Raw genomic sequence first — 56,181 nt, forward strand, 5'->3', positions numbered from 1 at the left:
TGAAAAACATATGGTGCGGTCGGCGGGAATCAAACCCGCCCAAGTGCTAAAGAAGGTAGTACACCTAAATGCCAATTGACCGCATTGGTACCGGTTAGCGGAGTTGAACCGCTGTCATCCTGATTTCGCAATCAGGCATTCTGCCTGCTGAACTAAACCGGTAAAAAAGGCCCCGCAACGACGAGGCCTGAGCAAATCCGGGACTCAAATCAAACGGTTTCTCACCCTACATGTCACCTACAATGCGACAGAGCGAATCCTATATAGTTTATATGCGTTATTGTTAACATTTAATGCTGAATCGGTTCAGTTGAAACCTCTTTTCATAAAATTACAAATCATATTTCAGTGCGTTCCAAAAACGACAAAACCCGCCTTATGAGCGGGTCTTGCGTTATGTTTGTTCGCTTGTCGTCGCTGCCATCGTGGCGCAGCTTTGCTAAGCATGAGTGAATTATTGATTTTTATGACGAATTTTCAAGTTCTATGCACTTAATTAGCACAATTAAATAATTTAGGTCATTTTTCGAACCAGAAAAAAGACTTTCGCCTGGAATATATCAACGCACCAAAACACTCTCTCTCGCTTTTCGGGTGATGAGCCACGGCGCTACCTGTTGCAGTTCCCGTGCCAAATCAGAAATTTTCCTCCGCGTCGTGTAGTAGTTAAGCCCTATGCAGTACACCGGGTCATCTGGCTTAAAGGCATTCAATACAGCCTGCTCAATTAAATCTGCATCATCACGCCGACTGGCCTCATCAATCATCTCACTCAGCGTGACCGCCCATAAAACAGTATGCGCGCGCCGTACAACCTCGCGCCCCTTGTATCCTTCCAGCCGAGCCTGCTTTAGTGCTGCCGTGATGTGGGATAACTGACTATCAGACCACTCTTCTTCTTTTGCTTTTGATACGAAACGATTGCAGTTCTCAAGCCTGTATTGCGCATGGGTTTTACCTCCAACGCATTCACCCCAGACCGTCAGGAGGGATTGTATCCACGCCGACTGGATGCCAGTGAGTGGGGTAAATCGCCCTAACCAGCGTTTGTGTGGCGCAGCTGCTGCGCGCTCAATTGCTGCGTTATGTGCTCGGCGTTCCTTCGGTGTCATTTTGCAGCTCCTGCTTTTAATCGTTTGGCGTGGTTCTGGATTATTCGATAGTCCACCAGCAGTGTGCGGGCGGGTTGATACATTCGCAGGTATGACCATCTGCGCCTCAGCTCAAAGATGATGATTGGGTGTGTCATGAAATTGCCCTCGCGATGCGTTCACCTCCAGCGCATGACAGGTACTGCCATGCTGTTTCCAATGGCTCGATAACGTGGACCATCAGGACAATCGAAATCCTCTTTGTTACGCCACGGAATGAGAGTGTGATTATCTGGAAAGCCTTGCAGGCGTTCGCATTCTACTGGGGTGAGGTGACGAACCTGCATGCCCCAACCTATGGCACCCACACCAATTCCAGCGCGGCCGCCATTTGGGGCTAGCTGTGCCATCGCTGCGCACTTCGACTGTTGAACCATCAGCGCGCCCACGAATAGCCATTGTGTAAGGTTCGGTTGAGGTGGCCACAGCATGGCGACCGGCTTTTGTCAGTGTGTAGCCAACCTCGATAGAAAATCCCGTCTGGTTACCGCCATTTTCTGGCGCTCTCCCAATGATATTCCCAGCAATGGCAATGGCTGGAGGTTGCCCGCCGTTAGGATTGCTGTTATTTGAATTATCGGCACGTAATGTTGGTGAGAGATTTTCTGTAACATCGCCGCCGTAATCTTTACTGCTAAAGGCGATCGCTGTCGGATTGCGCAATATTAAAGCGGGAGCTAAATTTTCAGTGGATGCGGCCTGCGTACCGCTCATGCGCTCAGGAAATGCCAGGGTGACCGCTAAATCAGTGGCATCTTTATAATCACGAGCCTTACAGGTAGAAGCGGTTTCATCATCGGCATATTCGCCAAATGCCGCCATACGATAAGCACCAGCTATCAGATGGCCGGCTTGTGCTTGGTTATCGTCTGCGCCACACGTTCCAATGCCGTTTGCAGTAAGTGCGGCAACGTTCGCCCCCTCACCTCAGCGCGGCGGAGTATCCCGGCGCATGCTGTCGCACTCAAAAAGTATTTCTGCGGGGTCAAAGTCGTCTCGAGCACTTGCGATAACGAACACACGGCGGCGGCGTTGGGCCACTCTGCGCCGTCGTCCAATAACACAACCCGACTTTGATCACTTTGGAAAGTGCTTGCGGGTCTTTTCGCACCAGTTCCAGAATTTACTTCTTTTACCTGTTGCAGGTCGCTCACCTGGTTCGAAAGGCTCATATTCACCAGCCAATCCGGCAGGGAAGCATCCAAAGGCATTATCTTTGGTGCTGAGCACTCCTGGAACGTTTTCCCAGTCAAAAATTGCTGGCTTTTCTCCGCGTTGTTTTCGTTCGTCGTCGATTGCATTTGCCAATTCCACATAAGAGAGAGTTAATTGCCCACGAGCATCAGACAGGCCTGCACGCAAACCAGCCACGCTGAATGCCTGACATGGTGTGCCGCCCACTAAAATATCTGGGGGAATAATGCCGCGGCGAATACCAGCGGCGATTTTGGTCATGTCGCCAATGTTTGGCACCCATGGCCAGTGCTGTTCTAAAACAGCGCACGGAAATGGTCCTATTTCTGAAAACCATGCTGGCTGCCAGCTCAGAGAATCCCAGGCTATGCTCGCGGCCTCAATACCACTGCAAACGGATCCGTATGTAATTGTCATGCGTCCACCAGCTGCTTCAGTGCGCGCAGTTCAGCACGGGCCGTGGCGCGGATGGTTGATAGCTCTTCGCGGGAATAACGATGGGTGTCGTTGTTATTTTTCAGGCTTAATACGCGAGTCTCGCCAATTTTTTTGACGAGGTTAATGCGATAAAGCTCGATGTTTCCGGATTTGTGGACGTTGCAGGAATGGCATTGGAGATGAATATTGTCGTGATGGGAACGCAACTGGCTGGCGGCTGCCGTTGTGCGGTAATGGCCAGCGTGCCATGAGTCAGCATTATAGGTGCCGCAGGATAGCTGTTCTGGCCATCAGGTGTTCAGGCTGACTTGATGATTATATGTCAATTCTTCGTCACCGTGCAGCCCGCAGCTATCAACAATTCAATCATTGTTGGAAAATTCGCGACACGCTGCCCTGCCCTTCCCTAATTTTAATTGGAATGAGGGATTTACCATCCAGGAAATGAACTTCGTAACGACCCAAGCCATGCAACTCCATAAATCCTTTAAGCTCTTCAAATGTCATTAGTTTTAATCCAAAGGTCACATCCTCCCCTTTCGAGGTCCGCCATTTTTACTTCCATGCGCGCAGACAAACCCTAGTAGCACTTTATACTTAGCTCTAATAGGCAACACAGATCGAATGGTCATTATCGATCGGTTCTATCGATTAATTTATCTAATGGCGTGATTAGCCCTCACTGGTTGATGTGTTGATGCGATTCATGTCTGAATATTCTTAATGTCTGTGTGGGATATATTTCAAATCCGGAGTTGGGATTACAGATGTGGGAATTAAGCTATTAGTGCTACGTAAACAGATGGGGTTTTAAAGAATGGGGTGTCCCGCAGATTATAAAAAACCCGTCTGAGCGCTGAGGAATCCCCAGTAATGGGTGGGTAAAAAAGACAGGCATAGAGATTTATGATCTCCTAATTGTGCGACCGATCCAGCGAGACCAACTCTATGCCTGCCCGACAAGTATGCCAGAAATTTTTTCGTGACGCTTTAGCCCCGTTTCATCAGTACCGCCAAAATGCCCTTCTTGATGCCACCGTTGCCTTAGTCCGTGGCGCTTCTCTCACACTGACCAGCATCGGACGCCATCTCCCTGGCCACGCGCAGGTTAAACACAAAACCAAACGCGTTGACCGGTTACTCGGCAATACCGCACTGCACAATGACATCCCACTGATATTCAAGAATATTATTTTTCTTCTGACTCAGCGATTGTCATGGTGTGTGATTGCCGTTGACTGGAGTGGCTATCCGTCGCAGGAATATCATGTTCTGAGGGCCAGTCTGATTTGTGACGAGCGTGCCATTCCTCTCCTCAGTCAGGTCATCCCTTCTGCAAAACAACAAAATGCACAGGTACAAAAGGCGTTTCTCAACGCGCTCCGTCAGGCCATTTCACCCGATAAAAAAGTGATTATCGTCACCGATGCCGGCTTTCAGACTGCCTGGTTTCGGCACATCAGAAGCCTGAGCTGGGATTTTATGGGGCGGGTCCGAGGAAATATCCAGTTCAGACTAAATGAAAAAGGTGAGCAATGGTTGAGAAGACAGTCTCTTACGGCAAAGAGTAAACCTGAATATCTGGGGCCGGGTACGCAGGCACGCGCTCAATACGCTCAGTGTGACGGTCACTTTTATCTTCATAAAAAAGAGGCTAAAGAGCGAAAAAACAAGCGGGGCCGTTGCCGTATCTCCCGCTATTCACAGGAGCGTGACGGACGGTCAGCAGCAAAAGAGCCCTGGCTGATTTTTAGTAGCACAGATGAATTTAGTCCTGCAAAAGTCATGAAGCTGTACAGCCGGAGAATGCAGATTGAACAGAATTTCCGCGATGAGAAAAGTGAGAGGTTTGGTTTTGGTCTTCGGGCCAGTCACAGCGGTACTGAAGGGCAGATACAGGTGCTGAGTCTGCTTGCCACACTGGCGACAGTTGCGCTGTGGTTAATTGGCTATCATGCTGAAAACAAAGGATTACATCTGAGGTATCAGGCCAAAAGTATCAAATCAAAAAGGGTACTTTCATTTCTGACATTAGCGGAGAACATCTTGCGACATTCTCCGCTAATTTTAACAAGAACGGTACTGGGCTCCGTCCTTAACCACCTCGCCAGAGCCTACCGAAGTATGGTGCTGGTGTATTAGCGTTGAGTTTTGTGGGGATCTCTCAGCGCCGAAGCGAGGTTTCATGTGTGCATGGCGGTATTAACAACTTCCCACGCACTACACGACAACTTCGGATAAAATCAACTTTTTTAAGGTGAAAATGCAAAATATTGTGCACATCTCTCAATTTTTAATTATTGCCTCAAAGGCTTTTTCGGCCTGCCCTTCCGCAAGGTAGCACTCCTTCACCAGCAAATTATAAAAAGGCTTCCCACCTCCGAACGGCACTGACAGCGAATTTATGCCGAGCTGGGTATAAGCCATGTAATCGATCTCACCTTCACAAATCACAACGAACGGACTTTAGCGTCAAGTGCCTGCCAGCCGAAAAGGCATGGCTCGCAGTCAGCTTCTGCCATAATCAATTTTTTTCCGTTTGGCCGTGCAATGCCAATGCGCTTTACCTGGAGCAACTCACCGTTACGGATGTACGGCGGGTAACGTCTGCAATCAGCATGGCAAAAGAGCTACCGCTTAATTCAGGAATGAGCCGCCTCTAATCCACCAGCCTGCGGGCAATAAATACACCAGGGATGGATTTAATAGCCGGTGGCGGAAAGCGAAAGAAGATATTTCGGATCTGAAAGAGAATCTTTACGAGAAACAGGCAATCTCTGGTCATAAAAATGTGGAGCAGACAGCTCGCTATGACAAAAAATTGCGATCGTTCCGGTGGTGAGAGGACAATAGAATATTATGAAGTGATATTATGAAAAGTCGATTTTAGACAGTAAAAAACCACCCGAAGGTGGTTTCCACGACACTGCTTTATCATTGATTTTATAGCTTTTATTCCCATGGTGCCCGGGGCGGGACTTGAACCCGCACAGCGCGAACGCCGAGGGATTTTAAAAACTACCAATGAGTCTTATAAATCATAACGTTATGAATTATAAGGCTTTACCAGTTGCGTAATGCTGCGTATTTGAGCCTATGGCTTGATTTCATCGCCACCATTTAAAGGGTTAGTTGTAGCCGATCCTCTCCATAGTGGCTTCGGGGGAAATATCTTGCGGTACCAACATTGTGGGGGCGGACTAAGTCGGGGTAAGTAAGCCGCCTAATTCCATCATGCTGGCAATGCAATGGCAGATTCATCCGAACCTTCAGGCAAAAAAACCGACTGTTAAGGCGAGGAAGACGGCGATGTAGAGGAAATCCAGAAAATAACTAAATGGAATAAAACGACTTATTCTAATCTTCGTCTACATTTTGACTGCGCTTCAATAAAAAACCCCGAATATCTCGGGGCGACTACGTTAGTTAAATTTTCTGTTGAAATCATCATCCGACATACAAAGAAGCATAATGAATTCGATAAACGCAACTAATGATGGAATTAGTGTCCAGCAAAAAATAAGGTACAAAATCCCCATACCTACCTTGCCTAAGTAGAATTTATGGGCACCAAAAGCCCCTAAGAAAAATGCAAATAATGCGGCACTAATGCGGCTCCGACTTCCCTGGGAGGCTTGCTGCGCCCCACAATTGGGGCAAGCTTTTGCTGACTCATGCAATTCCTTGCCACAACCACTACAAAACATGGTGTTCCCCATACTTCCTTCACTCCCTTTTATAAAATCTTGCCGAAAAAGCAAACTACTTTAATCCGCAATGTCTGCAATTACCACTACTAACGCTATGGTTACATACACAATTAACCCGCCACATGGGCTAACACCGATCGGTTAAGCAAAATGATCGGTTGAACGATCCGGCAGGTATCGGGCTGTTCTCCGCACACAATGCAGGTATTAGAGACTTACCACCTAAAGAGTTTTTTTAGCCATGATTTTGCCGGTACTGAGACCTTCGATTTGGCATGATCGACATACTCCTGAATTTCATCAACCTGTAGGTCCTGGAAACGTGCGATCAAACTGCGATATTGCACCATCTCCAGTTCAGTTTGCCCCCGAGCGTCATAGGTGCATGCCAGACTGTACATGGCCTTTGCAACCCGAACCTGAACACCTTCAAACTCTGAATCCTGAAAACGAACTATCAGCGAGCGCAGTTGTTCTGTTTCCTGCTCCGTTAATCCCTGAGCGTCATAGGTGCATGCTAGGTTGTACATAGCAGCTACAACCTGAACCTGAACACCTTCGAACTCTGAATCCTGGAAGCGCTCAATCAGGGTGCGCAGTTGTTCCGTTTTCTGCTCCGGTAACTCCTGAGCGTCATAGTTGCATGCCAGGCTGTACATGGCCTTTGCAACTCTAATCTGAATGTCTCCGCTCTCTGAATCCTGAAAACGAACTATCAGCGAGCACAGTTGTTCTGTTTCCTGCTCCGTTAACCCCTGAGCGTCATAGGTGCATGCCAGACTGTACATGGCCTTTGCAACTCTAATCTGAATGTCTTCGCTCTCTGAATCCTGAAAACGAACTATCAGCGAGCGCAGTTGTTCTGTTTCCTGCTCCGTTAACCCCTGAGCGTCATAGGTGCATGCCAGACTGTACATGGCCTTTGCAACTCTAATCTGAATGTCTTCGCTCTCTGAATCCTGAAAACGAACTATCAGCGAGCGCAGTTGTTCTATTTCCTGCTCTGGCAGCTCCTGGGCATCATAGGTACATGCCAGGTTGTACATGGCCTTTGCAACTCTAATCTGAATGTCTTCACTCTCTGAATCCTGAAAACGAACTATCAGTGAGCGCAGTTGTTCTATTTCCTGCTCTGGCAGCTCCTGGGCATCATAGGTACATGCCAGGTTGTACATGGCCTTTGTAACTATAATCTGAATATCTTCGTTCGCTGAATCCTGAAAACGTTCAATCAATGTACGGAGTTGTTCTATTTTCTGCTCAGGTAACCCCTGAGCGTCATAGATGCCTGTCAGGTGGAGCATGGCCTGTGCAACATACACCTGAACGCCTCTGACCGCTGAATCCTGAAAATGCGCGATCAGTGTACGCAGTTGTTCTGTTTCCTGCTCAGTAAGCCCCAGAGAGCCATAGGCGAGTGCCCGCTGGTACATAGCTTGCGCTACATCATTCTGGACGTCCGCATCTGCTGAACCACTGAAACATTGAATCAATGTCTGGTACTGAGCTATTGCTGACTCATGCAACTTCTGAAAACGGTACCAAAAAGCTAAACCAAGCAGGGCAGAGGTCACACAACCCTGAATGATTGGGTCTGATGAATCCTGAAAGCGCTTGACAACAACCTGGTACTGAGCCATTTTTTTATCGGGGAATTGTTGAAATTCAATCCTCACGGCTGAATTGAATAGGGTCTTTGCAACCAGCCGCTGAAGGGTAACATCCGCCGAATCCAGGTGGTATTTGAGCAAAGACTGGTAATAAGCCATTTCCTGCTCTTCCTGACCCTGTATGTAGCTGCAAAAAGCCATGGTAAACATGGCGTGTGCAACCAGCGTCTGCTCCGCTTTATCTGTTGAGTGTTCGAAACGCCCAATAAAATCCCGAAGCTCGTTCAATTTTTGTTGGCCGTAACCACTTCCGACCATATTGCACAGGGCTTTAGTGACCATTGCCTGTGCATCAGGATCTGGTGACTTCTCAAAACGTTCAATCAATGTTTGATATTGAGCATACTCTTCCTTTCCTCGTCCCCGCTCAGAATATGCAATAGCCAGACGGAACATGGCCTGGGCAACAAAACCCTGCATAACATCATCCGGCGAGTGCTCAAAGCGCGCTATCAGTGCCAGATACTGAGCTATTTCCTGCTCAGGCTCACCTTTGCCATCGAACCATCTGGCAAGCTTGAGCAAGGCCTTCGCGACCAGTATCTGAACATCGGACTCTTCTTGCTGATCCAGGTCCGTAACCAGCTGGATATGTTGTGAGAGGGCTTCGTCATCCCGGATATTGATTTCAGACTCAATCAGTTCATGGGCTTGCTGTAATTCATTCGGGGTCATCTGGGGCGCCTGATAGTTAATTAAACGAAAAAGAAAAAACCATATCGACTGATCCTACAAAAGACATATAAAGAGCATGGTTTTATTTTGTCTTAAATTAAATATCACCTCCGGATGATGTAGATTTTTTGACCCGTTGTGATGGATAAAAAAATAAACCTTATCGGGTACCGCATCATAAATTTTCGCAACACATTGCAGTTCCATCCGGACCACACAACACCCCGCAAACCCGCGCCCGCCGTGGGTTTTCTCATTTTTGAGGCTGACATGCAATTTCGCCCTGCAACTCAAAAAATTCCACGGAAAGCAAACGATCCTTTTGTCAATCAATTGGTTAGCAAAACAGCGGAATCACCGCGTCGCCCCGCTTACTGTAATTCACTGAAATTCATTTCATTCTTTTCAGTGGGTGCCTGTCTCCCTATGGCCCAGTGGCGGCGCGGGCTGGCGTGATCCTTTGCGGGATCTTTTTACTGAAAAACTTTTTATACGCGAACCGGGCAGGCGGGTGCGGTGTAGCGCCGTTTCCGTGGCGTGGGTATTCCGTACCGTGGGGCGTGTGCAGCCTGTGCGGGTCGTGGTGAGGCGAGTGGGTTTTGCTGAGTGCGTGGCGGTGGCGGCGTGTCTTGCTGGCGCTATGGCGCGCCTGTGAGGTTAAACGAAAAGACTAGCAGCAGGCTGTATTGTGCCTGCTGTTTGATGGGTGACGTTTGGATTGTCAGCCGATGAGGTCGTCGTATTTGTCTTTGAGCGCCTGGGTCTGCTCACCCAGTGAGGTGAACGCGCCAGGGTCGGATGGCGCGCCGGTGTCGGGGTGTGTATGCGTGGCAGTGGCCTGCGTTAATGCGTTCATGACATCGAGCGTTTCAAGTAACAGGGTGAGAATGTTCAGCTCACCATTCCCAATTTTAAGTTTGGGCGCCTGTAAGTCGAGTTCTGCACAAATGCTTTTGCGGATGCCTGCAATCCGTTCTGTCAGCCCGGCACCGACCTCGACCGTCTTGTCTGCGGTAATCTTCTCGACTACTGTCTTTGCCGATATGTTGAGCTGCTTACCCGTGCCAATGGTGTAGTCACCCTGGGAGATGTGCTGCACTGCCCCCGCAGTTGTCTTTGTGGTACCGAGCACTGTCTTAGAATCGTCAGCACGTACCGTGATTTGTCTGTCAACGAGATCGCGGGTTTCCATGTCCGCTTGTACGTGTCGGGTCGCGGATACCTCAGCGATCGCCTGATCAGTTTCCCGCTGCCAGCTGCCATCCTGCCCCACGCGCTGGAATACCTCCGCACGTTGCTGCTGTAGCTGCTCGCCGGGTTTAATGGCGGGCAGGCTGTTGTGAGTGGGCAACACCTGGCGGATGAACGGGCGATCCTGCCTGCCGTCCTGGAACGCTATCTCAACCAGCGAGCCCGGTGGCGGATACTGCATAAAACCGGATTCGTCCCCGCCCATACCCACCGGCAATGGCACGGCGCAGTAAGCAGGCGTGCCGGGGCTGTCGGTAAGCTGAACGTCAACCGCATACTTTGGCCGGAAGGGATCGGCAATATCCCCCAGTGCCGTTGCCTCGGTGTAGTTTTCCACGCGGGCGAGCCTGGGCAGGTGCAGACCGGCGGCGATTTCCGGATTGAGCTGTTCGATTTGCCGCTGTAGCGGTGACTTTGGCGTCCGTCCGCCTGGCTCCCATGTGACCGTCATGTCGCCGTCTTTGACAGCAACACGGGTCAGGCGATGACCATTCATCACCACACCGGGCCGCACCGTAGGCACGAGCGGCACGGTCATGGAGTTGCCGCCACCGATTGAGCTGGCGTGTTCTGTCGGGAGGTCAACGGGAAGCCCCGCAAAGCGGGAGGCATCCCAGCTCCCCAGCCAGACAGAACCGTCGGGTAATTGCTGCCAGATATAATCCGGGATGGAGAACAGCGAGCCCAGCGAGCCGAGAAGTTGCCAGCCGGTACCACTGTGAGCGAGGTGCGGGACAGGTTTATCTGTATAAGGTGCGTTGTCGGGAATGACGATAGTTAAACCACTGTTGGCCGCAAGTTTTTCCGCAACCTGCCGCAATGTGGGGTGCTGCATCGACATCGGCCAGCGTGACTCAAAGACACCGGACATTTCCCTGATCATCATCCGACGGAATCCGTTAGCCGCAGGCTGGTCGCTCACCACAAAACCGGTAAACCAGCGCCATAGCGCGTCATTGTAGCCAACATCAATGCGAACAATGGCACCTTGCCGGGTGGCGCTGGCTTTTGCGGTAATGAATCCACGGCCCGTGGCGCACAAATCCAGGACTAACTCATAGCCACCGGTTTGCACCACCTCAGCACCCACGGTCACGGTTAACAGAGGCTTCATGGCTTAGGCTCCTCGCTACCACTGATGCCCGCCGCACCCAGTTTGTCGTCAATTCCTTTGAGGATTTTTTCAAAACTGGTGAGCTCTTGTGTCTCGTCTTCTTTCGGTTTGGTACCGTCTGGTGTTTGTGTATTGGTTGTGGTGGGTGGCTTCCCGGCTGGCGCGCGTCCCTGCGCTTTTTCTGCGGTGCTCACTTGCTCGGTCAGCGTGAACGAAACCGCCCAGGCGAGCTGCTGGTCTTGTTCTGCGGCGGTAATGCTGTCAGTGAAAACCCCTTCACGCATGTTGATGGCCTGCGCGACAGGGCTGGCAATGCGGTAACGTTTTGCCGCACCGTTACTCCCTTTTGCCTCAGCGAGCGCAAAAAGCCGGGAAAGGTCTTTCTTGTCACGAAAGCGGATTAAGCCTGTGACCTGCAACTTTTTGGCTTTCGTCCCCTCTTCCGACTGCGTGGTACTGGATGCCTGCCCCGATTTGTCAGCAGTTTTGATTTCCATGCTCGGGGACACCTTGATCCCGCTCAGGTTGATGGCTTCCCCATCCAGTGCCAGCATAATAATCATCGCTTTATCATCCTGAGAAGGTGCTCCAGATCGCCCATAAACACCAGGCCAAACGTCAACACGGCGGCGGGATCGGGCGGTTGCTTACTCATGTTCCCGGCGATGGTTGCCGGGTCGCCGGTTTCGTCGTAAATCCACGCGACGGCGCTCTGGCTTGCCAGATCATCGAGAGCGGCACTGGCCTGATTTTTTGCACTTTCCGACAACGCGGCAAACTCTGCCAGCTGCGCGTCGATATCATCAAGTGACGTATCACCGGCGGCGGATTCTCCGGCACTGATCACGCGCTGAGCGGCAGTGGACGTGCGCGTCGTTGCCGATGAAAGCACCGCTACCGGCGGCAGGTTCATTGCAGCACCGGGGATCTGCATGCGTGATAATGCCAGTGTTTGCGCGCTATCCGACCGGCGAATAGTTTTGTTAACGTCTGGTAGCGGCAAAACACCCGCCAGCGCCTTAAGTGATGCGCTAAATTGTTCGATATCACTGGCCGTGACAAGTATCGAAAAAACCTGTGACGGGCCAGGATATTTGTCCATTTGACCGGCCAGCCAGTTAAGGGCGTTCTCAGGGCTCAGGTAGTTACCAGACTCTTGTACTTGTGCGGCGCCATACGTCCAAGGCGACACGGCCAGCATCACGCAATTAACAGCGGGTAGATCTGGCGGAATGGTCAGTGTTTCGCGGCGCCACATGTCGGCACCTCCATCCATGACGTATCACTGGATGTCAGATCGACTTTACGGAGCTGTATGATGTCATCACGGATTGCTGCACAGGCTTCTTTATCGTCTTTACTGGCTTTGCCGGTGTCAATCACGAGTTGCAAAGACTGAAACTCCGCCACGGCATCGCGCAGCCTGGATTTATACGCCGCGGTGTTCGCCTCCAGCATTCTTGCCTGAATAATCTCAGCCGATTGCGTAATGGTGGCTCCGTCAAAAATCCATGAACCATCAAGGGTGAAATTTTCTGGATAATCAGCCACCGAAATTTCGGCAACGCTCCTGTTGGCAGGGTTAAACATCGATACCGCAAGGGTGTTACCGCGCGACGGTACGGGCTTATCGACTACGGAGACAATCACGCCGTTCTGGTCATACATAATCTTGACGGTATCGTCCGCAAAAAGTGCCTGGCATTCATGCCAGTCAAGACCGTCCTCAGACAGAAAAAACTGAATTGAATTAACACGCTCACCGAATTTTTTTGCATCGGCCACAGAGGGCAGTACTGCCTTGAAATTTTTAATATTTTGCATCATTCACCCAATCACATTGACCCAAATACCATTAATAAATTTTTGCTGCGGCTTGAACCAGTAACCATGTATTTCGTTATCGTCCTGCTGCTCTTGCAAACCACATAACACTTCACCACTACCCGCGATAACCTGACCGCCGCCCGCATAATCCTGCCAGCGCATGGCGCCGTATTGCACATCATTAACAAGGCTGTCCAGGTGAATAACTAAATTACTCCCCCTGAATACCGCGCCAAGTATGTTGCCGTTGGATGTGAATCTGGTTGAGTTGCTTCCTGCTGCAAGGTTGGGGTCAAATATCCATTGATGGACTTCACCCCTGTCATTAACTGAAGTGATGCATGGCGAAGGCCATGCCGGACCACCATGAACCAATACACCGAAATCACTGGATGACTGATAACCCTCTCCGGCTGTCTGCACTACCGCTTTTGTTAGCGGTAAATACATATTTCCAGCTGCTACATAGGTATGACTGGCGAGCGGTGCCACTCCATTAGCTAGCTGGTCTGACGTCATTCCACCACCAGGCCAGCCCGTGGTGTTAAATTCCATCCTCAGCGCACCTGTCATGGTGTCGCCAGTTTTGGCTACTGCGTTTACATCACCCGCCGTTGGCTTGTTTAACGGGCCGTACAGGTTTTGTGCATTTCGCAATACTATTGCACCCGTCGCCTTGTCGATTACCAGCCATTCAGCTGTTAAATGACCTGCACTAGAAACAAACATGTTCGCCGTATGCACAACGGTAGCGTCACTACCGTATAAAATGTGAGTTCCCGCACCAAACGCGCCAAAATGAGAATCGGAAGCGCCACCACCCTGTTTAAATAGCGCGGTTTGCATTCCGAATGGACTAAGAATTTCACCATCAGTCATATCAATAGCAACACTACCCAACCCCCAGCCGCCATTTATCAGCAATCTGCCAGGCGTGGCGTCAGTGGGTGTTTCTTGAGCATCCTTCGTTGCAGATGTTCCCAACTCAAGGTTGCTGCGTGACTCGGCTTTATCAGGGAGGTCACTCAAATTTTCGCTTTTGAGCACGTACTTGTTAGCCTGCTGACCGCCGTCGAGAGTCCCTTTCGGTCGCAAGTCGGTGACTTCTCCGGTTTCGCTGATTTCCGCAATGGCAAAGACATAATGCGGGTAGCCGTTGAGGGTGTGATCCTGTAAATCGGGTGAGGCGATTAGCTCAAACTGTGTATTCCAGATGCTGGCGACTGTTCCTGTCCAGTGAGCATCCACCCAGATTTTCACCGGTGTTGCCGCGACTGCGACCGGTGTTTCACTGGATAGCTCAACACGCAACCCGCCAACATAACCTGCACCAGGAGCAACGGTGTAAACACCGTCAGCACCCGAAGTCACCAGAAAACCCGTATCAAAAAATGCGCCCACGCCATACAGATCAATGTTTTCCATTCGCTGGCGCTCATCCATCCCGCTCAGTCGCGCAGAGAAATCAATCTGCCATGTTTCAGCGGGTGTTGAGATTTGCGTTGCCAGTTTCGCGCCCGCATACCCCATCAAAAAACTGCGCGTTAATATGTTGCCCTGGGTGCTCTCTGTTGTGGCGTACTTATCCTGCGTCGGGATGTGGGTCACGGCACCCAACATCCCCGAATCATGGTTAATCAACCCCACCCAGTTAAAGGCAAAATCGCCGACATTCGTCCCCAGCGTCACGGAATAAACAACGGCATCCTCATTCACCACCCCTGTTTTATCGACAGCCTGGCGCCAGACGATATCCTCTTCTGCGGGGACCACTTCATCCGGACTAATGGGGGGCGCAGGATCTAAACCGTCAATCCAGGCAAAGATAAATTCATCAAGCGTGACAACTTCTCCCGCGGCGATCTGCCCGGCAAGATAGGACTCGAAAGCTGCGGTGATAATGGTGTGTGACATTACTGGTTTACTCCGTTCATGGTTGCCACGTGAGTGACGTAGTCGCCCCCATAAGCGCCTGTGGACACCGACACCCTGATGGGGGACACGACTTCAAACTGGTACCGGCGGCATGTGCGCCCGTATTTGCTGATAATTTCGTTGAGCAAGTCGCGTCTGCCCGAAATCTGCCCATCCTGTAACCGGATAATGATGATGTCCCAGTCAAGCCCTTGTACGCGCTCATGTTGCTCGATATGCCCTACGCCCAGGCGCCTGAATATGCGTTCGAATCCAGCGATTGAGGCGGCATCCTTCGCGTTCTGAAAGGCGTATTTAACGCGCAGCCGGAAGAGATCGAGGGGTTCACCCGGAAAGCGGGTGATATCTCGCTGGTAACCCAGCAGAGTGAGCAGGCTTTCGTCACACGTGTCAGCGTTGATTTGTGCGAGCGGGAACCGCAGCCACTTCCAGACCTGATCCCACCAGATTTGTGAGGCATGGGCGAGCGTGAGCGGTTCGCCTTTGTTCATCCATACCGGGAGCTTGATGTCAGGGACGTTATCCACCGGTCACCACCTGCAATGTGCCAAGGCGGGCGATCTCAAGCTCGCTTAAAATATCCCCGCGAGAAAACTCGACAGATTCAATCTCGGGGAAGGTGTCGTGCAGCTCCTCGCCGAGCCGCGACAGAGAAAAGCGACTCCACGGCCATGTCTGTGCAACGTCATACAGGCTGTTCTCCCGAAACGCACAACGCACAAGATGGGTTGCGCCCTGCAATAAGGTATTGAGCTGTTCTTCGGTCAGGTTGCCTGCATCCCAGGGGTAAATTGTGACGGTCAGATCAACCGGGGTTTCGGGTAGCGCTAAGCACAACACATCATCACCGTGACCGTGGTTGCCCTGATCCATAACGTAATCATTGACGGCGTCGATATAGGGCTGGCTGGCGACACCCGCATCCAGCAATAAATACACATTAGCGGTACCCGGCCCGCGCGGGGCGCCGTGCTCGAAATAAATGCGATCGGTTGTCATGCCTGCCAGTGAGGCGATCATGCCGCGGTAAACGGCATCAATGTGATAATTCCCCACCAGATTAAACTGGTTTTTGGTGCGATCGCGCAGCTCGTCGTCGGTTTCCTGCTCAGTGCCTGGCGTGGTGAGCCAGTCCTCTGCGTTTTCAGCGCTGGCAATACCTGCAATGGCGACAGGCAGTATTTTGTAATAACCGGGGGCAAGGTTGTAAGCACTGCCCGCCGCCTCGGCCACAACGGGCACCTGAGCATTCAGAACGCCAGCGGCAATCACAAAATTCTCTGCTGTGATAAGGCTGTACACCACGTCGTTAATGCGTTCTGTCTGGACGACCGTTCCCACCGGTACGGTGACCGTGGTGCCGATGTCGCTTTTAGCGAACAGAAGGGTACCGGCGGCAGTGCCTGCGGGTTTACGCGCAAGATTGACCGCCCAGGCGAACATGTCCACAAAAACGCCGCTCGCGGTCGCCAGAAACAGGTTGGGCATCACGATGTAAGACAGTGCGTCAATCAGCCACATGACCGGCGCGGATACGATGGACGTGACCAGGCGCCAGAACGGTGACATTTTAGAGGTGTTGGTAATCAACCCCTCTTCTTTGGCAATCCCGGTAAACTGCGCGGCAACCTCTTCCTCAGTTGTCGGCATCCCCTGATCTGCCAGGATCTGCTTATAGTCCGGATCAGGCTTGTTCAAGGGTGACTCCTGTTTGAATAACGCCAAAATCGTAGGTTTCAGCGGTCAGCACGTAATGCCCGGAGCGTTCTTCGTTGATAAATACCGTACCGGGAATGAGTCGCACGTCACTTTCCGCAAGCGTAACCATTTGCATGGTGATGTCGGCGCGCAATGTTGGGCTGCGTTCGCCGATTAACTCGCTTGCCAGCCCGGACTCAATAATCGAGTGAGTCACGTCCTGGCTGATGCTCGCGCGGTTGTCACACAACAGCGGTTCGTTGCCCGAGTTGAGTGTGAAGCTTTTGCCCGTGATCAGCAGGTCGATATACAGCGATTTATCTGAGTTAACCCCCATAGCCGTATAGCTCCATATTTTCCGCAAGACTCTGCGGGCTCATTGGGTTGGCAACGTTGTACTGCACCGTGCCGATGGTCATTGAGCGTGAGCTGGTTGCCGTGCTGTTTTTCTGCGACATCTGCCCGCTAATACCACCGCGCCCGGTCGAAACGGGTGCCAGTGGGGCTAATGCGCCGCCGCTGGCTGAAGCAATCTGCGGCGTGGTGGTAACAGGGATCTCAATGCCTGGCAGATTGTTGAGTTTTTCCACAATCCAGTCCCATGCCGCCGAAAACGAGCTTTTTACCGTTTCCCATAGCCCGGTGAATAAATTCCCGATAGCGGCAATGGCGAGGCTAAAAATCTCAAGGGGTGAGTGAGTGGTGAAAAATGTCAGAACGGCTTGCCAACCGGCGGCAATGGATCCCCATGCGCTGGCAAAAAATGCGGTGACCTGGCTGACTACGCTCATCAGCCAGATAAATGCGTCGGTATTTGCGAGCCAGGCCAGCACCTCCCTCCAGTTCACGCAGAGCCAGATCACCGCAGCGATTAACACGCCAATGGCAAGGGCGATGAGGATGAGTGGAGAGGTGGCAATGTAGACCGCCGCGGCGACAAGAAAAAGCGCCAGGCGTAGTGCTAAAAGGACGACACGTAAGGCTTTAAGTACAATCATAAAGCCGGTGTAGATAACGTTTGCCACCCCCACAACCAGCGTTGCCAGTGCGGTCACGGCGGCGAAACTCAGCATAGCCAGAATGACCACCCCGATAACTTTGGCAATACGCGAAAACATCGTCAGCCATTTCCCCGCCTGCGCGGTGATGTCTGCCATTTTTTTAAATAGCGGGTTGAGCAGCGGGAGCAATGCCGCACCCAGCACAATTTTGAGGTTGTTGAACGTGGCAGACAGGCGCTCCCACAGGTCTATCTGGTCGCGGGCCATCTTTTCCGCGTTATCCATCCCCGTGATGTTGCTCAGAGATTCAATATTCCCCTCCAGCCCCTCCACGTTGGTCGCCAGCAGTTTCACCATGGCAACCGCTTCATCGCTGCCAAAGGCTTTTTTAATCAGGTCACTGTCTGCGACTTTGGATAAATCCCCGTATTTGTCACGAATAAGCCGCATGATTTCGGTGACGGATTTCATCGTGCCGTCTTTATGGGTAAACGACAGGCCGAGCTCTTTTTGAGCACTGCCCACGCCCGCCAGAAACGCCTTGTATTTTGTGCCCGCTTCGCTGCCACTCATGGTGGACTGGAGCTGACCCAGTACCGCCATTTGCTCCGCGGCATCGATCCCCGCAGACGTGGCCGCCGCACCCAGTGCGGTGAAGGCGCCGGACATTTCCGGGCCGGAGGTTTTAAAGATACGCACAGCCTCAGCGGTCTGACCGGCGATTTTTTCCACCCAGTTCGAGCGCCCCATGGCGTCCGCTTCTTTCTGGAAAACGCCGTACATGGTGCCCATATAGGCGGTGATGGTCGCCGTATCGGCTTTGGTGGCTTTGGCAAGGATCCCGGAAGCAACGGTAAAATCACTTAACTCGGTTCCCTGCAAACCGGCGATCGCAGACTGGATGTCATAAGCCGAGCGCACCACCTGGGCGGAATCACCGCCAAATTCGCTGGTAAATTCCATCGCGGCTTTAGACAGCCCTTGCAGTGCGGCTTCACCCGTTCCCAGTGAGCGCACCTCGCCCAGGGCTTTATTCATTTCATTAGCCGGACCCAGCAAAGCCTTAACGGACTCCGTCACCGCCCAAATCCCCGCGGCCCCCGCGCCAACCTGCTGGGCATTACCTGCGACGTCTTTTGTCATCCCTTTAAGCCCGCCAGTCGCTTGCCTGAGGGGTTGGGTAAACTTGTCAATCAGGGACAATGTGACTTCTAACTGCTTCATGCCTTGCCCCCGTTATAGGCTTTTGCGATGCCGTTATTGACGGCGATGGCGACGTTATTCCAGTACGTTTTATCGAGCCACAGCGCGCGGGCAAGTGACTCAGGTGTGTCTTCTTCGCCGGGCAAATAGTGCTGCCGCAGGACGGCAGCGCGCTCCAGCGGGTTGCCGTCAATGGCTGCGACCCGGCGTTCTAGTTTTTTACTTCGATTTCCAGATCAGGGGCGTAAATCTCGTTCACTTTCCCCATGAGTTTGATACCCGCACCCGGTGTTTTGAGGACGGTTTCGAGCGCGTCTTTGCAGTCCTGGTGAATGATACGGCGCAGATACTGCGCTGAAGGGGCGACTTTGCTGTCCAGTGCCAGCTCGTTGATAAGCTTGTTGTAGGCGGTGATATTCGGCTCAAACACCAGTGCCAGGCCGTTGACCTTCATCTCGATTTTGACTTTGTCGCTCATGGTTTTTCCTCTGATTTTAGTGATGGTACGTGAGTGTTACTTGTGGCTGGCTTCGCGCTCGCGGACTCGCCAGCGCAACCACTTTTCAATACATTGCGGGCCCGCGACGGCCAGCGCCGAGGCAATGCCCAGCATGGCCATTGGGTGAATATCCGGGATGCGGATCAGCACGATGCCCGCCACCAGGGCCATTGCCGATCCCAGTATGGTGCGGGCGAAAATCAGGCGCCCGCTCAGCGGGTCGCCCGACTCCATCAACCTTGCCAGCCCGATGATCCCGCCCACAAATGCCAGCGTCAGCAGGTTGCGAAAATGGTTTTGCGGCATAAGTCACCCAATCAGATCGCGCGTGTCTTCTTCCGACAGATACGGAATACCGTTAATGTGAACAAAGTCCGGAGACGTCACGATGTACTTGATTTTGTACTTCGTTTTGTCCGCACTGGTCGTGTCGATGTTGAGAATGTCAGCCAGTGACAACTTGCACCCAAACGCCTCGACCTTCATTTCTGAGTCGCCGGTGTTGGCATAGAACAAGAAGTCTTGCGGCTCGATACCGCGCCAGCTGCCCGCACTGCGCGCCTTGTCCTGGATTTTCAGGATGTTGACGGAATCAAGCTCTAATTCGCCCTCTCCCTCGACGTCCCCGTCGGTGTAGCCGTCAGGGATACCGCGCGTTTTTGAGACCTGCGTGTTGTCGGTGATGGACAGCGAGATGGTTTCGACATGAATGGTGGTGCCCTGCATGTCGACATCAAAACTCATGCCGGAAATATGTCTGGTCATTGCGTTGGCTCCAGCTGGGTATCAAGCAAAATCCCGACCGTGATTTCTTTCGGGCATTCATACGGACGCACGGTGAGATAGACCGATACGCTTTTGCTGTTTTTCCATTGAATGACGACATCCCCCTCGCGCGGCGGCTTCACTTCGCCGGGGAAGGTGACGTTATTGATTTGCGCGCTTTTTGACATGTCACGCAACGGGCGCCCGAAATAAGTCTGCGCGGCGGCAATGCTGCCAGGTGTTGAATTGAGTGAGCGATCGGCAATTTTTGGAATAGCCAGCAGGCGCGTTTTGCGGGCCGCTTTATCGACCGTACGCAGGTACTCAATCACGGAATAATCACCGCCCTCGACTTCCAGCGTTAAACCGTCTGACCAGTACATACCGTCGTAATCCTCGTACCACATCGGCACGGAATAGCGCGCGCCGTTCATGGCTTTCAGGTCAGCCAGCTGGACGGGTACACTGGCGCCGTCAACCGGCAGGGTGTCACGCCCCAAATCAATCAGCGCGCCCGTTTTGACACGCGCCGGGCTGTCCGCAATCGTCACCGCGCGGTTACACAGTCGCCCCGCCAGTACGCCCGGCTCATTGCCCCACAGACGGGGAACCAGTTGCACCGAGGGTCCGGCGATACCACCCTGTAGCGCCGTTAGCTCGAGGCAATAATCCGCCCAGGTCACCAAATCAAGCGGTGCCGCGACAGATAAAATTGACCATAACCAGCGGCCATGCTTTGCAATCAGGTCAGCGCGCAGCGTGATGGCGGCGTGAATACTCGCCACGTCGCTCACGTCTTCACACAACACAAAGCCCTCGACGGCAACCACTTTCTGAGCACTTTTAACCGCGGCGACCCAGTCGTCAGTGGTCCATAGCGCGGGCAGGACATGCACCCACGCATAAAAATTAGCACCCGCGTTACGACGAGCGGCGGCAACGTTGCTTTTCAGTACGCTGTCGTCGGCACCCAGCAGGGCGTCTAAATCCGTACTGTCGTTGACCGGGCTGAGCGCTCCGGCTCCCTGTGCTGCGGTACCTACGAACAACACCACGCGCTCGGTTTCCGTCGTGGTGCCCTGATACTGGTTAAGCTGATCAATACTTACGGACGGCCAGGTCATGAGTTTCTCCCCTTAATATCTTGCGCATTGACGTCCCAGCCAAAGCCAATGCCTTGCAGCTGACGCGCCATGATTTTGTTAAATTCGTCGTCACTGACACCCAGAAAAACACGCGATGGCAAGGTGATGGTCCATGCGTTTTTCTTCTCTGCTTTCGATAACTTTTTAATTAAGTAACCAGCCTGTGCACGGGACATTTCCGCCGTAATGTAGCTAACAGCGGGCTTGACCCTGCGCTCACCCCATTTCACCTTAAAGCCCAGCTCACGCAGCTTTTTGGCCTGGCGTTTGGTTGCCTTTTGCCCGACCTGTGACGGCTGATTTTTATAATTTGCCGCACTGGCTTTGATTGTCGCGCCCGCATCGTGAACAGCGCCGATATAACCGGCGGGCATTCTTTTGCCACCGCTTTGATGCTTGCCACCCTGCAAATAAATGCGCACGGCTTCCTGCTCGGGTAATTCTTTGACTTTCAGTAATTTTGGTAACCCCAGCAGCATTTTTTTCTTGCCGCGTTTGCGGGGCTCCCATGGCTGGCCGTCCGGTGATGTCTGATTCCTGGCGTGACGCTTTGACGCTGGAATAATCCCCAGTTTAGCGATGCGCCACAGCAGCCTCTGGCGTTTCGCCTTTGGCATATCCAGCCCTGCCAGCGTCTTGCGCAGCGCTTGCGCCTGGCTGGAATTAAGACTGAGCCTTCCCCTGATCATTTCGGTTGCCCACCTACTGCGGCACCGGTTGAGTCTGCGCCGTAAATCTCGGCACTTTCCGCAACGTCATAAAGCGGAGTGACAACGGACCACTTTTTCCCCATAAACGGGATCATGCCGTTTTCATCGGGGGCAATGACCAGCTCATCAACCAATGGCACGGTGATGGTGACCAGCGCACTTTCTTCGTCGTAAAGTTCGGCGTCAATATCGGCGCCGCTTATCCCCATATCACTACGTAACTCACTGGCGTGTTCAATAATCCAGACTTCGACCATGGCGTAAACAACACCGGGATCAATCTGCCGGTACGGGAATTTGTCGAGCTCAATCACACCGTCATAGGTCGTGATGGTCAGCCGGTACTGGTCGTTACCCAGCGCCTTGTATGAAGGTGTTAATTTCTGGTTATCAATCCAGCTATCGAACCCGCGCAAGCGCTCAGGCAGGGCTTCATTTAAAAAACTCACAAGCTGTGATAACTGACTCATACCACCTCCACCGTTGCGCGCCCCATACCGAGGATCCCGCGCACGGCCTGTGCTGACTCGACAAGCAATGCCCGACGAGTGGCACTTTCGTATTCGTCGCCCGTCGTGCCTTTGGGTGATGCCGAGGAGTCAACGCGCGCAATACTGACGATTTCGCCCAGCAGGTCGCCTTTTGCCAGTGCATATACCGCATTTTTGTACTGCGCCATGTGCTGGTTAACCTCACCGCAGCGCGCCCCCAGCAACTCGCTGGCATGGGCAAAACCCTGTGCTTTTTTATCGCTGACAAAATCCGCCAGGCGTTCGTTAATGTTCGACATGGCCGCGAGTACCGCCTGCACCACCGTGTCGCCCTCCAGCTGTGTGGGGAGTTTGCGTTGTTTCTGGAACTCGGCCAGATCGAGATCCGGCCAGAAAGGCTCGCCGGTGTTCTCAATTTTCGCGCCCTGATATTCCAGGTCTTTGCCCGAAAATCCGAGGCTCATGGCGCGGCGTCCTGAGCAGATTGTTGGAACGCGGACTGACCGGGATCCGTGGCATGTTGCGCCAGTAATCTGGCGGCATCCTCCCCCGCGTCCGCGCCGCCGTGCGGCAGTGGGTTTAATTTACGCAGGCGCATCGCGATTTTTTCGCGCAACGATTTCACCCCGACCAGCGGGTGGAATGCATGGGCCTGCGCAAGTAATTCATCAGCGGCTTGCAGGATATTTGCATCCTCGACAGCGGAGGGCATCGGCCTGCCTTTGCTGTCACGTAGCAGCAACAGGGCCGCAAATTTGAACCATTTAGCGTTGATTTCTTCGTGCAGTCGCCAGTCATGGCGGATATGGGTAAAGACGCGCGAGAAATACGGCTCAACGCTGTGCCCGTGCTCCGCTTCCCGTTGTGCCCAGGCCAGCACGGTGTCGGCGACAAACGCCGGAAACGTGCTTTTGATGTTCTCGGGCGTGGGCTGACTTTGCGCGATCGCCACCTCCGCCCAGTCCAGTGCGGTGTCAAAATCTCCGGCGTCGAACAACCAGATCACGCAATAGGCAAAAATCAGGTTGTTGAACACTTCGCCCGACTCAACATAACGGGCGGCGACGGGCTGCCACTTTGGCAACAGAACATCACGCTTACGTAGAATGCGATCGGCAATCGTGGGCAGCTGGCGCAACTGCTCCACGTCGTGCTTCATTTCACGTAAATAGGTGTGCAGACTCTCCGGGCTGGCAACAAGTGCCTGGCCTGCGCTGAGTGACTCGCGCGCGGCGAGCTGTGCGTTATGACGCAACCCCGGAGAAAGTCCCATTTACGCGGCCTCTGCCGGGGGCAACGTGCCGTCGACAATAGTCACCGCAGTTTCATCGATTGCGGCGTACAGCTGCGGATAGCCCAGCGCATAACCTTCATTACGCAGGTATTTGTTTTCGTACTGCGCGCGGTCTTCGACAAACTCGACTTTGCGCTGACGTGAATTGCGCTGCGTCAGAATTTGCAGGTTCTGCGGGATGGTGACCGCAAGGCGTTTACCCGGCTGGAATGGCGGGATCATCACGCGGCGACCGGCGGCGGAATCGGACAGCAGCTGCGCGGCGATTTTCTCCGTTGGTGTATCGGCTTTCTGATAGAGGCGGTACTGCTCGGAGGCAATCAGGTCCGCACCCGCCAGCACGGTCAGGCGCGGGTCGTTACGAAACTCTGCCGGAATTTTGGTGTTGATCAGGTCAGCGACAGCGGCGTCTAACGAAACATAGTCACCACCCGGGCCGATGGTGATCGGGTCGGTGATGACCTGCGCACCGCTATTGTAGGTCTTGCCAATCTGGTGCCAGCCGATGTTGACATCCTCACCCAGTGGGTAAGTCTCTGGCTCGGTTGTGACGGCGACACGGGTACCGTTAAAACCAATGCGCAGCATATCGAGCGCGAACGCCTGCATGCTGAAATCGTTAACGAGCTTCATAAACTCGTTCTCATCACCGCTGTTAACCCAGTTGGACAGCGTTTCCCAGTCGAGATCGACCGCTGAGTCGGTTTTTGCGAGTGCGTAGGTGTTACCGCTGACGTTAATATTGCGATGGAAACGCCCGCCCGCGGCGCGCCCTGTGTGCAGGCGCGACGAACCAATATCCACCACCTGGCCAGTCATCTGGTCAACGTCACGCAGGGTGATGAGCTTCAGAAAATCGAGGCCTTCCTGTAGCGCTTTGCGGATGGCGGTTTCCATCGGCGGGGTCACGGCATAATACTGGTTGCGATCGGCGGTTGCGGGCTGGCCGAGTGATTTAAACAGCGCGGTGAAGTATTTCTCCATACCGTCGCGGACGGCTGGCGGCAAATTAATAAGCTGAGACATAATAATATTTTCCTGTTATTGCGTTTGAATTGCCTGCGTTATGCCGTGATATAAATCAGACGATCACATAATCTTTTGCTTCGGTGGTTTTACCCGGAGCGCCATCCGGTAATTTAGTGATCACTTCATCCAGTCTGGAAAATTTATCCAGAACCGTAGGCAATTCTTCCGCCAGCTTTTTGAATTTGTCGCTATTGACAATTTCGCCAAACTCTTTCGCCTGAGCTTTAATTTCGTCAATGGTTTTATTCAGGTCGGTTAGCGAAGAATATTTTTTCTCCAGCGCGGAGAATTTATCTTCCAGTTCAGAAAGACCCTGAGCCATCGCGCTTAATTTTTCGCTGTCTTCGCCCATGGTTTGGGTGGCTTCCGGTTTTTCCGGCTCCTGAATATTAAAGAGAGTGCGCCAGGATGATTTTTTATCGGTGGACATGTTCGGATCTCCGGTCTTTTCGGTGACAAGGTTAAAAACTAACGGTACCGGCGCGCCATAAACGGGCGCGTTCTTATCGGCGCTAAATCGCATGCGGTCAGTGCCAACACTTGCAGGCTCATCAGTGACCCCCAGCCCCTGAAGATAACAACGCCCCGAGCCCCGGAAGTTACCGTCAGGTGTGGGCTCAACGGAGGAGAACAGGAGCTGGTTGCGACGATTGGAATAAATAAGGTCGTCTGTCGGACATAAGCGGGCGTAAAGCTTCGTGATCCCGTCCTGCGTTTCATGTTTTAACGCCTGCACTTCGCCGACGTTGCCGTAGTAACGACGATGCTCAGGCCATAACAGTGCGGTATAGAGTGACGGGTCGTAGGTTTCTGCCATATCGACGAGCCATTGCTCAGGGATCTGGCGCTGGTCGACCGTTTCGCCCGCAGTGGCAATGCAGATCCAGTCTGTTGTGAGTTGTGATTTACCCGACATATTCACCACTGAAAAAATAAATGATAATGAGTGGTGAAAGTATCAATAATAATTTTGAATGCGGCGATCACTTTAATTCGGATATAACCCCTTAGCCGAACATAGCCGAAATTAATTTTAATAATCCTCAGTGTGGTACCTGCATAATATGCCCCATGAGCATATACCCTCAAGAAATACGCAATGTGGCGCGGGCGTTCTATTTGAAAAAATGGACGCCCAAAGAGATCGCCGCAGAATTAAACCTCACATCGGCCCGTATTGTTTATTACTGGGCTGAGAAATACGGCTGGACGGATTTACTCAGCGAGGAGTCCGTCGAAGACTGCATAAACCGCCGTGTGAATTTGCTGGTGATGCGGGATAACAAATCCTCGCTGGAGCTCGATGAGCTGGACCGGCTTATCGGGCATCACGTGAAGCTCATTACGCAGCGGAATAAGCACGCGGAAAAACTGGCGCAGGCCAGTGCCAGCGGGTTGGCTATGACGGGCGGCGGCGGTGAGAACATCGGGTTTATGGCCTCGGGTGAGGACGCCCCGCGCCGCAAGGGGGGCCGTAAGCGAAAAAATGACACCAGCGCCTTAACACCGGAGGTCTTTGAGGCCTTCGCGGGCGAGAATTTATTCCAGTATCAAAAGACGCTACGCGATAACAAATCACGCTCTGTCCGTAACCTGCTCAAATCGCGACAGGTGGGTGCGACCTGGTATTTCGCGTGGGAAGCACTCGAAGATGCCTGCACGACCGGCGATAACCAAATCTTTGTTTCGGCATCCAAACGCCAGGCGGAAATATTCCGCCGTTATATCGTCAAGTTCGCGCGGGAGCTGGCCGGTGTTGAGCTCACCGGCAATCCGATCACGCTGAGCAATGGCGCAAACCTGATATTCCTGGCAACCAACGCCAGTACCGCTCAGGGTGAAAGCGGTCATTACTATTTCGATGAATATTTCTGGGTACCCAAATTCCAGAAGTTCAAAGATGTCTCAAGTGCTATCGCCACGCATGACAAGTGGCGCCAGACGTATTTCTCCACACCCAGCGCCAAAACGCATGATGCTTACCCGTTCTGGACGGGGGATGAGTGGAAGGGGCGCGATAAAAAACGCCAGGCTGAAACATTCCCGGGCTTTGACGAGCTGCGCGATGGCGGGCGAAAGTGCCCGGACGGTCAGTGGCGTTATGTGGTGACACTGGAAGATGCCTGCGCGGGGGGCTGGATAAGTTCGTCACGGTGTCACGCATACGTGACGCGATCAGCGGCGACACCTACGCACTCCTGTATGGGTGTCGTTTTGTTGACTCTGCCGATTGTGTGTTCCGTTTTGATCAGCTTTTGCGCTGTGAAGTTGACCCGGCCAGCTGGCAGGACTTTGACCCCGACGCGCGTCGCCCGTTTGGTGAGCGGGAGGTGTGGGGAGGATTTGACCCGGCGCGCTCCGGAGACACCTCCACGTTTGTGGTTATCGCCCCCCCTCTGTTTGAGGGTGAGCGCTTCCGCGTTCTTGAGACCTACCACTGGCAGGGGCTGAGCTTTAAATATCAGGCTGAGCAAATCCGCAAAATTACTGAGCGGTACCGCATGACCTACATCGGCATTGATGTGACCGGTATCGGGCGCGGGGTATTCGAACGCGTCCAGTCGTTTGCGCCGCGTGAGGTGCGCGACATTCACTACAGCGTCGAATCCAAAACACGTCTGGTTTCGAAAATGATTGATGTGGTCGACAGCGACCGTATCGAGTGGTCGGAAGAAAAACGCGACATTGCCGGCTCATTCCTCGCTATTCGCAAAACCGTGACGGCCAGCGGTAATGCCATCACGTTTGTGGCGCAGCGCACGGCGGAAACGGGTCACGCCGACGTCTTTTTCGCCATCTCTCACGCCGTCATCAATGAACCACTTAACTACGATACGCGCCGGAAATCGACCTACGCGTTTGCGTCATAACGAGGTAAGGATGAGCAGGAAGAAAAACAGAAATAAAAAACAGCAGTTTGCCGCGCTGCCGATGCCCGTCAGTACGCAGGGTCGTAGCGCCATGTTTATCGGCCCGCCTGAACTGGTGCTCACCAGTGGCACGGATTACCACGAGATCCAGTACGATGATACCTGGAACACCTGGACACTCCCGATTGACCGGCTGGCACTGGCGAACCTGGTGAACGCCAGCCCACAGCATGACGGTGTGATGTATGCCCGGCGCAATATGGTGACATCCGATTATCAGCGTGGGGGACTGACGCGCAGCCAGCTCGATGCCGGAATGTTTGATTATCTGGTCTTTGGCGACCTGGCTATCCTCAAAGTGCGCAACGCCTGGGGGGCGGTTGTGGCGCTCTGTCCTCTGCCGTCGCTCTATCTGCGGCGCCGTAAAACCGGGGAATTTGTTGTTCTGCAAAAAGGTGAGCCGCTGGTTTACCCGCCGGACGATATTATTTTTATCAGCCAGTACGATCCGCAGCAGCAAATCTACGGCCTGCCTGATTATATTGGTGGCGTCAACAGCGCCCTGTTAAACGCGGAGGCGACCGTGTTTCGTCGCCGGTATTACCACAATGGTGCGCACCTGGGCGGCATTCTGTACACCTCCGACCCCAATTTGTCCGAGGAAACCGAAAAGCTCATCCGTAAAAAAATTGAGAGTGCAAAGGGACTGGGTAACTTTCGCAACATGTATATCAACGTCCCGGGCGGGGATAAAGACGGGGTGAAATTCATCCCGGTGGGTGACATCAGCGCCAAGGATGAGTTTGCGAATATCAAGAATATTTCCGGGCAGGACGTGTTAACCGCTCACCGCTTCCCGGCGGGGCTGGCAGGAATTATCCCGCAGAACACTGCTGGACTGGGTGACCCGGAAAAGGCCCGCGCGACCTATCGCCAGGATGAAGTTTTACCCGTGCAGAGGAAATTCGCCGAGGCCATTGCCGCCGACCGAGAAGTACCGGAACGTTTCTACCTGATGTTTGCCGCACCGGCGCTTAGTACATGAATAAACAATGTTATTAACTGATGTGCGGGAGGTGTTAAAATTAGGGTGATAATGACTGCCGGGAGACCTGGCAAAATGCGCGTATTGAAAATACTCTGCCCGGAATGTGGGCATAACGCCATCGTAAGCAAAAGTCACCGCATCGATCCGAAGCTCTCAACCCTTTACTGCCAGTGTCGTAACGTTGAATGCGGGCATACCTATACCCTGGCGCTGGGTTTTGGTCACACGATTAGCCCCAGTGCGTTGACCAATAATCGCCTGGTGAAATACCTAGCGGACCATTTATCTCCGGCAGACCACCAGATGGTCCTCGATCTGCTGGAGGGTCGTGTGCGTTAACTATTTATTCAAAGCAAAATGCCCGCAATATGCGTAACATCGTTCACTTAAGATGTTTTGAGTGAACGGGATACTGTTTTTTTGAAACAAGGAAAAATTCAGCTGGTGATGATGTTCTCCGCCGCTATACAACTAGCCTAGCCAAGATGGTTTACTGACTGAAGCGAAAAAGGCTGCCGGTGGTAATTTGGATAACGTTACCAACTATAAAGAGAATTGGTATAGCAGCCCAGATGGTAATAGACGTATAGAATGGAATTCTACAGGTCATGCAAGTATCAATGAAGGACCACATGTTACGGTGAGATACTTTGATGGCAAGTGGCACTCAGTTACGGACAAACTATTCATAGAATGGGTGGGATAAAATGATGGAAAGTTTTAACATTAAAAATATTTCATTGCAGGAAGCCGATCGTATACTTACAACTATAGTTGGATGTCGTAGTTCTCAGATTTGCAAAATAATTGATTTGAATAAAATCAATCCAATTAATGCTAACAGGGTTCACGAATGGGAAGAACTTGCTGATAATGAAATATTGCATCTTTTGGATTTCAATGGTTTGAAAAGTGGAAATGTATATATTATAACTGATTTATCATATATACAAAATATAGGTGTTTTCATTATGGAATTTCATGATTTAGAAAAATTTGTGAAAGGGTATTACTCATCCTATAAAGAGTGTTTCTTTGATGGCGATGTCATTATTATCTCCATTGATATAAAAGAGGCTTTTATATTTGACCATAATGGTTTCTTCTTTAATTATCGATTGCCTCTGCTTAATTGATCTATTAATAATTGACCGTAGGAATGATTTTTCTTATTTTTCCTACGGTTAAGTCTAATCAGCAATTGCACGTTAAAATGATTTTTATTCCGACTTGCAAGTTAAACATCCCATAGCTTCGAGTGCCGCTTGTGCCAGAAAGCCCGAGCGGCTTTTAAACTCCGGGTGTGTCGCAACGCAGCGATCGATCCGGTCAATCAGTGATTTTGGCAGGGTGACGTTAATTTTCTCAGAGCCCCCCATTAAACGGGTGACATCTACGTCAACCAGCGCCCAGGTATAGCCTGCAAACTCTGGAGTTTTAGCCAGTGCACCAACCGTAGAAACGGCGGGGATGTCCTGCCCCAGCTCAACCAGTAACTCAATATGGCCGGTGATCGCTTCTTTGGCATTTGCGATAGCCTCGTCCAGGGTATCGCCTGCGGAAAAACACCCTGGTAAATCAGGTACTGTCACACCGTAGGTGTGTTTATCGTCACCGGATTCAATTGCAATAGGAAAAAACATGTTTAAGCCTCTTTGAGAAAGCGGGGTTAACGTCGCGGTGAACATTTTCACCTCTGGTTCTCAGTCGGTGCAATGTTTTACTGTTGCTTTCGTTGTAATATTTATTCATCACAGACCCCCTCCCGCACCTTTTTAAGGCGCGCGATTAAGTCGCTTACAGTGGAGTCAATCGCCTGGCGTGTTTTCCGCTCCACCAGGCGCCCGTCGGGATAGCCAAACAATCGCTCACCGCAGGCAATGGTTGCCCCGGCCAGCATGGAGGCGACCGCTGCGTCGCTGGCGTCCACGCCCCGCGCCAGCAAGGTGTCTTTTATGTGCTGCTTATTGTCGAGTGGTGCCGCCGGTGGCGTTTCCGGTTTTACTTGCCTGCGTCGTTTTGCCACGCTCGCCGCCAGCCTGCTGGCTATCTCGCGTTTTTCCTTTCGGGTTAACCTCTCAAAATCGATCGGCGCGGTGTTTTCGTCGTCCTCAGCATCGTGCCGATCACGGTTTTTTTCACCTTCCGCCGGGTCCGGCGTACAGTTATTGACAGTACTCCGAGGGGCGGCGATGCCGCCCTGAAAATCAAGGTCAACACCCACGGCGGCGCGTTTCGGGACAATTTTGTATTCTGTTGTGCGGGTGAGGGTTAACGACTCAGCTCCGGCAATCGGACAATAGATGCCGTTAATTTTGGCGACGGTGTCGCCGTAATCATTGCCGTTCTCTTTGGTTTCGTAGCTGAGCCGGACACGCAGGTGCCTGCGCTCTACCAGTGGGCCACCCTGGGCGATGGTGTATTCCGGCCACTTGCGGTCATCGGCGGCTTGCTGAGCCTGAATGAGTGCGGTGTGGATCGGGTCTTTGTATTCGCGGTCGATAACCGTGACTTTGCCGTCACCGTCGATTATCTCCACCTTGTTGGTTTTGATGCGGCGCAGTTCGCGATACACCGTAACCGGCGCCCCGCCAATCTGCTGGAACTGGCGGATTTTCCAGCGTGATGCCCACGCGTTAACCCGTTTAGACATATCTCTGAGGGGCTCGCCGGTTTCGTCGTCGGTTTCACCGTCAAGCGCGTAGCCATCGATGTTCTTGCTGATATATTTCGCGATATAACCCGTTGCACCACCGCGCTCTTCCTCGATCGGTTTCGCTTTAAAGCGGTTTTCCTGCGCGCCAGCTTCGTGGCCATCTTCTTCTAATGCGTATTTGCGAAAAATCTGGCGGGCTTCCCCGATATGTTCCGGGCGCATGAACAGCAGCAAATGCCAGTGCGGTGTCGCGTCGTGATGGGGTTCAGTTACGCGAAAACCAAAGACACGGATCCCCGCGCGTTTCCATGCGGCGCGGGTTCTTGACCAGACTTTGCAAAGGTATTTTTGTGTCAGGCGCGGGGAGGCACCGCCGTATTTATCGTTACGACGCCCGTCTTGCTGCATGGAGTGGTATTTAGACGGTGCGGTCAGGGTGTAAAAATCCCCGGCCAGGTTGTCGAGTTTTGCCAAATCCTCAAAGCCGCGCATGCGCGCCATGAGCTCGGCGCGACGGATCGAGGGGTTGGCAACGCTGCGCGCCACCTTATCGATCAGCGAATGGCGCTCTCCCGTTTTTTGGTCTTCCAGCTCCATGGCTTTGAGGTATTCGCGGTTGGCTTTTTTCTGTGCCAGCCACTCATGTGCACACGGGTTGCTGCAATACGGTGCAGATTTTTTATGCACGTAACCGGCAGCGATCATGAGGTGCTCGCGCCAGCGGGCATGGATTTGCCGTAATTTATTGAGCCACCACCGTGGCGTTTCCATGCGTGAAACGGCGCAAAGCGCCGTCTCTGCATCCAGCTCTTCGTTGCAGTAAGCTGTCCAGCATGGCACACCCATATTCAAATGTGATGCCAGATAACCGATCCGCCCGTAGCCTGAAATGACAGCCATTTCCAGATCACCGGTGTTATCCAGATAAAAAGCATACTCGCGTTCAAACTCACCGATCATGAGGTCGGCAAGGTTGTAGGCCAGGCGTTTTAACTCGCGCTTGCCTGCCCACAGCAGACGGTAAAACTGGCCGTGCAGCGGTTGCAGTGCCAGCGGAGTGGCCTGCGGAGCGTACTGCTCGTTAACGTCATCAATCCGACGCAGGACGTGGCGCTCAAAGGTCTTGAGCAGCCATGCGTCCCCGACAGATTGACTTTGCTGGTCGAGATCGTAAAGGCGCTGAGCGTAATAACGGCGGATATATTGCGGCAGTGATGCCAGACGGCGGCGCAATGCACGGCACTGATCTGGCGGTTCGGGGGTTTCGGAGAGTTCGGCAATCGTTAGTTTTTTGCGGTAACCGTAAGGGGTGAGGTACTCAATAAAACGCGGCTCCTCAGACGCTGCGGGGTTAACCGCAGCGCGAGGTTGGTTCCATGCGTAGGCGTACTGGGTGTTGTCGGTGCAACCTGGAAATGCTGGCGGAGGTGTCGGGGTTTTGCGCCCCCTGCTTTCGGCAATCATCGCGCGCAGCCCATATATGCGGCTATGAACGTTTCCGCGACCGGCGCAACGATTGCATTTCCGTAGGCGCGCAATTTGCCCACTCGTCCGGCAAACCCATTAACCAAAGGCTCAAGTCCGGGTTTAACCGGTCGCCATTTCCCATCCCGGCAGAAAAGCCAGTCAGCATCACGCCACAAGCCGTTAGTCGGATAGGTCCCGTAAGTTGCGCCGTCACATCCAGGGTGTCCGTCGATAGTTTGCCGTCCCGAACCCGTCCGCCCGAATACCCTCCCTTCCCATCCCTCGCAGCAGGAGTCGGCCAGCCTGCAAGACTTGCAGCCCCTCCCAGTGTTGTTCCTCTTTTCGGGTTGTTTTTCGCTGCTCCAACTCCTGCAATCTGCACATTGTCCTGCGTTGTCGGAGTTGGCCAACCCGCTAACATTGCTGCTGTTTGTAAATTCAATCCGCCCTCCCTCCCGGCGTTGGATGGGTGCTTCCATGAGTTCGCCGTTGGTGTCGGCCATGCGGCAAGCATCATTTGTACTTGTTCGCTCAGATTTCCCGGACTCAATGATGTGCGCCCTGTCAAAAGCCGCTGCTCCGCTCGCTTCACCTGTGCCCTCGCTGATCGCTTCGTGATATTTGTTGTCGTTGGAGTCAGCCACCCAGTAAAGGCGCTGGCGGATGTGCGGTGCACCGACGCCCGCAGCGCAGAGATCGAAACCTGCAAAGGCGTAATTCGCGTTTTCCACTTGATTGCGTACATCGTCGATCCAGTCGAGGCCGTCGCCGCTCGCAACCTGTTCGCCAAAGATAACGTTAGGCTGGCACTCCGAAATAAGACGAAACCATGTGGGGAAGAGGTGTCGTTTATCGCCTTTCCCTTTCCGTTTTCCGCAGGCGCTGAAAGGCTGGCAGGGGCATGAGCCTGTCCAGACAGGGCGATCGTCACTCCATCCGGCGCGGCGCAGGGCGTAGGACCAGACACCGATTCCGGCAAAGAAATGACATTGCGTAAAACCTTTGAGGTCTTGCGGTGTGACATCCTCGATACTCCTTTGGTCAACTTCACCCGGCGCGATGTGTCCGCCAGCGATTAAATTTCTTAGCCACTGCGCTGCGTATGGGTCGATTTCGTTGTAATAGGCGGCCATTAGAATGGCTCTCCATTAGCAAACTTGGCGTTCACTTCCACCACGCTGCGCCACACTGATAAATTGCGGACGGCAATGATCTCGTCGGCAGTGCTGGCAGCTTTTTTGCGGTTGCCGATACTGCGCGGGGCGCTCAGTGTCTGGATCTTGAATTTGCCCCTCAGTAACTCGCGAGTTACTGGCGTATCTGAATTTGAAAGCACGACAGGGATCCGGCTTTCCGACAAATCAACTAGCGCGGTAACGAGGCGGCGGTGTTGTTCAGCGCCGAATTTATCGGTGTGATACCCCGTAAAATCAGCAGTGGGTGATGCCGGGATATATGGTGGGTCGCAGTAAACAACATCGCCCCGGTGGGCGTACCCCAGAGTTGTGGAGAAGTCACCGCAAATGAGTGTGGCGCGGGCAAGGCGGCGTGATAATTCGCGGATCTCGTTTTCAGGAAAGTACGTTTTTTTATAGTGACCGTAGGGGGTGTTAAATTCACCCTTGAGGTTATAGCGACAAACGCCGCCATAGCAGTGGCGATTTAAAAATAAGAATATTGCAGCCTGTTTTAGTGGTGGGAGCAGGTTGGTATTCAGGAACTCCCGCAAGGAGTAGTAATACGACTCCAGATCCTGAAACGTAAACCATGGCGCCGTTAAGCCGATCAGCTCTTCCGGATTGTCTTTAACCTGCTGATAAAAATTGATGAGGTGCGGGTTAACATCACCAATCAGGTATTCCTCGTAATCAGTATGAAGCAGGACAGCACAGGAGCCCGCGAACGGTTCGACCAGGCGTCGACCGGCGGGCAAGTGTTGTTTGAGTATTTCCATAATGCGGGTTTTGCTGCCGACCCATTTCAGTGGCGTATTCATTACAGCGCCCCCGATTTTCGGGTGGTGAGTTCACTCTCATTACGCCAGTTTTCAACTCGCGGAGTAATGAGGAATTGCCATGCCTCGCTGATGAGTGCAGCGCAGGTTGTTGCATAGTTTGCTAAATCAGTGGCAGGAATTGGGGGAGGTATCCATCCCAGCCGCCAGAACGGGCGACGGTCTGCAATGTGAAATGGTCATAACAGCTTGTTAAATTCCACTTGGGGATAATTTGATGCGCGTAAAAATCTGCGCATAAAACTTCATGATCGATACTGCCCGCACCAAACCACATGCGCGCATTGTTCCGGCCTTGCGGGTGCTGGTTATCGAGTACGAATTGATTAAAATCGGCGAGCGCCTCTTTCGGGAAAATTCCACGGCTTAAACTTCTTGTTCCGGTAAAAGTAAACTTTTGACCAATGCGTCCGGTTGATGGCTCAAAAAATACCGCAGCAAGCTGGCAGTGCGTCGGGTCTTTGCGTACTTCAAAACAAATAAATAAATTATTCATGATCTCACCTTTCAGATGCGGGGAGTCCTCGCCGCTTAAAAGGCGAAACTCTCGTTTATCAAAAAATTACTGTTTCACTTATCCGGTGCGACACTCGCAAATACCGCCCCGGATAAGCCCCCCCCCGTAATTTGCTATCCGTGATATTCCAGTTGGGTAGCGTCTGGCCTGGTGGTTTCTTTTACATTCTCGCCCCGGAACTTTTGCCCATTAGTAAGCGTGAAGAAATAGCTTCCATCGCCAGCAATAGAAGGAAAGCAAAAAGCGAGAGCACTCTCTTCAATGGAGACTCGCTCACCGTTGTAGTCGAATACATAAAAAAGCACACCGCCCATATCCACCCCCGCTGAAATTTATTTTTGCCGGTTTTTAGCCATGTCCGGCGCATGGGGTCATGGTATTTTTGTTTTGCCCGTCAATTTCTTAGCGGAAACCGGGCAAAACAATCAACCACCAGAAATAAGCGAATACTGATATGTCTAAAAAAATAGTTAACATCTACATCCCGGCAGAGCTCGAATACATTGAGCACAACCATCACGCCTGTCTGCGTTTTCATTACCGCCTGCCTGCGACTCAAAAACTCCCCCAGGCCGGGGATTTATTTACCGCGCTGACTCTTGAACAGGCAAAGGAAACCGTTACTTTTCTCCAGCAATACATTGAGAAGACCGAGGTGTTGATTTCGGCTTCTTCCGCTGTAAAACACTAATCACCCCCAGAAGTATCCCTTGTTTTGAGTAAGTCCGTCGGAAGTACAAGGCGGGCTTATTTTTCGAATTGCTTGTCATAATCTCACTCGTTAATCCTGAATTAGCACCCGTTATCCCTAACCTGTGGTTCTCAAAATCATTTGCGAATGCACACAATATTGATGACATTCACCCTTCCAGTAAGTGGCTTAAATAATCCATTAGAGTGGGGAGATCTTTCTTTCTGTGCGAGGTGGTATATCTCGCACAGTTTGCTCATCAACAATCAGTTCGTAAATTTTGATGCTGTTATCACTTTCTGAAATGTCGTTAAATACCTGAGTAATGAAACTCATGAACTGCTCATATGTAACAGTGGGATCGATGTAGTTACCTGCAATCTCCAGTAATGGCCCAAGCGCTAAATTATTTGACACTGAAACACAATCCAGCTTATCCAGACGAAAAAAAAATATTGCCGCAAGGTGTTCTTTTATCCCTGATGCGGATAAATACATTTGATAACCCAGTGTGACTATCAGACAGTTTAAAAATTTGTGCTGTTTTCATTTTTCCCTTTCCTCTAAAGTTGCGCAGTCGTTTATTCAAGCGATTATTTTAAATACAGCCCGGATAAACACCGGTTGCCCGGTGTCTTTCCTACTCGTCGTCGAACTTCTCTTGGGTTGATTTGATTACCTGCCAGTAAAGGGCAACGAGCGCCCCGACAAAAAACAGATCGGACACCACTGACAGCAGATAACTGGTGAAGTCCACCGCCACCACCATAAAAGCCAGTAGCAGAACCAGTGCTGGCCGTAACATGCTCAGCATTTGATTCATCAGAGATAATCCTCTACGCGCAGGCCCAGACGGCGCCCCACATCTTCCAGTACCTTTTGTTCTTCCGGTTCGATCTCGCCGTCAGACTCGGCAATGGTCAGCATGTTAACGAAGACTTCTTCCGCTTCTTTCGGGTCGTTCTTGATGTCCTCAATCTCACGCAAGATGTTCATTCGCCCAACACGGAAACCGGCTTCGAGCTGTTCGGTATAGCGAGTGATCAGCGCAGTGATTTCATTGCCGTAGTGTGCAAGGCGAGTATTCGAGCGAAGCAGCTGATCCAGCTTTGCGGTTTCCTCTTTTTCGATTGCACCATCAGCAGCTGCAACCAGCAGACAGCCGCCAACGATGGCCTCCATTAAATTACGGTTCTCAACTTTCTTTAATTCAACTTTTACGGCAGCGGCTTTCTTTTTAAATCCAAACATAATTAATTAACCTCTTTTCAGGATGAGTAAAAATTGCACCTATCATGTGCAGCACTCGTAAGTGATGCCCCGAATAGGCACTGACTACCGTCCTGATTTTATTTCAGAAAAAATTCTATTAATGCGAACGTTATGATGAACACAGTCGAGGCGGCGATAATTGTAGTACTAACTTTCGCAGCAAAAATTACATTCTCTTTTATAGATTTTATTGTGCTAAATTCTCTGTCAAATCGCCTATCAATTAAAACACCCACTACGATCATCGTAATAAATGACGAGCAAAACATAGCAGCGTAAAAGACAATACTCATAGTTAAATGCTCCCGCCAAGGAGTGATGGGCGTGGTACTTCATGGTTCATAATGGAGGTGACAAACGGTCGCAATCCGTCGACCGAGTCAGTATCACGCAAGCAAAATGCCAGTCCATGTAAGTGCTGGATACCGTTAGTCAGAACAACAAAATGCGACTCCTGTCCTTTCGGGTTATTCTCAATATTGAAATAATAATCCTGTAGCAGATTATTAATTAATTCAGCATACAGAAGTTTCATTGTTAAACCCTCCACCGTAAATCTTGTTAATAGTGGCCACCGCTTCCGCGAGTGCAAAATCACGTCCGTAATAGTCACCATTATTTAAAACACGATAAGGTGTTTTAAGTGTCAGTGAATTGCGCGGACATTTATTAATGGTAAAACCACGGTATATAAAGGTGTGGCTATCCACCTCAACAATCTGACTCATCTAATCCTCTCAGCTATTTGCTATAGCGTCCTTGAGCATGGCAACCATATTTACTTCAACTTTGCCGCCAGCGAGTTCTTTAGGACGAATAATTATCCGCCCGTCTCTGACCATTCCTCGACAGGTGTCAAAGGGAATGCCCGTAACTCTGGCGTACTCCTGAAGGGATAAATACGGAGCTGCCACATTTAAATTGATGGTGATGCTTCCCATTAAAACACCTCAATCAGTCCGCGATAACTTCCATTCCGCGCAAGAAAACCATGCGCGCCATATTGGAGATTGAGCGACATTCTTTGGCTGCTAAATCTTCCAAAAATGCGCGCTCTTCGGGTGTCAACCGCATAGGGATTGGATTCCCAGACGACATCCCCTTAGGGAGCCGTGACCTTTGATTACTCTCGACTTGTGCCATAGTGGTATATTGTGATCTGCAAAGTGTTGGTGAAAATCATAATGGTATAATTATTTATACCAGTCAAGGAATTTTGGTATGCAAATTTATATCGGAAACCGCTTACGCGAAGAACGAGAGCGTTTAGGCTTGAGCCAACAAGCCATGGGGGAGATAGGCGGTGTTAAAAAACTTACTCAACTTAATTATGAGAAAGGTGAGCGCGCACCAGATACGATTTACCTCACTGCACTAGCTGAGGCTGGTGTTGATATCGTTTATGTTCTCACCGGCCACCGAATTCCAATGCCAAATGAAGTAGCGCCCAAAACGGAAGAAGAGAAAAAACTCTTGGAGAACTACCGCGCTATGGACGAGGCGGCGCGCTTAAACATACAGGCGGTTGGCGCTGCGTTCGCGCAATCAAAATCAAAAGTAAAAACCGGTGGCGATTAATTTAAAGGATTAGGGCTTTTCATATGACGGTTAGAAAGCTGCCAACAGGCAAATGGATTTGTGAGTGCTACCCCTACGGGGCAACCGGCAAACGCATCCGCAAGCAATTTGCAACTAAAGGCGAGGCGCTTTCTCATGAGCGCCGCCTGATGAATAATGCCAATGGACAGAGCGTTAATGATAATGCCGTAACGCTTTCCGCATTTGTCGGTCGCTGGTATGAAATGCACGGCAAAACCCTAACATCTGGAGAGGAACGGAAAGCCAAACTTGATGCAATTTGCCTGCGGTTGGGCGATCCACTTGCAGCTCACTTTGATAAAAATACTTTTGCTGTTTATCGGGAAAGACGACTAAGCGGTGAATGGAATCAGAAAGGAAAGAAGAAGCTGAAAGAAGCCACGGTAAACCGTGAGCAGTCTTACCTTCATGCTGTATTTGCGGAAATGAAACGGCTGGGGGAATGGGAGGGTGATAACCCTCTGTCTGGCATCAGGCAGTTTAAGGAAGGTGATCAAGAACTGGCATTCTTGTATCAGGAGGAAATTGAGCAATTGCTTGCAGCCTGCGACCAGTCAGCCAATAAAGATCTCGGCATCATCGTGCGTATATGCCTGGCGACCGGAGCTCGTTGGAGTGAGGCTCAGGATTTGAAACAATCCCAAATATTGCCAGGCCGTTTGACCTTCACCCAAACGAAAAGCAAAAAGAATCGGACGGTACCCATTTCCGAACGGTTGCAAAAACTGCTACCAAAAAAACGAGGCGCCCTATTCACTCCCGCGTATGAATCTTTCAAAGCAGCATTAAGCAGAGCTAACATTGAATTACCAAAGGGGCAACGTACTCACGTTTTGCGCCATACCTTTGCAAGCCATTTTATGATGGGTGGGGGTAATATTTTGGTACTGCAACAGATACTTGGTCACAGCACAATTTTAATGACAATGCGGTACGCACATTTCGCACCGGATCATCTTGATGCAGCTATCACATTAAACCCATTTGATAGCCTTACTACCAATCAGAAAGAAGACTGAAATTCTTCTGCCCGGCGTTCAATTTCTGCCATATACGATGTCCGCGCAAGTTCATGGGCATTAGGCGTCATAAGGCTAATGAGTTGGTACCTATCTGGATAGAGAAAGTGACGGGTATATACTAAATAGTTATCTGATTTGCGGGCGGGGGCTGGTAGCCTGGCGGGCCATGGTTTTTCATCCGGGAGGAGGATATGGATTTTAAAGACATAGGAATCTCTAAGGCGTCTGCTATCTTCCCACTGCCCTTCGTTACCAAAAACCGCAGGAAGCATACCTATACTTTTCCAGTCTTGCAGTAGCAATGCATATTCATGAGCTACAGCAGGCAGTTCAATATCCTTATGTACTGAGATTTTGATCACGTTAAAACCTCAATAAAATTTTGGTTCTTCAAGCCCAAGTTTCTTATGCTCACTACGGATTAGAGCGTGAACCTCTTTAGCTGTAACTTTCGGTAGTGCTTCAGTTGTTTTCTTTGGCGGGATCGTGGCTTCAATGAAGCTGAACATGTCTTCAATAGTGTAACGGACGGAGGCAACAGCACGACCGAAGGAAATGATTTCCTTCCTAAGCTCCACGTCACTTTCAGGAATATCTTTTAAAGCGATTCTGATCGCATCTATCAGCGCCGCACAAACATCAACGTAGCTACGAAAAATCGCAAACCCTTCTTGTGTCTCTTTTTTAAGTCTATCGATTCTGATTGGTGCGCGCTTTTCTTCCCATTCAGCCCGGATATTCAAGCGATGGATATTCATTCTGTCGGCAAAATTGCGCATAAAAACTGTAGCCTGATCTATCGGCAAAAACACAACAGAATCTTTGACGCTTTGAAGTGACAAGGTTGAGGAGCTATGACTGGTGACTGACACATCGAGATTGCCAATACTGCTGGCAGGAACAGGGGCAAGTGCCACAGCCATAGCAGCTGCCATTGAAGCAATTTTACTTTTTTTACTGACCATTAATATCGTACCTGGCAGAAGAAATCTTAAGGGCATGATAGCGCAAAAATCACCCACCGAAAATGACATCGCCAACTCATCGCCATTTCATCGCCACTTACCCAAATCGCAGAGAGTAAAAAACCACCCGAAGGTGGTTTCCACGACACTGCTTTATCATTGATTTTATTGCTTTTATTCCCATGGTGCCCGGGGCGGGACTTGAACCCGCACAGCGCGAACGCCGAGGGATTTTAAATCCCTTGTGTCTACCGATTTCACCACCCGGGCTCGGGAAGAAAGTGGAGGCGCGTTCCGGAGTCGAACCGGACTAGACGGATTTGCAATCCGCTACATAACCGCTTTGCTAACGCGCCAAAACTTTTCACCTTTGCAGGCTGTAACAGAATTTCTGCTACATAAATTTGGAGCGGGAAACGAGACTCGAACTCGCGACCCCGACCTTGGCAAGGTCGTGCTCTACCAACTGAGCTATTCCCGCAAAATCATTTTAATTAAGCTTAAAGCTAATCATTTGATTTTACTATCTTCTGGCAAGCTGCGCTGCCGTTCGATGCGTTGCATTCTACTTACCTGACGCGGTGAGTCAACGAAATTTTCAGTTACCGCGCTTCGTTTGCTGAATTTTGCACCGCACCGATCACGATTCACGCAATTACCGCCCCAAAGCGGCTAAAATTAGCTCATCAAAGTGAAAAAGGATCAAATTTGATAATCCAACGCGCTTTCTTCCGGCTCCAGAGCTAATCGCTTAATATCCGCAACGGAGAGTTCCGGATTACATAATTCGATAAAGCGCCAGACGTAATTACGCTGGAGCTGTCCACGTTTGAGCCCAAGCCAAACCGTGTTGGCTTCGAACAGATGACGCGTATCCAGCCTGACTAACTCCCCGCCTTCATCGCCGCTAGCCTGAAACGCGACCAGGCCAATCCCCAACCCTAATTCCACATAGGTTTTCACTACGTCAGAATCTTGCGCACTCAGGACGATATCCGGCGTTAGTCCACGTCGGGAAAACGCTTCATCAATACGCGCACGTCCTGTTATGCCTTGCCGATAGGTAATAATCGGCCAACGGCTGATATCGTCGAGCGTAAGCGGATTAGCGTGAATCAGGGGATGACCGTGCGGCACCAGCAACGTGTGGTACCAGCGGAACCACGGGTATGCGACGACTAAAGGATCGGTACTCAGACGTTCGCTGGCGATACCAATATCCGCCGTACCGTTGTGCAGCAGGGTTTCTATTTCTTGCGGTGTGCCCTGTATTAATTCAAGACGGACTTCAGGAAATAACGTGCGGAAAGATTTAATCACGCTCGGCAAGCTGTAGCGAGCCTGTGTATGGGTGGTCGCAATGGTCAGAACACCACTGGCATCATTAGTAAAAACATCTGCCAGGCGCCGAACATTGCTGGCTTCATTAAGAATGCGTTCAGCTATCACCAGTAAAGCTTTGCCTGGCTCCGTCATGCCTAACAGCCGTTTGCCACGGCGAATGAAAATCTCGATACCGAGTTCTTCTTCCAGTTCACGGATATGACGGCTGACACCAGATTGCGAGGTGAAAAGCATGTTGGCGACTTCGGTCAGGTTGTAGTCCCGCCGAGCCGCCTCGCGAATAATTTTCAGTTGCTGGAAATTCACATTGCCCCCGGGGCATCACCGTTCTTTACACTATTGTTAAAGTGGCAACCCCGAGATAACAAATAATAAAAACCAGCAACTTATTCGATTTAGCAATAAGCCAGATTAACCCACCAATAACAGCTCGCGATTTTCCTGAACCGGACGAACGACTAAAGACATCAAAATGTCTTTTACCGCCTGCGCTTGCGGCGACAAAGCAGTGCGCGCCGACAAGTTAACCGAGAGCGGTAAATTCAGCGATGGACTGGTAATTCGCGCCATCCAGCCATTAGCTGAACTCACCAGCGAGCGCGCCGCAGATTCTGGCAACACCGTCACGCCCATGCCGCTGGCAATCGCCGCCGTGAGTGTGGAGATAGAATCAATTTCTCCAGTAATTTTCGCCGTTAATCGGCGCAGTGAGAAAGCTTCATCTACGCGTTTACGCACAGCGCTGTAGTCACGCGGCAGGAATAGGTTCATTTCGGCCACCGCAGCGAGATCAACTGTCTGACCTGGACAGTCGCGGGTGCCGACCAGAAACAACTCCTCTTTAAGTAACGGTTGGCTAATGATGCCCGCCGTCGGAGAACGGTCATACAAGACCGCCATGTCAAGCTGGCCGCTTAACAGCTTGTCATTCAGGACAGAACCACTGTTCTCATGCAGATAGACCAGCACGTCGGGTAATTCCGCACGTACTGCCTGTAATAAAGGCATGGTGATTGAAGATGCTGCGGTACCTGGTGCCAGGCCAATCGAAACCTGGCCGCCCAAAGTTTGGCCCACATTGCAAACGGCTAATTGCGCCTGCTCGCACTGACGCAGGATCGTCCGCGCATGGGTATAAAGGATTTTTCCTGCTTCTGTTGGCGTTACGCCGCGTTTGGTGCGAATTAACAGCTGCTGATCCATTTCACCTTCAAGGGTAGCGACTTGTTGGCTCAGGGCTGGCTGCGCTATATGCAGCACCTCTGCGGCCTGAGTCAGGCTACCAATATCGACGATTTTTACGAAGTACTTCAGTCGTCTTAAATTCATTTTGCCTCCTACACGGAATGCCAACGCCAGTCTCGGCAGTGATGTCCCTTTAGGAATTGCAATATGCTTGCCACTTTTTAGAAACATCCGACCAGATGCGCTAACCAGCTGGATAATAAGAGAAAGTGATTAAAACGACGGGATTTGAAATTGAAACAGTGGTTCGCTTATGCCCCATAAGAGGTACAGGCGCACCATAAAGGTGCGCCTGTTCACAATTTTATAAAGCAGCCCATTCCAGCCGCGTTTTCATTCCCCAATAGCTGGTCCAGCCGGTGGTTGAAGAAACCACTTCACCTTTATAAAGCACAACCAGCGTAGGCGTGACGCCAACCTGCCAGTTGCGCGACAACTCACCCGAGGCGTCATTAACCACCGGAAGCTGGACTTTCTTTTGCTCCAGCCAACGCAACACGGCTTGTGGCTCGCCAGAACGCAGCGCAATCGTCATTACGTTTTCCCCCTCTTCCACCAGCCGTGATACCGATGGCGTGGTGTAACGGCAGACGCCACACCAACTCGCCCAAAAATAGAGTAACAACGGGCGTTCTTCACTCAGGGCATTTAGGGTCAACGTTTGCCCATCCAGCGTCTGTAGCGGCGTGCTGTCAAAAGTGGTCGGCATTTTGGGTGCGCGCCACCAGTCCATAAGCACTACGATGGTGATAAGAACCAATACCATCACCAACGCTTCCCGCCCCCACCGTCGCAGCTTACCGATCATTAGCCTGCTCCAGTTTCTGTTGGACCAGTTCATCAAGGGATTCCCACGGTACGGCACCCGCCAGTAACGTATCGCCAACCAGTGTCGCAGGCGTTCCTTGTACCCCAACAACCCGTGCCAGTTGTAGATTGAGGTTCAGTGTTTCCCTGCTCAATTCATCCGGCTCGACTCGTGTGGTGCCACTTTTGGTTGCCGCAGCGTCGATGGTGGCCGCCGTATGGTTACCCTTTTTCGACATCAAACTTTGATGCAGCGGCAGAAACTGCTGCGGATGCTCACGCCAGGTTGTCAGCGCCACGCGTGAGGCAAGCGAGGAAGATTCACCACGAAAAGGCAGCAACTTAAACACCACCGCTACATCAGGATATTTCTGCACCACTTTTTCCAGCATCGGGTCGAACTGTTTGCAGTAAGGGCAGTTGTAATCAGTAAAAGAGATAATCGTCAGTTTTGCGGTGGTAGCACCTATCCGCGGGCTGGATGGATCGTGGTACAACGCCTGGTAAATCATCTCCTGCAGCTGTTCTTCGTCGGTTGAAGTCGCGGCGAAGGCGCCAAAGATGGGGGCAAGTAACAGCACAAGTGTCATCAGCAGTTTCATGATTTATTTCCTTTCGCATCAGTTAGCGCATTCAGTACCGCATCGCGCGATAAAAGTGTCGGTAGCGGTTTCCCGGCGGGATAGTTCGGCCCATAGATTTGATTGAAAGGCACACCAGCCTGCCCGCGTTGCTTGAGAAACTCAGTGATTTCTTTTGAAGGGAGTGTCCAGTCACCACGCAGTGCAACCACGTCAGGCTCCTGCAATGCAGCCTGCACATCAGCACGGGAAATGACATTTAACTTATTAATTTTACAGGTGATACACCAGTCGGCGGTGACATCAATAAACACTCGCTTGTTTTGTGCGAGCGCATCCTGAATCGCCTGTTCGCTTAACGGCTGCCAGGTAATATTTTCTTCTGCCGGGATCGTTGTTGCAGCGCTAAAATGCACCGGCAACAGGCTCGCCAGCCATAGTGCCGAACCCAGCATCATCACCGCCAGGATGCGACGCAGCCATAGCATCCAACGCCCCGGTTTTGGCAGAAGTAACGCCAGCGATGGGCGCATGGCAATCAATAACCACGGCAAGCCCATCCCCACGCCTAAGGCGAAGAATATTCCCCACAGCGCGGGCAACGCGGCTCCCAACGCAACAGCGACAGCGGTTCCGAGGAACGGTGCGCTGCAAGGTGTCGCCAAAAGTGTTGCCAGTGCGCCCTGCCAGAAATGCCCACTTAAACCATTTCCACCCTGGGTTGCGAGTTTGGTTGTCACTTTCGATGACAGTCGAATTTCAAACAATCCAAACAGGTTGGCGCTGAACACCAGCATCACCAACACCATAAAGCTGATAAACCAGACATTCTGGAACTGGATGCCCCAACCCACCGCCTGATTGGTCAAGCGCAGGATGGTCATTAACAGCGCCAGTGCCATAAAGGAGAGCAGGATCCCGGCAAAAGAGGCGAGGAATTGCTGGCGTATTTTGCGCCGATCTTGTTTTTCCACCATCAACACCGAGCCGAGCTTCATACCCAGAACCGGCAAAACACACGGCATCAGGTTGAGGATAAAACCGCCCAACACGGCAAAGAGCAACACCTGCCAAAGCGTGAAGTCCTCCCCCACATCGGGCACAACCGGCGCATCTTTTATCGTGATACTACTTTGCTGCGCGACACCGTTATCAGCGATAACCACTGATAAATCGCGGCCACGCAAGTCCGGCCCCGCCCCCTCCCAACCATCACTAACCGGTATAGTCGCCCACAGCGTTTCACCTGCTATCTGATATTTTGGTTTCCCAAAACTGGCATCTTCCGGCATATCCAGATACAGCTCTGGTTTCTGCCAGCCCGCTGCGCGAGTGGCTTGTACCACTAACTCCGCATGGTGATATCCGGCAGTTAGTTTATCAGTCAGGCCGCCAGCAAGCGGCACTTTGCCCATGGCTTGCGCATAGTCATGGGCAAAATTCGCATCGCTTTGAGCAGGTGTGATTTCAAACGGGAAATCGGTCAGCAGACAAACATCTTTGCACGTTGATAGCGTCAGCACTCCGGCGATTTTAGACGGCGCTTCACCTGCCAGTTTTATCGGGATACTGACCTGATGCTGGTAGCCTTGAGTGGTGATCCCAGCCACATCAAAGCGCAGTGGTACGGGCCAGAACCAAAGGGCTGATTTTACCGGCTTACTCCAGTTGATGATCGGTGCAACGCCACCATCACCAGGCGAACGCCAGTAAGTTTTCCAGCCATCCTCAAGTTTTACATCCAGCAAAACCTGCGTCTCGCCTTGCGGTGAAGTGTCAGCGCGCAGCCCAACTGGCTGGCAACCATAGCAGCAATAGGCAGAGCAACGCCTGCCTGAAAATACTCAACATATTGTTTCTCCATAAATGAATTATCGGACTGTGTTAAACAGCCGTTTTCATTCACGGAATACGCAAAATCGCAGATGGACTCTGAGGGTGGGCGAGGAAAACTCACGAACGGGGACAATAGAAGAAGAGTTCGGCTGCAATGGCACAAGCAGTGTCAGCAGCAGGCTGAAGATAAACAATGCACCTTCGAACAGCACTGGCGGCGCGGCAAGCAGCGATTTAGCGCTCAATTCACAAGGCGTAATGGGAGACGCTTTATCCGTATCGGTAACACCGTTTTGCGCCATCATCACGCTTTCGGCAGCTTTCATTTGCAAAGCATGCAGTCCCGCCATGCGCTGCGCGGTGCACACTAACACCACCAGACACGCCAGGAACAAAAACCACTTTGCAATTTGCTGCTGTTTTAACATGAATTCTTCACTCCATTTGAACCGCATATCTTAGCCCGTCGCCTCGGTTTGGCAACTTATGCGCTGTAAAGATATGTCTATGGCGTTTAATGACACGGTTTGCTTGTTTTATCAGCAAACGAACCAACCGCGTGATGAGAGGCTTTGACAAGCCTGAAACACCTCGCTAATATGCGCCCCGTTAACCGATTCCTCTGTAGTTCAGTCGGTAGAACGGCGGACTGTTAATCCGTATGTCACTGGTTCGAGTCCAGTCAGAGGAGCCAAATTTAAGAAGCCCGCTTAGGAAACTAAGCGGGCTTCTTACTTTTAGACTTCATGCGAATTTTTATGACTATTTAGTTGTCTGAATTCTTGCGGTATAAACGAAAAGACGACCAGACTCAATATTGCACGGGTTAATACGTCGCTAACGAACGCCATACCGAACCAGACGTCTTAACGCTTCACCATCGAATGGTATAGGGTTCATTCCCTAATTCCCATTTATCGTCATTCAGCTCAATAAGAATTCCGCTACGCGACCATGAATCTTTATCACTGTAAATGGATAACTGTTCTTTTAGTACCGCATTATTCAGCCACGGTGTTTTATGTTGATCGAGTTTCCATTTAAAATTAACCCATGAAACAAGATGAGGATTATCATCATAGGGGTTCTTTAATGGTTTCATATATTTCTCCACGCCACCGTACTGAATATGTGCACAAAAGCGGTTTGCGCCGTAGAGTCCTTGAGGAAGATGACCTGATTTAGGATCATCATAGCGATAAAACTTGTTCCCTAGCGGGGTTAATTCTACATAACTTAACGCAACATTAGGGGATGTTGATGAGTCAGTACCAGCAGCTTTTGCCTTAAAAACGGCCAATGCAGACGCCCCCTCACCAGAATTAAACTTTACTGTGATTAAACCAGCATCAATCAGTGCAGCCACATCTTTTCTGATATCCCCTGACGGATACATCAATGAAGCGGTTTCAGTATTCCCTGGAAGTTTAACGCCTGGATTGGGCATACTTACACAAGCATTAACAGGTATATTTTGAGTCTCAGTGAGTGCTGTTGTGAGCAGGGTATCGATATCACTTTCTTTCAGTTGGGCGAAAACAGGACTACAACTCATTAAAATTAATGCACCAGCAACTATCCTGCCGACAATATTCCCCAAGCGTGGACACTGCGATTTAGAGCCTTCTAATATCCCCACCATTACTCTCCATTTGATTACTTTTAATTAATAAATTACTTGTCACGTTTTTCGGTTTATATAAGAAATTCAGGCGGCGTTTTCAGCAATCACCGTTCTCCATTATTTCAGCCTCAGAGTACTTTGACCAGCGGCAGCACTAACCGGCACATCCTGATGTACTGATGATGCGCGGAGCTAATCCAGCCTACGAAAAAGGGTCATCATTAGTTTCAAACCCGCTCAGGAAACCAGATAATTTTTTGCATTTCTGTCGTCCAGTATCTGCTGCAGTCGGTTCACCAGTTCCGCCAGGCTGCCTGCCTGCATTTTTTCCATCACCCTGGCGCGGTGCACTTCCACCGTGCGTACCGCAATATTCATGGTGCTGGCAATCTCACGGTTGATTAACCCATCTGCCACCAGCCCCGCCAGCTCCCGCTCTTTAGGTGTCAGTTGCTGATAACAGGCGACAATTTTTTGCCTTTCAAACGTCTGCTCAGAAACCAGTAATGCATGTTCCAGCGCCAACTGAAGGGGCTTTGCCGATACGGGCTTTTGCAGGAAATCGACCGCACCGCGTTTCATTTGTTCTACCGCCATCGGAACATCACCATGGCCGGTGAGGAACACCACTGCCAGCGTACTGCCGCGTCGCAACATTTCCTCATGCACGGCCTGGCCATCCATAACCGGCATACGCATATCCAACAACAGCACACCCGTCTGGTATAACTCTGCCTGCGAAAAAAACATTGCCCCTTCATGCCAGCAGTGAACTTCATATCCCAGGCTTTCAAGCAAAAAAGCACAGGCTTGAGTCACTGCCATATCGTCATCTAACAGGTGAATTATCGCCATTGCTGTTTCATTCCTCCTTGCGCATAAAATCTAACACCACCGCCACACCCAACTGACCATCCGCGGCTTTTTGATTCTGGATACTGATCTCTCCCTGGCCATAGCGGACTAAACGCTGGCATATCACCAGTCCGAGTCCCATTCCCTCGTCGCGGGTGGTCATAAAAGGCTGGAAAGCCTGGCGCAGTAACGCCTCATCAATGCCTCCGGCATTATCTTGTAGGGTAATTCGCGTGCCGCTGTCTTTATCGTCCACCATTAACCAGATCGTTGTGGCTCCCGCCTGAGCCGCATTCAGGGTCAGGTTGGTCAGCACTTGTTCAAGCAGCATTGGCGGCAGCTGCAAAGTCTGTGCGGAATTGGCTTCCATTTGCAGCGTTAATGCCGGGAAATGCTGCTCCATGCGCAATAATCGCCAGACATGTAACATCGCATCGCGAATGCTGACTTGCCCCCACTCCTCGCTCATCACTGGGTTACCCTGCGCCTGGCTGACCCAGTGGCGCAGGTTACGCAAAGTGTCGGCTCCACGTTGTGCCTGCCGGTCAATTTCTTGCAGCGCCGCCTGCAGTGGATGTTGCTCATTCTGCGCCTCAAGGCGAATCAGGCATCCCTCGGCATAATGCCGAATGGCCGAGAGCGGTTGATTCAGCTCGTGGGCGAAACCAGATGTCATCTCTCCCAGCACGCTCATTTGTCTTGCCGTTTCCAGCGCCTGCTCCTGCTGACGCAGCAGCACATTATTGCACTCTAGCTGCTGGCCACGCCGCCGTACCAGTAGCATCACCCAGATGTAATTTAGCGTGAGCAGTAGCAGGACCAACGCCACGGTGCCCATTGCCAGCTGATGTTGAATCAACCAGCTTTTGATATCCAGCCACAAACGTCGCTGTTGCGGATGCTGGCGTATGTCTTGCAACAGTGTTTCGACCTGGTTGGTCGAGGCCGGAGCCCCCCAACGAAAAGACGCGCTTTCTGGGGAATTAAGCAAAACCTTCGTGACCCGATCCGCCAGTTCATCACTGACCATCGGTAATGCAGCAAACGACCAGTTAGGGTAAAGCGGCGTGCTGGTTAAGCAGGGAATAGAGGCCGAATGGTTTAACAGCGCGACAAAATCTTGCTTATGGATAAGTCCCTCTTCCTCCATATTCTCCAGCAGGCAGACCGGCACAATCGCCGCCTGAATGGCTTTTTCGCGTAACAAATAGAGCAAAGCATCGGCCGGGAAACCGGTGAAGCGCAAATTCAGGTCACGTTCTGGGCGGATACCGCTATCAATGAGCGCTTTATATCCCAGTAAATAGCCGCCAAAAGCCTGCGCATCAATAGCGCCAACCGTTTTGCCAATTAGATCGTGTACCGAGGCGATACCGCTGTCACGACGGGCGAGGATCACACTGCCGATTACATTGCTCTCCGCTTTGCCACCACGAGCAGAACGTAAAGAAGCCAGCCAACGCAGTGGTGAATGGCTGTTCAGTTGCACAAACTGCGCCGGATTGGTCACCACAAACTGTACCGTTTTACGGTTAACAGCCTCCTGCATTTGAGGCAGATCGAGCGGTTGAATATGAAACGACTCGCCGGGAAGTTGTTGGTTAAGCGTGGTTTCCAGCGCTTGCCAGTGGCTGCGGGTCAACACCTCTCCACGCATCGCCAGAACACCAATGTTCCACGATTCCGCCCACGCAACACCGCTCATCATGATGGCTGACATGAATAACGCCAGACATCTCATCTGTGTCCCAATCACCGAATTATCCCTGTTGATTATGTTGTTTTAGATCAACAACAAGCTGGTTATGTGGTTAACCACAATAGAGCCGCCACTCCCTGATTTTTACACTGTAAATCATAGACATTTTTTATACATCACTAGCCGAACAATGACGTGACCAATGTTTTGTTGTTGCATCATGACGGGAGAAAATATGGACAGCAGTAAACGGCAGTTTCTCCAGCAACTGGGCATCCTGAGTGCAGGAGCCTCTTTAGTGCCACTGGCTCAGGCAAAATTCCCCTTCTCTCCTGAGCGACGTGAAGGTTCCGCACGCCACCGTTATGCCATGCTTATCGACTTGCGCCGCTGTATTGGTTGCCAGGCCTGCACAGTGAGTTGCGCTATCGAAAACCAGACCCCACAGGGTGAATTTCGCACCCATGTAAACCAATATCAGGTGCAAGTTGAAGGCGAGGAGAGCGTCACCAACGTGCTGCTTCCTCGCCTGTGTAACCATTGCGATAACCCTCCCTGCGTGCCGGTTTGCCCGGTTCAGGCTACATACCAGCGGGAAGACGGCATTGTCGTGGTCGACAACACACGGTGCGTCGGTTGCGCTTATTGCGTTCAGGCTTGCCCCTATGACGCACGCTTTATCAATCACGAAACCCAAACTGCCGATAAATGCACCTTCTGCGTCCACAGACTGGAGGTCGGATTGCTCCCCGCCTGTGTGGAGTCTTGCGTTGGTGGCGCACGTATTATCGGCGACCTGCAAGACCCAAATAGCCGCATCGCGCAGATGCTCCACGCCCACCACGCAGCCATCAAAGTATTGAAACCGGAGAACGGCACCCAACCCCATGTTTTCTATTTAGGTCTGGACGAGACGTTCACCACCCCGTTGATGGGGCGCGCTCAGCCCGCACTCTGGCAGGAGGTTTAAATGACCCATTCTCTGTTCGTCGAAGAAGTGCTTACCCGGCCGCAGGAAATTAGCTGGCTTCCCTGGGCGGTGCAGTACTTCTTTTTCATTGGCATTGCCGCCTGTGCCGCTCTGTTTGCCTGCGTGCTTCACTGGCGTAAAAGCGATTCGGCAAAACTGGAAAACCTGACGCTGCTGATTGCCTTAACCTGTGCCATCACCGCGCCTCTGGCACTTACGGCGGATCTGCATCAAACCGCCCGCTTCTGGCATTTCTACGCTTATCCAACGCCGTGGTCGTGGATGCCATGGGGCGCACTATTTTTGCCGCTGTTCACCGCTTTTTTAGGCTTATGGTTTCTGGCGTTGCAGCTCAAACGCTTTACCAAAAAAAGCTACCGGGCGACCAAATGGCTGGCACTGGCAAGTGCACTGACCGCAGCAGGATTGCTGCTGTATAGCGGACGTGAAGTCTCTATCGTACAGGCGCGCCCCATCTGGTTTAGCTATACATTTCCGGTGGCTATGTTTCTCAGTGCTTTTCATACATTTTTCGCGCTGCTTATCCTGTCGCTGCGCGGTGAACCGGCGTTACAGCGCAAACTGGCTCTGTGGCAGCTCTGGACTTTAGGTGGACTTGCCTTCGTCGTGGTGTTTTGGGTCAACGGCGACACGCTCTCCGGCGTAGCTATTCGCGACTGGCTTACGGTGTCTGCATCGGCCAGGCACTACGCAGCTGGTTGGGCTGTACTTTGGTTTATCTCGCTGGGTCTTGGTGGTGTGGCGTTATTCCAGCCGCTAACGATGCCGTTACGCATTTTGCAGGCGTTAAGCGCCATGGCGTTGTGCTGGCTAATGCGCTGGACCTTACTGATTCAGGTGCAAACTGTGCCGAAATTCAACGCTCAATTTAACCCTTACACCCTGCCCGCGGGGACTGATGGCTGGCTTGCCATCCTCGGTACCTTTGGTTTGTGGATAGCGCTGCTCATTATTATCCGTGAAACCGTGAACGGATTCGCAAGGAGAATACAACATGGCTAATTTAACCCGTCGTCAGTGGCTTAAAGTCGGCCTTGCCGTGGGCGGAATGGTAACCTTTGGGCTGAGTTACCGGGATGTCGCAAAGCGGGCGATTGACGGCTTGCAAAACGGAACCTCCGGCAAGATAACCCGCGACCGCATCTTCGCAAATGCGCTCATTCCCGAGGCTCACGCTCACGCGCAACCGCAATGGCAACAAAACCCGCAACAGGTGATCTCCATGACGCAGTGTTTTGGCTGCTGGACGCAGTGCGGCGTGCGGGTGAGGGTCGATTGCGAAAAGGAGAAAGTGCTGCGCATTGCCGGTAACCCTTATCACCCGTTATCCCATGAACATCACATCAATTCCGCCGTGCCGTTTGCAGAAGCGATGGCGCAACTTGCCGGAGAAAGCGGCCTCGATTCCCGCTCCACCGCTTGCGCACGTGGCGCGACCTTGATGGAAGGCCTGTACAGCCCGCTGCGGATTCTGGAACCGATGAAACGCGTCGGTAAACGTGGCGAGGGGAAATGGCAACGCGTCAGTTTTGAACAACTTATTGAAGAAGTCGTGGAAGGTGGCGACCTGTTTGGCGAGGGGAATGTAGAAGGTCTGCGCGCCCTTTATGCACCAACGACGCTTATCGACCCAGCGCATCCAGGGTTTGGCCCGAAGACCAACCAGTTACTGGTCACCAATACCAGTGATGACGGGCGCGATACCTTCCTGCGCCGTTTTGCGCTCAACAGTTTCGGCAGCAAAAACTTCGGTGCACACGGTGCCTATTGCGGCCTTGCCTACCGGGCAGGCTCCGGTGCACTGATGGGCGATCTTGAAAAGAACTCGCATGTTAAACCTGACTGGGATCACGTTGAATTCGCGCTGTTTATCGGCACATCTCCCGCACAATCCGGCAACCCATTTAAGCGCCAGGCCCGGCAACTCTCCAGCGCCCGTCTGCGCGATAATTTTCAGTATGTTGTGGTTGCTCCGGCGCTGCCGTTAACCACGGTTCTGGCTGACGATCGCGGCCACTGGCTGCCGGTTATTCCTGGCAGTGATTCGGCGTTGGCGATGGGCATGATTCGCTGGATTATCGAAAAACAACGTTATAACGCCGACTATCTGGCCATCCCCGACGCACAAGCGATGCAGCAAGCCGGCGAAAAAAGCTGGACCAACGCCTCGCATCTGGTGATCAGCGATGAACTGCCGCAACTTGCCGGTCAGCATTTGACGCTGGCGCATCTGAGTGAGGATGGCGCAAACGAACCGGTGGTGATGAACGAAAACCAGCAGATGGTTTCTGCCAGCCGTTGCCAGCGCGCACAATTGTTTGTCTCACAGTTGGTCACGCTGGCGGACGGCCAAGCCGTCACCGTGAAAAGTGGCTTCCAGTTGCTAAAAGAGTCGGCCAATAAACTGACGCTTACGCAATACAGCCAGCAGTGTGGCGTGCCGGAGGGGAAAATTGCTGCGCTGGCGGAGGCTTTCACCCAGCACGGGCGCAAAGCCGCCGTGATCGCCCACGGCGGGATGATGGCAGGCAACGGGTTTTACAACGCCTGGGCGGTCATGATGCTCAACGCGCTGATCGGCAATCTTAGTCTGGAAGGCGGTGTGTTTGTCGGCGGCGGGAAGTTCAACGGTGCGACCGATGGCCCGCGCTATAACATGGACAGCTTCCCAGGTAAGGTCAAACCGCAAGGGTTGAGTATCGCGCGCAGCAAAACGGCGTATGAGTCTTCAGAAGAGTATCGCAATAAAGTGGCCGCAGGGGTTTCCCCCTTCCCTGCCAAAGCACCGTGGTATCCGTTTGTGGCAGGGCAACTGACTGAACTACTTACCTCCGCACTGGAGGGTTACCCTTATCCACTGAAAGCGTGGATCTCCAATATGACCAATCCGTTCTACGGCATTCCTGGGTTGCGGGCCGTGGCGGAAGATAAGCTCAAAGACCCTAAACGCCTGCCGCTGTTTATCGCCATTGACGCCTTTATGAATGAAACTACTGCCCTGGCAGACTACATCGTTCCGGACACCCATAACTTCGAAAGCTGGGGATTTAGTGCGCCGTGGGCAGGGGTTGCCAGTAAAGCCACCACCGCCCGCTGGCCGATCGTTGCTTCAGCAACAAGCCAGACCGCAGACGGGCAACCGGTGTCAATGGAAGCCTTCTGCATCGCCGTAGCGAAGCGCCTGCAACTGCCTGGTTTTGGCGACCATGCGATTACCGATGTGCAAGGCAACAGCTACCCGCTCAATCGCGCGGAAGATTACTATCTGCGCATTGCCGCCAATATCGCATATATGGGCAAAGCGCCCGTCACGCCAGCGAATCATCAGGATGTGACGTTAAGCGGCGTGCGACGAATTCTGCCAGTGATTCAGCAGACGCTAAAACCGGACGAAGTGGAGCGTGTGGCGTTCATCTATTCCCGTGGCGGGCGTTTTGCGCCGGACAGCAGCGGGCGCGCCGACAACAGTGTGGGCAATGTCTGGCAAAAACCGCTGCAAATCTGGAATGCCGATGTTGCTGCACATCGCCATGCGATAACCGGTGAACGCTACAGCGGCTGTCCGGCCTGGTATCCTTCACGGTTGTCTGACGGGCGCTCAGTTGACGACATATTCCCAGTGCAGCAGTGGCCACTGAAGCTCATTTCTTTTAAATCTAATACCATGGCCAGCGCCTCTACGGTGATCCCGCGCTTACATCATCTCAAACCCACTAACCTGGTGGCGCTGAATCCTGAGGACGGTAAACGTTACGGTTTGACCCACGGTGATACTGCGCGCATCACCACACCTGGCGGGCACGTTGAGGCACAAATCAGTTTGCTCCACGGCGTGATGCCTGGCGTCATCGCCATTGAGCACGGTTACGGGCACCGGGAAATGGGTGCCGCGCAACATTATCTCGACGGAGAAGCTATGGCGGTGGATACGCAGATAAAAGCGGGAGTTAACCTGAATGATTTAGGGTTTGCTGACCCAACGCGTAAGGTCACCAATACCTGGCTGGACTGGGTTTCCGGAGCGTCAGTCAGACAGGGGCTTCCGGCAAAAATCGAACGGGTGTAGTTCAAGAGCCTGCTAATTTAAGCAGGCTTGAGACTGATGACAAACTTATTCATAGGTCAGATAAGCGCAGCGTCATCCGACACAACGGCGTAAATGGTGGATGACGCTAACGCTTATCCACCCTACAAAAACAAATCCTTATGAAACCTCGTAGGTCAGATAGGCGCAGCGTCATCCGACACAATGGCGTAAATGGTGGATGACGCTAGCGC

The 56,181-nt window shown here is 51.8% G+C and carries 57 protein-coding genes, 5 tRNA genes and 6 pseudogenes; 14 read left to right on the top strand and 54 right to left on the bottom strand.

The features are described from left to right. Window positions 1-85: 85 nt before the first annotated feature. The 6 genes and pseudogenes from D8682_RS05680 to D8682_RS26685 all read right to left on the bottom strand — a co-directional run bounded on the left by D8682_RS05680 (window position 86) and on the right by D8682_RS26685 (window position 3,311). Window positions 86-162 (bottom strand) — tRNA-Arg (locus D8682_RS05680). 398 nt (window positions 163-560) lie between these two features. Further along, window positions 561-1,112 carry a hypothetical protein gene (locus tag D8682_RS05685; protein ID WP_370090817.1) on the bottom strand — a complete coding sequence of 184 codons (552 nt, stop codon included), beginning with the start codon at window positions 1,110-1,112 and terminating at the stop codon, window positions 561-563. Then, on the bottom strand, window positions 1,109-1,249 hold the full coding sequence (locus tag D8682_RS05690; protein ID WP_121813761.1) for a YlcG family protein: 141 nt from the start codon (window positions 1,247-1,249) through the stop codon (window positions 1,109-1,111). The genes D8682_RS05685 and D8682_RS05690 overlap by 4 nt, the downstream gene beginning before the upstream one ends. Then, window positions 1,246-2,762, bottom strand: a pseudogene (locus D8682_RS27425) (DNA cytosine methyltransferase). Before D8682_RS27425 ends, D8682_RS05690 begins: the two are co-directional and overlap by 4 nt. Then, window positions 2,759-3,061 (bottom strand): annotated as a pseudogene (locus tag D8682_RS05705) (recombination protein NinG); the annotation flags it as partial. The pseudogenes D8682_RS05705 and D8682_RS27425, both read right to left, overlap by 4 nt. Before the next feature lie 88 nt (window positions 3,062-3,149). Further along, window positions 3,150-3,311, bottom strand: a complete 162-nt coding sequence (locus D8682_RS26685) for a hypothetical protein (RefSeq protein WP_162302988.1) — start codon at window positions 3,309-3,311, stop codon at window positions 3,150-3,152. A gap of 420 nt (window positions 3,312-3,731) precedes the next feature. On the opposite strand from D8682_RS26685, the gene D8682_RS05710 reads away from it, so the two are divergent. Beyond that, the gene (locus D8682_RS05710) at window positions 3,732-4,925 is read left to right on the top strand and encodes an IS4 family transposase (protein ID WP_121813762.1); all 1,194 of its coding nucleotides are present in this window, start codon (window positions 3,732-3,734) and stop codon (window positions 4,923-4,925) included. A gap of 228 nt (window positions 4,926-5,153) precedes the next feature. Here D8682_RS05710 and D8682_RS05715 read toward each other — a convergent pair. Further along, window positions 5,154-5,380, bottom strand: a pseudogene (locus tag D8682_RS05715) (toprim domain-containing protein); the annotation flags it as partial. Between D8682_RS05715 and D8682_RS27105 the strand changes: the two are divergent. Continuing rightward, window positions 5,381-5,636, top strand: a pseudogene (locus tag D8682_RS27105) (integrase); the annotation flags it as partial. 569 nt (window positions 5,637-6,205) lie between these two features. Here D8682_RS27105 and D8682_RS05725 read toward each other — a convergent pair. After that, window positions 6,206-6,502, bottom strand: a complete 297-nt coding sequence (locus D8682_RS05725; RefSeq protein WP_121813763.1) for a TM2 domain-containing protein — start codon at window positions 6,500-6,502, stop codon at window positions 6,206-6,208. Between the two features lie 206 nt (window positions 6,503-6,708). Then, a complete protein-coding gene (locus tag D8682_RS05730; protein WP_121813764.1) occupies window positions 6,709-8,838 on the bottom strand; it encodes a hypothetical protein in 2,130 nt (709 codons plus the stop codon). A gap of 511 nt (window positions 8,839-9,349) precedes the next feature. Between D8682_RS05730 and D8682_RS26690 the strand changes: the two genes are divergently transcribed. Further along, window positions 9,350-9,493: a hypothetical protein gene (locus tag D8682_RS26690; RefSeq protein WP_162302989.1), complete on the top strand. Its 144-nt coding sequence runs from the start codon at window positions 9,350-9,352 to the stop codon at window positions 9,491-9,493. 66 nt (window positions 9,494-9,559) lie between these two features. On the opposite strand, the gene D8682_RS05735 is transcribed toward D8682_RS26690, so the two are convergent. The 19 genes from D8682_RS05735 to D8682_RS05825 form a co-directional block, all read right to left on the bottom strand. Then, a complete protein-coding gene (locus D8682_RS05735; RefSeq protein WP_121813765.1) occupies window positions 9,560-11,203 on the bottom strand; it encodes a hypothetical protein in 1,644 nt (547 codons plus the stop codon). Further along, the gene (locus D8682_RS05740; protein ID WP_121813766.1) at window positions 11,200-11,766 is read right to left on the bottom strand and encodes a hypothetical protein; all 567 of its coding nucleotides are present in this window, start codon (window positions 11,764-11,766) and stop codon (window positions 11,200-11,202) included. Before D8682_RS05740 ends, D8682_RS05735 begins: the two co-directional genes overlap by 4 nt. Continuing rightward, the gene (locus tag D8682_RS05745; protein ID WP_121813767.1) at window positions 11,763-12,461 is read right to left on the bottom strand and encodes a hypothetical protein; all 699 of its coding nucleotides are present in this window, start codon (window positions 12,459-12,461) and stop codon (window positions 11,763-11,765) included. Before D8682_RS05745 ends, D8682_RS05740 begins: the two co-directional genes overlap by 4 nt. After that, the gene (locus D8682_RS05750; protein WP_162302990.1) at window positions 12,440-12,988 is read right to left on the bottom strand and encodes a tail fiber assembly protein; all 549 of its coding nucleotides are present in this window, start codon (window positions 12,986-12,988) and stop codon (window positions 12,440-12,442) included. The genes D8682_RS05745 and D8682_RS05750 overlap by 22 nt, the downstream gene beginning before the upstream one ends. Window positions 12,989-13,030: 42 nt before the next feature. Then, window positions 13,031-14,944 carry a phage tail protein gene (locus tag D8682_RS05755; RefSeq protein ID WP_121813769.1) on the bottom strand — a complete coding sequence of 638 codons (1,914 nt, stop codon included), beginning with the start codon at window positions 14,942-14,944 and terminating at the stop codon, window positions 13,031-13,033. After that, window positions 14,944-15,492 carry a hypothetical protein gene (locus D8682_RS05760; RefSeq protein WP_238392824.1) on the bottom strand — a complete coding sequence of 183 codons (549 nt, stop codon included), beginning with the start codon at window positions 15,490-15,492 and terminating at the stop codon, window positions 14,944-14,946. The genes D8682_RS05755 and D8682_RS05760 overlap by 1 nt, the downstream gene beginning before the upstream one ends. Beyond that, window positions 15,485-16,615: a baseplate J/gp47 family protein gene (locus D8682_RS05765; protein ID WP_121815647.1), complete on the bottom strand. Its 1,131-nt coding sequence runs from the start codon at window positions 16,613-16,615 to the stop codon at window positions 15,485-15,487. Before D8682_RS05765 ends, D8682_RS05760 begins: the two co-directional genes overlap by 8 nt. 34 nt (window positions 16,616-16,649) lie before the next feature. Beyond that, entirely contained in the window at window positions 16,650-17,000 is a 351-nt protein-coding gene (locus tag D8682_RS05770) for a DUF2590 family protein (protein WP_121813770.1), read from the bottom strand. Beyond that, entirely contained in the window at window positions 16,990-18,888 is a 1,899-nt protein-coding gene (locus tag D8682_RS05775; protein WP_121813771.1) for a phage tail tape measure protein, read from the bottom strand. The genes D8682_RS05770 and D8682_RS05775 overlap by 11 nt, the downstream gene beginning before the upstream one ends. Before the next feature lie 190 nt (window positions 18,889-19,078). After that, window positions 19,079-19,345 (bottom strand): putative phage tail assembly chaperone, encoded by a 267-nt coding sequence (locus D8682_RS05780; RefSeq protein WP_121813772.1) that lies wholly within the window; start codon window positions 19,343-19,345, stop codon window positions 19,079-19,081. A gap of 36 nt (window positions 19,346-19,381) precedes the next feature. After that, on the bottom strand, window positions 19,382-19,672 hold the full coding sequence (locus D8682_RS05785) for a holin (RefSeq protein WP_121813773.1): 291 nt from the start codon (window positions 19,670-19,672) through the stop codon (window positions 19,382-19,384). Between the two features lie 3 nt (window positions 19,673-19,675). Beyond that, on the bottom strand, window positions 19,676-20,131 hold the full coding sequence (locus D8682_RS05790; protein WP_121813774.1) for a phage protein: 456 nt from the start codon (window positions 20,129-20,131) through the stop codon (window positions 19,676-19,678). Next, a complete protein-coding gene (locus D8682_RS05795) occupies window positions 20,128-21,255 on the bottom strand; it encodes a DUF2586 domain-containing protein (RefSeq protein WP_121813775.1) in 1,128 nt (375 codons plus the stop codon). The genes D8682_RS05790 and D8682_RS05795 overlap by 4 nt, the downstream gene beginning before the upstream one ends. Beyond that, entirely contained in the window at window positions 21,252-21,965 is a 714-nt protein-coding gene (locus D8682_RS05800; protein WP_121813776.1) for a hypothetical protein, read from the bottom strand. Before D8682_RS05800 ends, D8682_RS05795 begins: the two co-directional genes overlap by 4 nt. After that, on the bottom strand, window positions 21,962-22,456 hold the full coding sequence (locus D8682_RS05805) for a phage tail protein (RefSeq protein ID WP_121813777.1): 495 nt from the start codon (window positions 22,454-22,456) through the stop codon (window positions 21,962-21,964). Before D8682_RS05805 ends, D8682_RS05800 begins: the two co-directional genes overlap by 4 nt. After that, window positions 22,453-22,941 (bottom strand): head completion/stabilization protein, encoded by a 489-nt coding sequence (locus tag D8682_RS05810; RefSeq protein ID WP_121813778.1) that lies wholly within the window; start codon window positions 22,939-22,941, stop codon window positions 22,453-22,455. Before D8682_RS05810 ends, D8682_RS05805 begins: the two co-directional genes overlap by 4 nt. Next, a complete protein-coding gene (gene gpM / locus D8682_RS05815; RefSeq protein WP_121813779.1) occupies window positions 22,938-23,750 on the bottom strand; it encodes a phage terminase small subunit in 813 nt (270 codons plus the stop codon). Before gpM ends, D8682_RS05810 begins: the two co-directional genes overlap by 4 nt. After that, complete coding sequence (locus D8682_RS05820) at window positions 23,751-24,785, bottom strand: phage major capsid protein, P2 family (RefSeq protein ID WP_370090859.1); 1,035 nt, start codon at window positions 24,783-24,785, stop codon at window positions 23,751-23,753. Window positions 24,786-24,852: 67 nt separating this feature from the next. Next, a complete protein-coding gene (locus D8682_RS05825; RefSeq protein ID WP_121813780.1) occupies window positions 24,853-25,716 on the bottom strand; it encodes a GPO family capsid scaffolding protein in 864 nt (287 codons plus the stop codon). Window positions 25,717-25,871: 155 nt separating this feature from the next. Between D8682_RS05825 and D8682_RS05830 the strand changes: the two are divergent. The 4 genes and pseudogenes from D8682_RS05830 (at window position 25,872) to D8682_RS05845 (ending at window position 29,854) form a co-directional block, all read left to right on the top strand. After that, a pseudogene (locus D8682_RS05830) lies at window positions 25,872-27,670 on the top strand (terminase large subunit domain-containing protein). 10 nt (window positions 27,671-27,680) lie between these two features. Continuing rightward, complete coding sequence (locus tag D8682_RS05835; RefSeq protein ID WP_121813781.1) at window positions 27,681-28,715, top strand: phage portal protein; 1,035 nt, start codon at window positions 27,681-27,683, stop codon at window positions 28,713-28,715. Window positions 28,716-28,790: 75 nt separating this feature from the next. Further along, complete coding sequence (locus tag D8682_RS05840; RefSeq protein WP_121813782.1) at window positions 28,791-29,057, top strand: ogr/Delta-like zinc finger family protein; 267 nt, start codon at window positions 28,791-28,793, stop codon at window positions 29,055-29,057. Between the two features lie 368 nt (window positions 29,058-29,425). Beyond that, window positions 29,426-29,854: a hypothetical protein gene (locus D8682_RS05845; RefSeq protein WP_121813783.1), complete on the top strand. Its 429-nt coding sequence runs from the start codon at window positions 29,426-29,428 to the stop codon at window positions 29,852-29,854. A gap of 84 nt (window positions 29,855-29,938) precedes the next feature. Here the strand turns inward: D8682_RS05845 and D8682_RS05850 are convergent, their stop codons facing one another. The 6 genes from D8682_RS05850 to D8682_RS05875 form a co-directional block, all read right to left on the bottom strand. Further along, on the bottom strand, window positions 29,939-30,361 hold the full coding sequence (locus D8682_RS05850) for a type II toxin-antitoxin system HicB family antitoxin (protein ID WP_121813784.1): 423 nt from the start codon (window positions 30,359-30,361) through the stop codon (window positions 29,939-29,941). A gap of 101 nt (window positions 30,362-30,462) precedes the next feature. Continuing rightward, a complete protein-coding gene (locus D8682_RS05855; protein WP_121813785.1) occupies window positions 30,463-32,838 on the bottom strand; it encodes a replication endonuclease in 2,376 nt (791 codons plus the stop codon). Next, window positions 32,835-33,974, bottom strand: coding sequence for a DNA cytosine methyltransferase (locus D8682_RS05860; RefSeq protein WP_121813786.1), 1,140 nt, complete (start codon window positions 33,972-33,974; stop codon window positions 32,835-32,837). Before D8682_RS05860 ends, D8682_RS05855 begins: the two co-directional genes overlap by 4 nt. Next, on the bottom strand, window positions 33,974-34,837 hold the full coding sequence (locus D8682_RS05865; protein ID WP_121813787.1) for a DNA adenine methylase: 864 nt from the start codon (window positions 34,835-34,837) through the stop codon (window positions 33,974-33,976). Before D8682_RS05865 ends, D8682_RS05860 begins: the two co-directional genes overlap by 1 nt. Before the next feature lie 121 nt (window positions 34,838-34,958). Continuing rightward, window positions 34,959-35,351, bottom strand: a complete 393-nt coding sequence (locus tag D8682_RS05870; protein ID WP_121813788.1) for a hypothetical protein — start codon at window positions 35,349-35,351, stop codon at window positions 34,959-34,961. Window positions 35,352-35,485: 134 nt separating this feature from the next. Further along, a complete protein-coding gene (locus tag D8682_RS05875) occupies window positions 35,486-35,686 on the bottom strand; it encodes a hypothetical protein (protein WP_121813789.1) in 201 nt (66 codons plus the stop codon). A gap of 140 nt (window positions 35,687-35,826) precedes the next feature. Between D8682_RS05875 and D8682_RS05880 the strand changes: the two genes are divergently transcribed. Then, the gene (locus D8682_RS05880) at window positions 35,827-36,063 is read left to right on the top strand and encodes a hypothetical protein (RefSeq protein WP_121813790.1); all 237 of its coding nucleotides are present in this window, start codon (window positions 35,827-35,829) and stop codon (window positions 36,061-36,063) included. A gap of 201 nt (window positions 36,064-36,264) precedes the next feature. On the opposite strand, the gene D8682_RS05885 is transcribed toward D8682_RS05880, so the two are convergent. The 6 genes from D8682_RS05885 to D8682_RS05915 all read right to left on the bottom strand — a co-directional run bounded on the left by D8682_RS05885 (window position 36,265) and on the right by D8682_RS05915 (window position 38,276). Beyond that, a complete protein-coding gene (locus D8682_RS05885; RefSeq protein ID WP_238392825.1) occupies window positions 36,265-36,561 on the bottom strand; it encodes a hypothetical protein in 297 nt (98 codons plus the stop codon). 142 nt (window positions 36,562-36,703) lie between these two features. Beyond that, a complete protein-coding gene (locus D8682_RS05890; RefSeq protein WP_121813791.1) occupies window positions 36,704-36,886 on the bottom strand; it encodes a DUF3927 family protein in 183 nt (60 codons plus the stop codon). Further along, on the bottom strand, window positions 36,886-37,314 hold the full coding sequence (locus D8682_RS05895) for a tellurite resistance TerB family protein (protein WP_121813792.1): 429 nt from the start codon (window positions 37,312-37,314) through the stop codon (window positions 36,886-36,888). The genes D8682_RS05890 and D8682_RS05895 overlap by 1 nt, the downstream gene beginning before the upstream one ends. Before the next feature lie 316 nt (window positions 37,315-37,630). Beyond that, the gene (locus D8682_RS05905; protein WP_121813794.1) at window positions 37,631-37,870 is read right to left on the bottom strand and encodes a hypothetical protein; all 240 of its coding nucleotides are present in this window, start codon (window positions 37,868-37,870) and stop codon (window positions 37,631-37,633) included. Then, complete coding sequence (locus D8682_RS05910) at window positions 37,851-38,063, bottom strand: DUF4761 family protein (protein WP_121813795.1); 213 nt, start codon at window positions 38,061-38,063, stop codon at window positions 37,851-37,853. The genes D8682_RS05905 and D8682_RS05910 overlap by 20 nt, the downstream gene beginning before the upstream one ends. 9 nt (window positions 38,064-38,072) lie before the next feature. Beyond that, window positions 38,073-38,276, bottom strand: a complete 204-nt coding sequence (locus tag D8682_RS05915; RefSeq protein WP_121813796.1) for a DNA-binding protein — start codon at window positions 38,274-38,276, stop codon at window positions 38,073-38,075. Window positions 38,277-38,556: 280 nt separating this feature from the next. Here D8682_RS05915 and D8682_RS05925 point away from each other — a divergent pair, with 280 nt between their 5' ends. Both D8682_RS05925 and D8682_RS05930 read left to right on the top strand, forming a co-directional pair. Further along, the gene (locus D8682_RS05925; RefSeq protein WP_121813798.1) at window positions 38,557-38,913 is read left to right on the top strand and encodes a helix-turn-helix domain-containing protein; all 357 of its coding nucleotides are present in this window, start codon (window positions 38,557-38,559) and stop codon (window positions 38,911-38,913) included. 23 nt (window positions 38,914-38,936) lie between these two features. Beyond that, window positions 38,937-39,953, top strand: coding sequence for a tyrosine-type recombinase/integrase (locus D8682_RS05930; protein WP_121813799.1), 1,017 nt, complete (start codon window positions 38,937-38,939; stop codon window positions 39,951-39,953). On the opposite strand, the gene D8682_RS05935 is transcribed toward D8682_RS05930, so the two are convergent. The 11 genes and pseudogenes from D8682_RS05935 to D8682_RS05985 form a co-directional block, all read right to left on the bottom strand. Then, window positions 39,938-40,318 carry a type II toxin-antitoxin system YafO family toxin gene (locus D8682_RS05935; protein WP_121813800.1) on the bottom strand — a complete coding sequence of 127 codons (381 nt, stop codon included), beginning with the start codon at window positions 40,316-40,318 and terminating at the stop codon, window positions 39,938-39,940. The genes D8682_RS05930 and D8682_RS05935 overlap by 16 nt on opposite strands. A gap of 9 nt (window positions 40,319-40,327) precedes the next feature. After that, window positions 40,328-40,921: a hypothetical protein gene (locus tag D8682_RS05940; protein ID WP_121815649.1), complete on the bottom strand. Its 594-nt coding sequence runs from the start codon at window positions 40,919-40,921 to the stop codon at window positions 40,328-40,330. 183 nt (window positions 40,922-41,104) lie between these two features. Continuing rightward, a tRNA-Leu gene (locus D8682_RS05945) sits at window positions 41,105-41,191 on the bottom strand. 12 nt (window positions 41,192-41,203) lie between these two features. Continuing rightward, window positions 41,204-41,277 (bottom strand) — tRNA-Cys (locus D8682_RS05950). A gap of 49 nt (window positions 41,278-41,326) precedes the next feature. After that, window positions 41,327-41,402, bottom strand: a tRNA-Gly gene (locus D8682_RS05955). A 221-nt stretch (window positions 41,403-41,623) separates the two neighbouring features. Continuing rightward, the gene (cbl, locus tag D8682_RS05960; protein WP_121813801.1) at window positions 41,624-42,571 is read right to left on the bottom strand and encodes an HTH-type transcriptional regulator Cbl; all 948 of its coding nucleotides are present in this window, start codon (window positions 42,569-42,571) and stop codon (window positions 41,624-41,626) included. A gap of 105 nt (window positions 42,572-42,676) precedes the next feature. Then, the gene (gene nac, locus D8682_RS05965; protein ID WP_121813802.1) at window positions 42,677-43,594 is read right to left on the bottom strand and encodes a nitrogen assimilation transcriptional regulator NAC; all 918 of its coding nucleotides are present in this window, start codon (window positions 43,592-43,594) and stop codon (window positions 42,677-42,679) included. 220 nt (window positions 43,595-43,814) lie between these two features. Next, on the bottom strand, window positions 43,815-44,318 hold the full coding sequence (locus D8682_RS05970; RefSeq protein WP_121813803.1) for a protein disulfide oxidoreductase: 504 nt from the start codon (window positions 44,316-44,318) through the stop codon (window positions 43,815-43,817). Further along, entirely contained in the window at window positions 44,308-44,919 is a 612-nt protein-coding gene (locus tag D8682_RS05975; protein WP_064545619.1) for a DsbA family protein, read from the bottom strand. The genes D8682_RS05970 and D8682_RS05975 overlap by 11 nt, the downstream gene beginning before the upstream one ends. Continuing rightward, window positions 44,916-46,749, bottom strand: a pseudogene (locus D8682_RS05980) (protein-disulfide reductase DsbD family protein). The gene D8682_RS05975 and the pseudogene D8682_RS05980 overlap by 4 nt, the downstream one beginning before the upstream one ends. A gap of 47 nt (window positions 46,750-46,796) precedes the next feature. Further along, on the bottom strand, window positions 46,797-47,162 hold the full coding sequence (locus D8682_RS05985) for a hypothetical protein (RefSeq protein WP_064545616.1): 366 nt from the start codon (window positions 47,160-47,162) through the stop codon (window positions 46,797-46,799). 190 nt (window positions 47,163-47,352) lie between these two features. On the opposite strand from D8682_RS05985, the gene D8682_RS05990 reads away from it, so the two are divergent. Then, window positions 47,353-47,428, top strand: a tRNA-Asn gene (locus D8682_RS05990). A gap of 180 nt (window positions 47,429-47,608) precedes the next feature. On the opposite strand, the gene D8682_RS05995 is transcribed toward D8682_RS05990, so the two are convergent. The 3 genes from D8682_RS05995 to ttrS form a co-directional block, all read right to left on the bottom strand. Beyond that, window positions 47,609-48,376 carry a hypothetical protein gene (locus tag D8682_RS05995; RefSeq protein WP_121813804.1) on the bottom strand — a complete coding sequence of 256 codons (768 nt, stop codon included), beginning with the start codon at window positions 48,374-48,376 and terminating at the stop codon, window positions 47,609-47,611. A 219-nt stretch (window positions 48,377-48,595) separates the two neighbouring features. After that, window positions 48,596-49,213: a tetrathionate respiration response regulator TtrR gene (gene ttrR / locus D8682_RS06000; RefSeq protein ID WP_064545596.1), complete on the bottom strand. Its 618-nt coding sequence runs from the start codon at window positions 49,211-49,213 to the stop codon at window positions 48,596-48,598. 7 nt (window positions 49,214-49,220) lie between these two features. Next, window positions 49,221-50,954 carry a tetrathionate respiration histidine kinase TtrS gene (gene ttrS, locus D8682_RS06005; RefSeq protein ID WP_370090860.1) on the bottom strand — a complete coding sequence of 578 codons (1,734 nt, stop codon included), beginning with the start codon at window positions 50,952-50,954 and terminating at the stop codon, window positions 49,221-49,223. 193 nt (window positions 50,955-51,147) lie between these two features. Here ttrS and ttrB point away from each other — a divergent pair, with 193 nt between their 5' ends. Genes ttrB through ttrA form a run of 3 tightly spaced genes read left to right on the top strand, consistent with a single transcriptional unit; the run spans window position 51,148 to window position 55,969 of the window. Further along, window positions 51,148-51,882: a tetrathionate reductase subunit TtrB gene (gene ttrB, locus D8682_RS06010; protein ID WP_237932576.1), complete on the top strand. Its 735-nt coding sequence runs from the start codon at window positions 51,148-51,150 to the stop codon at window positions 51,880-51,882. Further along, window positions 51,883-52,905, top strand: coding sequence for a tetrathionate reductase subunit TtrC (gene ttrC, locus D8682_RS06015; RefSeq protein WP_121813805.1), 1,023 nt, complete (start codon window positions 51,883-51,885; stop codon window positions 52,903-52,905). Further along, window positions 52,898-55,969, top strand: coding sequence for a tetrathionate reductase subunit TtrA (gene ttrA, locus D8682_RS06020; protein ID WP_121813806.1), 3,072 nt, complete (start codon window positions 52,898-52,900; stop codon window positions 55,967-55,969). Before ttrC ends, ttrA begins: the two co-directional genes overlap by 8 nt. The last annotated feature ends 212 nt before the right edge of the window (window positions 55,970-56,181 follow it).

The sequence above is a fragment of the Buttiauxella sp. 3AFRM03 genome, from assembly GCF_003675305.1.
Classification (GTDB): domain Bacteria; phylum Pseudomonadota; class Gammaproteobacteria; order Enterobacterales; family Enterobacteriaceae; genus Buttiauxella; species Buttiauxella ferragutiae.

Excerpts from the sequence above, each read along its gene's own strand:
- D8682_RS05685 (WP_370090817.1), bottom strand. The coding sequence starts at position 1,112 with ATGACACCGAAGGAACGCCGAGCACATAACGCAGCAATTGAGCGCGCA.
- D8682_RS05690 (WP_121813761.1), bottom strand. The coding sequence starts at position 1,249 with ATGACACACCCAATCATCATCTTTGAGCTGAGGCGCAGATGGTCATAC.
- D8682_RS05710 (WP_121813762.1), top strand. The coding sequence starts at position 3,732 with ATGCCTGCCCGACAAGTATGCCAGAAATTTTTTCGTGACGCTTTAGCC.
- D8682_RS05725 (WP_121813763.1), bottom strand. The coding sequence starts at position 6,502 with ATGGGGAACACCATGTTTTGTAGTGGTTGTGGCAAGGAATTGCATGAG.
- D8682_RS05730 (WP_121813764.1), bottom strand. The coding sequence starts at position 8,838 with ATGACCCCGAATGAATTACAGCAAGCCCATGAACTGATTGAGTCTGAA.
- D8682_RS05735 (WP_121813765.1), bottom strand. The coding sequence starts at position 11,203 with ATGAAGCCTCTGTTAACCGTGACCGTGGGTGCTGAGGTGGTGCAAACC.
- D8682_RS05740 (WP_121813766.1), bottom strand. The coding sequence starts at position 11,766 with ATGATTATTATGCTGGCACTGGATGGGGAAGCCATCAACCTGAGCGGG.
- D8682_RS05745 (WP_121813767.1), bottom strand. The coding sequence starts at position 12,461 with ATGTGGCGCCGCGAAACACTGACCATTCCGCCAGATCTACCCGCTGTT.
- D8682_RS05755 (WP_121813769.1), bottom strand. The coding sequence starts at position 14,944 with ATGTCACACACCATTATCACCGCAGCTTTCGAGTCCTATCTTGCCGGG.
- D8682_RS05765 (WP_121815647.1), bottom strand. The coding sequence starts at position 16,615 with ATGCCGACAACTGAGGAAGAGGTTGCCGCGCAGTTTACCGGGATTGCC.
- D8682_RS05770 (WP_121813770.1), bottom strand. The coding sequence starts at position 17,000 with ATGGGGGTTAACTCAGATAAATCGCTGTATATCGACCTGCTGATCACG.
- D8682_RS05775 (WP_121813771.1), bottom strand. The coding sequence starts at position 18,888 with ATGAAGCAGTTAGAAGTCACATTGTCCCTGATTGACAAGTTTACCCAA.
- D8682_RS05780 (WP_121813772.1), bottom strand. The coding sequence starts at position 19,345 with ATGAGCGACAAAGTCAAAATCGAGATGAAGGTCAACGGCCTGGCACTG.
- D8682_RS05785 (WP_121813773.1), bottom strand. The coding sequence starts at position 19,672 with ATGCCGCAAAACCATTTTCGCAACCTGCTGACGCTGGCATTTGTGGGC.
- D8682_RS05790 (WP_121813774.1), bottom strand. The coding sequence starts at position 20,131 with ATGACCAGACATATTTCCGGCATGAGTTTTGATGTCGACATGCAGGGC.
- D8682_RS05795 (WP_121813775.1), bottom strand. The coding sequence starts at position 21,255 with ATGACCTGGCCGTCCGTAAGTATTGATCAGCTTAACCAGTATCAGGGC.
- D8682_RS05800 (WP_121813776.1), bottom strand. The coding sequence starts at position 21,965 with ATGATCAGGGGAAGGCTCAGTCTTAATTCCAGCCAGGCGCAAGCGCTG.
- D8682_RS05805 (WP_121813777.1), bottom strand. The coding sequence starts at position 22,456 with ATGAGTCAGTTATCACAGCTTGTGAGTTTTTTAAATGAAGCCCTGCCT.
- D8682_RS05810 (WP_121813778.1), bottom strand. The coding sequence starts at position 22,941 with ATGAGCCTCGGATTTTCGGGCAAAGACCTGGAATATCAGGGCGCGAAA.
- gpM (WP_121813779.1), bottom strand. The coding sequence starts at position 23,750 with ATGGGACTTTCTCCGGGGTTGCGTCATAACGCACAGCTCGCCGCGCGC.
- D8682_RS05825 (WP_121813780.1), bottom strand. The coding sequence starts at position 25,716 with ATGTCGGGTAAATCACAACTCACAACAGACTGGATCTGCATTGCCACT.
- D8682_RS05835 (WP_121813781.1), top strand. The coding sequence starts at position 27,681 with ATGAGCAGGAAGAAAAACAGAAATAAAAAACAGCAGTTTGCCGCGCTG.
- D8682_RS05840 (WP_121813782.1), top strand. The coding sequence starts at position 28,791 with ATGCGCGTATTGAAAATACTCTGCCCGGAATGTGGGCATAACGCCATC.
- D8682_RS05845 (WP_121813783.1), top strand. The coding sequence starts at position 29,426 with ATGATGGAAAGTTTTAACATTAAAAATATTTCATTGCAGGAAGCCGAT.
- D8682_RS05850 (WP_121813784.1), bottom strand. The coding sequence starts at position 30,361 with ATGTTTTTTCCTATTGCAATTGAATCCGGTGACGATAAACACACCTAC.
- D8682_RS05855 (WP_121813785.1), bottom strand. The coding sequence starts at position 32,838 with ATGATTGCCGAAAGCAGGGGGCGCAAAACCCCGACACCTCCGCCAGCA.
- D8682_RS05860 (WP_121813786.1), bottom strand. The coding sequence starts at position 33,974 with ATGGCCGCCTATTACAACGAAATCGACCCATACGCAGCGCAGTGGCTA.
- D8682_RS05865 (WP_121813787.1), bottom strand. The coding sequence starts at position 34,837 with ATGAATACGCCACTGAAATGGGTCGGCAGCAAAACCCGCATTATGGAA.
- D8682_RS05870 (WP_121813788.1), bottom strand. The coding sequence starts at position 35,351 with ATGAATAATTTATTTATTTGTTTTGAAGTACGCAAAGACCCGACGCAC.
- D8682_RS05875 (WP_121813789.1), bottom strand. The coding sequence starts at position 35,686 with ATGGGCGGTGTGCTTTTTTATGTATTCGACTACAACGGTGAGCGAGTC.
- D8682_RS05880 (WP_121813790.1), top strand. The coding sequence starts at position 35,827 with ATGTCTAAAAAAATAGTTAACATCTACATCCCGGCAGAGCTCGAATAC.
- D8682_RS05885 (WP_238392825.1), bottom strand. The coding sequence starts at position 36,561 with ATGTATTTATCCGCATCAGGGATAAAAGAACACCTTGCGGCAATATTT.
- D8682_RS05890 (WP_121813791.1), bottom strand. The coding sequence starts at position 36,886 with ATGAATCAAATGCTGAGCATGTTACGGCCAGCACTGGTTCTGCTACTG.
- D8682_RS05895 (WP_121813792.1), bottom strand. The coding sequence starts at position 37,314 with ATGTTTGGATTTAAAAAGAAAGCCGCTGCCGTAAAAGTTGAATTAAAG.
- D8682_RS05905 (WP_121813794.1), bottom strand. The coding sequence starts at position 37,870 with ATGAAACTTCTGTATGCTGAATTAATTAATAATCTGCTACAGGATTAT.
- D8682_RS05910 (WP_121813795.1), bottom strand. The coding sequence starts at position 38,063 with ATGAGTCAGATTGTTGAGGTGGATAGCCACACCTTTATATACCGTGGT.
- D8682_RS05915 (WP_121813796.1), bottom strand. The coding sequence starts at position 38,276 with ATGGGAAGCATCACCATCAATTTAAATGTGGCAGCTCCGTATTTATCC.
- D8682_RS05925 (WP_121813798.1), top strand. The coding sequence starts at position 38,557 with ATGCAAATTTATATCGGAAACCGCTTACGCGAAGAACGAGAGCGTTTA.
- D8682_RS05930 (WP_121813799.1), top strand. The coding sequence starts at position 38,937 with ATGACGGTTAGAAAGCTGCCAACAGGCAAATGGATTTGTGAGTGCTAC.
- D8682_RS05940 (WP_121815649.1), bottom strand. The coding sequence starts at position 40,921 with ATGGTCAGTAAAAAAAGTAAAATTGCTTCAATGGCAGCTGCTATGGCT.
- nac (WP_121813802.1), bottom strand. The coding sequence starts at position 43,594 with ATGAATTTAAGACGACTGAAGTACTTCGTAAAAATCGTCGATATTGGT.
- D8682_RS05970 (WP_121813803.1), bottom strand. The coding sequence starts at position 44,318 with ATGATCGGTAAGCTGCGACGGTGGGGGCGGGAAGCGTTGGTGATGGTA.
- D8682_RS05975 (WP_064545619.1), bottom strand. The coding sequence starts at position 44,919 with ATGAAACTGCTGATGACACTTGTGCTGTTACTTGCCCCCATCTTTGGC.
- D8682_RS05985 (WP_064545616.1), bottom strand. The coding sequence starts at position 47,162 with ATGTTAAAACAGCAGCAAATTGCAAAGTGGTTTTTGTTCCTGGCGTGT.
- D8682_RS05995 (WP_121813804.1), bottom strand. The coding sequence starts at position 48,376 with ATGGTGGGGATATTAGAAGGCTCTAAATCGCAGTGTCCACGCTTGGGG.
- ttrR (WP_064545596.1), bottom strand. The coding sequence starts at position 49,213 with ATGGCGATAATTCACCTGTTAGATGACGATATGGCAGTGACTCAAGCC.
- ttrS (WP_370090860.1), bottom strand. The coding sequence starts at position 50,954 with ATGAGATGTCTGGCGTTATTCATGTCAGCCATCATGATGAGCGGTGTT.
- ttrB (WP_237932576.1), top strand. The coding sequence starts at position 51,148 with ATGGACAGCAGTAAACGGCAGTTTCTCCAGCAACTGGGCATCCTGAGT.
- ttrC (WP_121813805.1), top strand. The coding sequence starts at position 51,883 with ATGACCCATTCTCTGTTCGTCGAAGAAGTGCTTACCCGGCCGCAGGAA.
- ttrA (WP_121813806.1), top strand. The coding sequence starts at position 52,898 with ATGGCTAATTTAACCCGTCGTCAGTGGCTTAAAGTCGGCCTTGCCGTG.